At 54.7% G+C, this 56516-nt stretch carries 55 protein-coding genes and 2 pseudogenes; 24 read left to right on the forward strand and 33 right to left on the reverse strand.

Going from position 1 to position 56516, the window contains the following annotated elements; translation table 11 throughout:
• Window positions 1–186 precede the first annotated feature (186 nt).
• From JX360_RS06710 to purB, 7 genes are all read right to left on the reverse strand, one after another.
• Window positions 187–1554 carry an FAD-binding oxidoreductase gene (locus JX360_RS06710; RefSeq protein ID WP_244349876.1) on the reverse strand — a complete coding sequence of 456 codons (1368 nt, stop codon included), beginning with the start codon at window positions 1552–1554 and terminating at the stop codon, window positions 187–189.
• Window positions 1555–1681: 127 nt separating this feature from the next.
• Window positions 1682–2479 (reverse strand): phosphate ABC transporter ATP-binding protein PstB, encoded by a 798-nt coding sequence (pstB, locus tag JX360_RS06715; RefSeq protein ID WP_244349942.1) that lies wholly within the window; start codon window positions 2477–2479, stop codon window positions 1682–1684.
• Between the two features lie 85 nt (window positions 2480–2564).
• A complete protein-coding gene (gene pstA / locus JX360_RS06720; protein WP_425244368.1) occupies window positions 2565–3452 on the reverse strand; it encodes a phosphate ABC transporter permease PstA in 888 nt (295 codons plus the stop codon).
• Window positions 3453–3502: 50 nt separating this feature from the next.
• Window positions 3503–4480 carry a phosphate ABC transporter permease subunit PstC gene (gene pstC / locus JX360_RS06725; protein WP_244349878.1) on the reverse strand — a complete coding sequence of 326 codons (978 nt, stop codon included), beginning with the start codon at window positions 4478–4480 and terminating at the stop codon, window positions 3503–3505.
• A gap of 272 nt (window positions 4481–4752) precedes the next feature.
• Window positions 4753–5820 (reverse strand): phosphate ABC transporter substrate-binding protein PstS, encoded by a 1068-nt coding sequence (gene pstS / locus JX360_RS06730; RefSeq protein ID WP_244349879.1) that lies wholly within the window; start codon window positions 5818–5820, stop codon window positions 4753–4755.
• A gap of 510 nt (window positions 5821–6330) precedes the next feature.
• Window positions 6331–7311 (reverse strand): aspartate carbamoyltransferase catalytic subunit, encoded by a 981-nt coding sequence (locus JX360_RS06735; protein ID WP_244349880.1) that lies wholly within the window; start codon window positions 7309–7311, stop codon window positions 6331–6333.
• 12 nt (window positions 7312–7323) lie between these two features.
• Window positions 7324–8619, reverse strand: coding sequence for an adenylosuccinate lyase (gene purB / locus JX360_RS06740; RefSeq protein WP_244349881.1), 1296 nt, complete (start codon window positions 8617–8619; stop codon window positions 7324–7326).
• A 263-nt stretch (window positions 8620–8882) separates the two neighbouring features.
• Here purB and JX360_RS06745 point away from each other — a divergent pair, with 263 nt between their 5' ends.
• From JX360_RS06745 to JX360_RS06755, 3 genes are read left to right on the forward strand one after another with little or no spacing between them, the layout of a single operon-like run.
• Complete coding sequence (locus JX360_RS06745) at window positions 8883–9443, forward strand: slr1658 family protein (RefSeq protein WP_244349882.1); 561 nt, start codon at window positions 8883–8885, stop codon at window positions 9441–9443.
• A 42-nt stretch (window positions 9444–9485) separates the two neighbouring features.
• Entirely contained in the window at window positions 9486–9839 is a 354-nt protein-coding gene (locus JX360_RS06750) for a slr1659 superfamily regulator (RefSeq protein WP_244349883.1), read from the forward strand.
• A complete protein-coding gene (locus JX360_RS06755) occupies window positions 9836–10339 on the forward strand; it encodes a tetratricopeptide repeat protein (protein ID WP_244349884.1) in 504 nt (167 codons plus the stop codon). Before JX360_RS06750 ends, JX360_RS06755 begins: the two co-directional genes overlap by 4 nt.
• 43 nt (window positions 10340–10382) lie before the next feature.
• Here the strand turns inward: JX360_RS06755 and lipB are convergent, their stop codons facing one another.
• The 3 genes from lipB to trxA form a co-directional block, all read right to left on the reverse strand.
• A complete protein-coding gene (gene lipB / locus JX360_RS06760) occupies window positions 10383–11132 on the reverse strand; it encodes a lipoyl(octanoyl) transferase LipB (protein WP_244349885.1) in 750 nt (249 codons plus the stop codon).
• A gap of 30 nt (window positions 11133–11162) precedes the next feature.
• A complete protein-coding gene (locus tag JX360_RS06765; protein ID WP_244349886.1) occupies window positions 11163–12899 on the reverse strand; it encodes a tetratricopeptide repeat protein in 1737 nt (578 codons plus the stop codon).
• A 78-nt stretch (window positions 12900–12977) separates the two neighbouring features.
• A complete protein-coding gene (gene trxA / locus JX360_RS06770; RefSeq protein ID WP_244349887.1) occupies window positions 12978–13310 on the reverse strand; it encodes a thioredoxin in 333 nt (110 codons plus the stop codon).
• A 242-nt stretch (window positions 13311–13552) separates the two neighbouring features.
• Between trxA and JX360_RS06775 the strand changes: the two genes are divergently transcribed.
• Window positions 13553–14797 (forward strand): hypothetical protein, encoded by a 1245-nt coding sequence (locus tag JX360_RS06775; protein WP_244349888.1) that lies wholly within the window; start codon window positions 13553–13555, stop codon window positions 14795–14797.
• Here JX360_RS06775 and JX360_RS06780 read toward each other — a convergent pair.
• The 4 genes from JX360_RS06780 to JX360_RS06795 form a co-directional block, all read right to left on the reverse strand.
• A complete protein-coding gene (locus JX360_RS06780; protein ID WP_244349889.1) occupies window positions 14781–16601 on the reverse strand; it encodes a SulP family inorganic anion transporter in 1821 nt (606 codons plus the stop codon). The two genes, JX360_RS06775 and JX360_RS06780, sit on opposite strands and share 17 nt — an antisense overlap.
• Window positions 16598–17176, reverse strand: coding sequence for a rhodanese-like domain-containing protein (locus tag JX360_RS06785; protein WP_244349890.1), 579 nt, complete (start codon window positions 17174–17176; stop codon window positions 16598–16600). The genes JX360_RS06780 and JX360_RS06785 overlap by 4 nt, the downstream gene beginning before the upstream one ends.
• A 64-nt stretch (window positions 17177–17240) precedes the next feature.
• On the reverse strand, window positions 17241–17708 hold the full coding sequence (locus tag JX360_RS06790; RefSeq protein ID WP_244349891.1) for a DUF29 domain-containing protein: 468 nt from the start codon (window positions 17706–17708) through the stop codon (window positions 17241–17243).
• A 311-nt stretch (window positions 17709–18019) separates the two neighbouring features.
• The gene (locus tag JX360_RS06795; protein WP_244349892.1) at window positions 18020–18736 is read right to left on the reverse strand and encodes an MBL fold metallo-hydrolase; all 717 of its coding nucleotides are present in this window, start codon (window positions 18734–18736) and stop codon (window positions 18020–18022) included.
• 108 nt (window positions 18737–18844) lie between these two features.
• Here JX360_RS06795 and JX360_RS06800 point away from each other — a divergent pair, with 108 nt between their 5' ends.
• On the forward strand, window positions 18845–19201 hold the full coding sequence (locus JX360_RS06800) for an ArsR/SmtB family transcription factor (RefSeq protein WP_244349943.1): 357 nt from the start codon (window positions 18845–18847) through the stop codon (window positions 19199–19201).
• On the opposite strand, the gene JX360_RS06805 is transcribed toward JX360_RS06800, so the two are convergent.
• Window positions 19168–19590, reverse strand: a complete 423-nt coding sequence (locus tag JX360_RS06805; protein WP_244349893.1) for a YidH family protein — start codon at window positions 19588–19590, stop codon at window positions 19168–19170. The genes JX360_RS06800 and JX360_RS06805 overlap by 34 nt on opposite strands.
• A 126-nt stretch (window positions 19591–19716) precedes the next feature.
• On the opposite strand from JX360_RS06805, the gene JX360_RS06810 reads away from it, so the two are divergent.
• A complete protein-coding gene (locus tag JX360_RS06810; protein ID WP_244349894.1) occupies window positions 19717–20916 on the forward strand; it encodes an RNA-guided endonuclease TnpB family protein in 1200 nt (399 codons plus the stop codon).
• A 63-nt stretch (window positions 20917–20979) separates the two neighbouring features.
• Here JX360_RS06810 and arsB read toward each other — a convergent pair whose 3' ends face one another.
• A complete protein-coding gene (arsB, locus tag JX360_RS06815) occupies window positions 20980–22125 on the reverse strand; it encodes an ACR3 family arsenite efflux transporter (RefSeq protein WP_244349895.1) in 1146 nt (381 codons plus the stop codon).
• Between the two features lie 141 nt (window positions 22126–22266).
• Window positions 22267–23184, reverse strand: a complete 918-nt coding sequence (locus JX360_RS06820; RefSeq protein WP_244349896.1) for a class I fructose-bisphosphate aldolase — start codon at window positions 23182–23184, stop codon at window positions 22267–22269.
• Between the two features lie 135 nt (window positions 23185–23319).
• On the opposite strand from JX360_RS06820, the gene JX360_RS06825 reads away from it, so the two are divergent.
• The 7 genes from JX360_RS06825 (at window position 23320) to JX360_RS06855 (ending at window position 28174) form a co-directional block, all read left to right on the forward strand.
• Window positions 23320–23781, forward strand: coding sequence for a DUF3119 family protein (locus JX360_RS06825; protein WP_244349897.1), 462 nt, complete (start codon window positions 23320–23322; stop codon window positions 23779–23781).
• 6 nt (window positions 23782–23787) lie between these two features.
• Window positions 23788–24600 (forward strand): peptidoglycan editing factor PgeF, encoded by an 813-nt coding sequence (gene pgeF, locus JX360_RS06830; protein ID WP_244349898.1) that lies wholly within the window; start codon window positions 23788–23790, stop codon window positions 24598–24600.
• Between the two features lie 87 nt (window positions 24601–24687).
• Window positions 24688–24990, forward strand: a complete 303-nt coding sequence (locus tag JX360_RS06835) for a hypothetical protein (RefSeq protein ID WP_244349899.1) — start codon at window positions 24688–24690, stop codon at window positions 24988–24990.
• Between the two features lie 193 nt (window positions 24991–25183).
• A complete protein-coding gene (locus tag JX360_RS06840; protein ID WP_244349900.1) occupies window positions 25184–25576 on the forward strand; it encodes a DUF6464 family protein in 393 nt (130 codons plus the stop codon).
• A 47-nt stretch (window positions 25577–25623) separates the two neighbouring features.
• Window positions 25624–26373, forward strand: coding sequence for an orotidine-5'-phosphate decarboxylase (gene pyrF / locus JX360_RS06845; protein WP_244349901.1), 750 nt, complete (start codon window positions 25624–25626; stop codon window positions 26371–26373).
• Window positions 26357–27016: a hypothetical protein gene (locus JX360_RS06850; protein ID WP_244349902.1), complete on the forward strand. Its 660-nt coding sequence runs from the start codon at window positions 26357–26359 to the stop codon at window positions 27014–27016. The genes pyrF and JX360_RS06850 overlap by 17 nt, the downstream gene beginning before the upstream one ends.
• A 93-nt stretch (window positions 27017–27109) precedes the next feature.
• Complete coding sequence (locus JX360_RS06855; RefSeq protein WP_244349903.1) at window positions 27110–28174, forward strand: hypothetical protein; 1065 nt, start codon at window positions 27110–27112, stop codon at window positions 28172–28174.
• 19 nt (window positions 28175–28193) lie between these two features.
• Here JX360_RS06855 and JX360_RS06860 read toward each other — a convergent pair whose 3' ends face one another.
• Window positions 28194–29570 (reverse strand): RNA-guided endonuclease InsQ/TnpB family protein, encoded by a 1377-nt coding sequence (locus JX360_RS06860; RefSeq protein ID WP_244349904.1) that lies wholly within the window; start codon window positions 29568–29570, stop codon window positions 28194–28196.
• 190 nt (window positions 29571–29760) lie between these two features.
• Between JX360_RS06860 and JX360_RS06865 the strand changes: the two genes are divergently transcribed.
• On the forward strand, window positions 29761–30975 hold the full coding sequence (locus JX360_RS06865) for an aminotransferase-like domain-containing protein (RefSeq protein ID WP_244349905.1): 1215 nt from the start codon (window positions 29761–29763) through the stop codon (window positions 30973–30975).
• 6 nt (window positions 30976–30981) lie between these two features.
• On the opposite strand, the gene fmt is transcribed toward JX360_RS06865, so the two are convergent.
• From fmt to mgtE, 3 genes are read right to left on the reverse strand one after another with little or no spacing between them, the layout of a single operon-like run.
• Window positions 30982–31953: a methionyl-tRNA formyltransferase gene (fmt, locus tag JX360_RS06870; protein WP_244349906.1), complete on the reverse strand. Its 972-nt coding sequence runs from the start codon at window positions 31951–31953 to the stop codon at window positions 30982–30984.
• 25 nt (window positions 31954–31978) lie between these two features.
• The gene (locus JX360_RS06875; RefSeq protein ID WP_244349907.1) at window positions 31979–32794 is read right to left on the reverse strand and encodes a hypothetical protein; all 816 of its coding nucleotides are present in this window, start codon (window positions 32792–32794) and stop codon (window positions 31979–31981) included.
• 48 nt (window positions 32795–32842) lie between these two features.
• Entirely contained in the window at window positions 32843–34243 is a 1401-nt protein-coding gene (mgtE, locus tag JX360_RS06880; RefSeq protein WP_244349908.1) for a magnesium transporter, read from the reverse strand.
• Between the two features lie 263 nt (window positions 34244–34506).
• On the opposite strand from mgtE, the gene JX360_RS06885 reads away from it, so the two are divergent.
• From JX360_RS06885 to JX360_RS06905, 5 genes are all read left to right on the forward strand, one after another.
• Complete coding sequence (locus JX360_RS06885; RefSeq protein WP_244349909.1) at window positions 34507–36342, forward strand: NAD(P)H-quinone oxidoreductase subunit F; 1836 nt, start codon at window positions 34507–34509, stop codon at window positions 36340–36342.
• A gap of 44 nt (window positions 36343–36386) precedes the next feature.
• The gene (locus tag JX360_RS06890) at window positions 36387–37874 is read left to right on the forward strand and encodes an NADH-quinone oxidoreductase subunit M (protein ID WP_425244369.1); all 1488 of its coding nucleotides are present in this window, start codon (window positions 36387–36389) and stop codon (window positions 37872–37874) included.
• A gap of 85 nt (window positions 37875–37959) precedes the next feature.
• Complete coding sequence (locus tag JX360_RS06895; RefSeq protein WP_244349911.1) at window positions 37960–39273, forward strand: CO2 hydration protein; 1314 nt, start codon at window positions 37960–37962, stop codon at window positions 39271–39273.
• Window positions 39274–39319: 46 nt separating this feature from the next.
• Window positions 39320–39772 (forward strand): fasciclin domain-containing protein, encoded by a 453-nt coding sequence (locus JX360_RS06900; protein ID WP_244349912.1) that lies wholly within the window; start codon window positions 39320–39322, stop codon window positions 39770–39772.
• Window positions 39773–39886: 114 nt separating this feature from the next.
• Window positions 39887–41347, forward strand: a complete 1461-nt coding sequence (locus JX360_RS06905) for a circularly permuted type 2 ATP-grasp protein (RefSeq protein WP_244349913.1) — start codon at window positions 39887–39889, stop codon at window positions 41345–41347.
• Between the two features lie 33 nt (window positions 41348–41380).
• On the opposite strand, the gene JX360_RS06910 is transcribed toward JX360_RS06905, so the two are convergent.
• The 6 genes from JX360_RS06910 to JX360_RS06935 all read right to left on the reverse strand — a co-directional run bounded on the left by JX360_RS06910 (window position 41381) and on the right by JX360_RS06935 (window position 46811).
• Window positions 41381–41950, reverse strand: coding sequence for a gamma carbonic anhydrase family protein (locus tag JX360_RS06910; RefSeq protein ID WP_279611313.1), 570 nt, complete (start codon window positions 41948–41950; stop codon window positions 41381–41383).
• A 94-nt stretch (window positions 41951–42044) separates the two neighbouring features.
• On the reverse strand, window positions 42045–42677 hold the full coding sequence (locus JX360_RS06915) for a Vat family streptogramin A O-acetyltransferase (protein WP_244349914.1): 633 nt from the start codon (window positions 42675–42677) through the stop codon (window positions 42045–42047).
• Window positions 42674–43678: an alpha-E domain-containing protein gene (locus JX360_RS06920; protein WP_244349915.1), complete on the reverse strand. Its 1005-nt coding sequence runs from the start codon at window positions 43676–43678 to the stop codon at window positions 42674–42676. The genes JX360_RS06915 and JX360_RS06920 overlap by 4 nt, the downstream gene beginning before the upstream one ends.
• On the reverse strand, window positions 43672–45585 hold the full coding sequence (locus JX360_RS06925; protein ID WP_244349916.1) for a glycosyltransferase family protein: 1914 nt from the start codon (window positions 45583–45585) through the stop codon (window positions 43672–43674). The genes JX360_RS06920 and JX360_RS06925 overlap by 7 nt, the downstream gene beginning before the upstream one ends.
• Window positions 45586–45742: 157 nt before the next feature.
• Complete coding sequence (moaC, locus tag JX360_RS06930) at window positions 45743–46279, reverse strand: cyclic pyranopterin monophosphate synthase MoaC (RefSeq protein ID WP_341830537.1); 537 nt, start codon at window positions 46277–46279, stop codon at window positions 45743–45745.
• A 40-nt stretch (window positions 46280–46319) separates the two neighbouring features.
• Window positions 46320–46811 carry a Tic20 family protein gene (locus JX360_RS06935; RefSeq protein ID WP_244349917.1) on the reverse strand — a complete coding sequence of 164 codons (492 nt, stop codon included), beginning with the start codon at window positions 46809–46811 and terminating at the stop codon, window positions 46320–46322.
• A gap of 280 nt (window positions 46812–47091) precedes the next feature.
• Between JX360_RS06935 and JX360_RS06940 the strand changes: the two genes are divergently transcribed.
• Window positions 47092–47559: a hypothetical protein gene (locus JX360_RS06940; protein WP_244349918.1), complete on the forward strand. Its 468-nt coding sequence runs from the start codon at window positions 47092–47094 to the stop codon at window positions 47557–47559.
• Window positions 47560–47594: 35 nt separating this feature from the next.
• On the opposite strand, the gene JX360_RS06945 is transcribed toward JX360_RS06940, so the two are convergent.
• Window positions 47595–47978, reverse strand: coding sequence for a hypothetical protein (locus tag JX360_RS06945; RefSeq protein ID WP_244349919.1), 384 nt, complete (start codon window positions 47976–47978; stop codon window positions 47595–47597).
• A gap of 148 nt (window positions 47979–48126) precedes the next feature.
• Window positions 48127–48532, reverse strand: a pseudogene (gene tnpA / locus JX360_RS17860) (IS200/IS605 family transposase); the annotation flags it as partial.
• Between the two features lie 24 nt (window positions 48533–48556).
• Between tnpA and JX360_RS06950 the strand changes: the two are divergent.
• From JX360_RS06950 to JX360_RS06960, 3 genes are all read left to right on the forward strand, one after another.
• A complete protein-coding gene (locus JX360_RS06950; protein ID WP_244349920.1) occupies window positions 48557–50068 on the forward strand; it encodes a hypothetical protein in 1512 nt (503 codons plus the stop codon).
• 132 nt (window positions 50069–50200) lie between these two features.
• Window positions 50201–51577: a proton extrusion protein PcxA gene (gene pxcA, locus JX360_RS06955; RefSeq protein WP_244349921.1), complete on the forward strand. Its 1377-nt coding sequence runs from the start codon at window positions 50201–50203 to the stop codon at window positions 51575–51577.
• 160 nt (window positions 51578–51737) lie between these two features.
• The gene (locus JX360_RS06960) at window positions 51738–51956 is read left to right on the forward strand and encodes a hypothetical protein (protein WP_244349922.1); all 219 of its coding nucleotides are present in this window, start codon (window positions 51738–51740) and stop codon (window positions 51954–51956) included.
• 224 nt (window positions 51957–52180) lie between these two features.
• On the opposite strand, the gene rlmD is transcribed toward JX360_RS06960, so the two are convergent.
• The 3 genes and pseudogenes from rlmD to JX360_RS06975 form a co-directional block, all read right to left on the reverse strand.
• Entirely contained in the window at window positions 52181–53575 is a 1395-nt protein-coding gene (gene rlmD / locus JX360_RS06965) for a 23S rRNA (uracil(1939)-C(5))-methyltransferase RlmD (protein WP_244349923.1), read from the reverse strand.
• Between the two features lie 22 nt (window positions 53576–53597).
• Window positions 53598–54095: a sensor histidine kinase gene (locus JX360_RS06970; RefSeq protein WP_244349924.1), complete on the reverse strand. Its 498-nt coding sequence runs from the start codon at window positions 54093–54095 to the stop codon at window positions 53598–53600.
• Between the two features lie 25 nt (window positions 54096–54120).
• Window positions 54121–54532 (reverse strand): annotated as a pseudogene (locus JX360_RS06975) (IS200/IS605 family accessory protein TnpB-related protein); the annotation flags it as partial.
• A gap of 154 nt (window positions 54533–54686) precedes the next feature.
• Between JX360_RS06975 and JX360_RS06980 the strand changes: the two are divergent.
• Complete coding sequence (locus JX360_RS06980) at window positions 54687–55973, forward strand: tetratricopeptide repeat protein (RefSeq protein ID WP_244349926.1); 1287 nt, start codon at window positions 54687–54689, stop codon at window positions 55971–55973.
• On the opposite strand, the gene JX360_RS06985 is transcribed toward JX360_RS06980, so the two are convergent.
• The gene (locus JX360_RS06985; RefSeq protein ID WP_244349927.1) at window positions 55964–56488 is read right to left on the reverse strand and encodes a late competence development ComFB family protein; all 525 of its coding nucleotides are present in this window, start codon (window positions 56486–56488) and stop codon (window positions 55964–55966) included. The genes JX360_RS06980 and JX360_RS06985 overlap by 10 nt on opposite strands.
• Window positions 56489–56516: the final 28 nt, after the last annotated feature.

Genomic DNA, 56516 nt, shown 5'->3' on the forward strand with positions numbered 1-56516 from the left:
TCTAACTCTACAAACTCTTGGATTTTGACTCCAGCAAGACCCAATAACTTATCAAGAGGAACCAATGTTCGTCATGGAACTCAGTATCTCATTATACTATCGACACCAAAATGTCAGGAGAGCCATCAGGATCCCTAAGTAGGGTGAGGGATCCCTTTCTTGCCCCATCAGGATGATGGTTGCCGATTAACCTGAAGCTCGCTCCTGCCAGGTGCGCATTTTCCCAGGGTTGAGTAACCCATAGGGATCCACTTCTTGCTTAAAGCGGATCTGTCGCGGATCCATCACTTTTCGCCCGCCATCTTCGATGATAAACGTGTGCGGATTGGCAATGAAGACGCCATTCTCCTCGTGATAGCGCATGATCTCGTTCAGGCGATCTTCGGTTGTAAAGCGCACAATTTGCAGACCCACCGGAGTGGCTTGACCCTCGATGCGAATAAACTCCAGGTGCATCAACACTTCATCGCCAAAATACTCGTACATGTGCTGCACCATCTTCAGCTCTCGGTCGGCGGGGAAAGCCGATTGTAAATAGGTAAGACTCGTATCGACGCTGCGGCAGTGCAGGGTGGTGTGGTTCCAGGTGAATTCCCCCAGCATGATCCCCTTACTGGCCTCTTGAGCGGTTTTGTTGTAAACCACCTGTCCGCCGTGTTCGCGGATCAACTCCATCAAGGGCTCCACGCTGGATTCAGCAATCATCAACAGGGCAATGGCAGATCCCTCAGGCACGGATCCCCGCAGGGGTGCAAAGTAACTGGGAATAGGCCAAGCATGGAGGCTGATCATCTTTTTGATGATCCCGTCCGCATCCCCCAGCGCTTGGCCAAAGTGAGCAGCAGGCATGAAGCCCACTTCGGCGGGAAAAGCCACCACCAACTCCGCCCACGGATAGGCAGGGGCCAACGGGATCTCCACCTCTGTGATGATGCCGTTCAGCCCCCAGGCATGACTGACTTTGAAGACTTCATCCCCGCGTAGCTCGATGATGCGCGGTTCTTCCTCTAGAGTGACAACCCGCAGGGCCAACACATTGCCCCGATCCCGCAGTTGTCCGTAGGTAATAGACCCAATCCCTCCACTTCCCCCGGCGATGAAACCCCCAATCGTGGCAGTGCGATAAGTGGAAGGAGCCATGCGGATCTCCCAGCCTATCTCGCGGGTTTGCTTGTCGATGGCCATCAATTTTGCCCCCGCTTGCACCCGTGCCACACCGGGTTTGGCCCAGAGCACCTGGTTGAGTTTACTGACATCGAGGATGACACCACCCCGCAGGGGAATGCACTGGCCGTAGTTGCCCGTACCGGCACCGCGAATGGTCACCGGGATCCGGTGTTGGGCACAGGCCGCTGCCACCCGCATCACCTCCGCTTCGTTGGCCGGGCGCACCACCAAATCTCCCCGTTTTTCGCTCAGTTGCCGGGTGAGCACAGGGCTGTAATGGTAAAAATCCAGCGACAACTTGGTGAGCTGTGCTGGATCGGTGATGATTTCAATCCCTGCCAGGGCGGAACGCAAGGCCTGCAGCTTATCGGGGGCGGCAACGGTCATAGGGATCCCTATTTAGAAGCAATCTTTCTCAGTTGGGATCATCTGCGGAAATGGCCCGCAAAAGGGTTCACCAAGAACAGTCTCAGGAAGAGAACAAGCTCACAAGGGATCCCTGCCGCCACTCCCATTAGCCGAAACGGCCTTCTACGTAGTCTTTGGTGGCTTCCTTGACGGGGTTGTTGAAGATCACCTCAGTTTTACTGAACTCCATCAGTTCGCCCACACGGTTGGATCCCACCAGTTCCACACTAAAGAAAGCCGTCATATCGGAAACGCGGCTGGCCTGCTGCATGTTGTGGGTGACGATGATGATTGTGTACTCCTCCTCCAGTTCCTTCATCAGCTCTTCGATGCGGCGGGTGGAGATCGGATCCAAAGCGGAGCACGGCTCATCCATCAAAATCACATCCGGCTTTACCGCCAGAGCACGGGCAATACAGAGGCGTTGTTGTTGCCCGCCAGAGAGAGATTGACCACTTTCTTTCAGTTTGTCTTTCACTTCATCCCAAAGGGCAGCCCGCCGTAACGATGTTTCCACCACTTCGTCCAGATCCACCTTCATCCCCAGCACCCGCGGGCCATAGGCAACATTGTCATAAATGGATTTGGGGAAGGGATTGGGCTTTTGAAACACCATACCAATCCGCCGTCGCACCGAGACGGGATCCACATTCTTGGCATACAGATCCTTGCCGTGGTAAGTGAGCTTGCCCTCAACCCGAGCACCCGGGATCAAGTCATTGGTGCGGTTGAAACAGCGCAAGACGGTACTTTTGCCACAGCCAGAAGGGCCGATAAAGGCAGTAATTTGTCGGGCCGGAATGTCTAAGTTAACGTTCTTCACGGCTAAGTTGGAGCCGTAGTAGACATTTAGGTTTTCGGTTTTGAAAACGTAGGAGGTTGGGTTGGGGGATTGGGTATGCATCGCACCACTCACAGAGTTAGAGTTCATAGCATTTCACACCGCTTGTGTGATTGTCTCAACAGAAAAAGTCAGGATTTCAAGCTCATTATTTTTTGGTTTTGTGAACCACATATCGGGAAATGACACTGGCCGATAGCACAATCACCAAAAGCACCAAAGCTCCTGCCCAAGCCAGTTGCCGCTGAGCTTCAAAGGGGATCTTGGAGAAGACATAAATCATCACGGGCAAGGTTGCCACCGGGCCAAACAGGTTGGTTGACCAGAAGTTGTTGTTGAAGGAGGTAAACAGCAAGGGAGCTGCTTCCCCTGCCGACCGTGCCAAAGCCAAAATCAACCCGGTCACAATCGCCGGAGCTGCTGCTGGCAAAACAATCCGCATCGTGGTTTGGAAGCGGGTAGAGCCAAGGCCAATGGACGCCAAGCGCATGTCAGGAGAGACCAGCAGCAAGGCTTCTTCCGTAGAACGGATCACAATCGGTAGCATCAGCACCCCAAGGGCGAGCCCCCCCGAGAAAGCCGAAAACCCGGATCCCCGCACCACCACCGCATAAGCAAACAAACCACACAGGATGGCCGGCACCCCGGTGAGCACATTGCATGAAAACTTGACCAAATAGGCCAAACGGGTGCCTCGACCAAACTCCGAAAGATAAACCGCCGCCAGGATCCCAAAGGGAAAGCTCAAGACTGCTCCCGTTGACAGCACGATCAAGCTGCCCACAATTGCATGTCCAAAGCCACCCTCTGTCAAACCAGGAGCCGGATAGCGGGTCTCGATAAAGGTTTGCCAACTCAGTTGCTTCAACCCTTCCCCAATCACATCCCAAAGCACCCATGCCAAGGGAAGGACGATGGCAGCAACGAAAACTCCACTGAGAATCGTCAGGATTCTGCCGGAATAGTTGCGTAGGGGAGAAATGGCACTCGTGCTGATATCAATCTCTTGAGAGGGCAACTGTGCTGAGCTGGACATGCTTGACATAACAGAAACACTCCTGAATGGATAACGGCTCTGCTGGTTGGTTAATTGGCCTGCTGAAGATTTTGGAACTTACGAATGATGAGCTCCGCCAAGACATTCACCAGCAGGGATAGCACCATCAGCACCACCCCGGCATACATGAGGGCAGCTACCTGGGTGCGGCCAGCCTCACCAAACTGAGAAGCAATTAAACCCGTAATGGTGGATCCCGGCTGCATCAGCGAGACATTGATACGGTTGGCATTACCCGAAAGCATGGCGGCCACCATCGTTTCTCCCAAGGCGCGACCCATGGCCAACATGATGGAGCTGATAATGCCAGACAAGCCAGCTGGAATCATCACCGTTAAAATCGTCTCCCAACGGGTTGCCCCCAAGGCCAAGGCCCCATCGCGCAAATTGCGAGGTAAGGATTCAAAGGTGCTGCGGGTGATGGAAATGATGATCGGGGACACCATAATTCCCAAGACCAACCCCACAAGTAGCAAGCTGTTGCCACGCGGGGCAGGGCCACCAAAGAGGGGGAACCAATTCAGAGTTTGGTTGATGGCACGGAAAATGGGGCGCACCGCCGGGATTAACACAAAGATCCCCCACAATCCCAATACCACACTGGGGATGGCCACAATCAGCTCAATGGCAAAAGAAATGGGAGCTGTGATCCACTTGGGCACAAAATCTTCCGTTAAAAAAATCGCTGTACCAATACCCAAGGGAATGGCAAAGACCAGAGCCACCAAAGAGGTCATCAGGGTGCCATAGATCTGCGGGAGCACCCCATAAATATCCTCGACGGGGTTCCAGCGGGTGGTGACCAGAAAGCCCAAACCAAATTGCTGCATAGCAGGCAGGGCTGCTTCAGTAGTTTGCAGGATCACCCAAATGAGGATGATGCCCGCAAAGCCAGCCAGCGCCAGCGTTAGGCGGACAAATCCCACATCCAGGGCGCGGGAAGTGTCCATTTTTTTTTCAATGCTGATATCCTGCGATGAATCATACTCTCTAGCCGCCGAAGTCATAGAGCCTCCCCTGTGGCAATCCTTTTCGCAACATCACTCTCAACTGAAATACCTCATTTGGCTTGCAGGTGTCTGTGTTCTGGTCAACATTCAAAATTCAACCGCAAACAGCAGTCCAACCAGATCCGTAGACAATTATTTTTTCGAGACACCAAGCCAAGCTATAAATCTCTGTGGATCCTTAAATAAAGGACAAATCAGCAGTTGATAAAAGGACGATACCTCCCACCAACCGCTGACTATAAGCTAGCGAATTTTAAGCCGGATTTGGCTCATCGAACCGCGTTGGGATTAACGGTGATCGCATCCAGTTCGGCAAAGATCCGCTCGATAGCTGAATCTGGCATGGGAATGTAGTCTAGCTCTCGGGTCAGTGCCTGACCATCTGGGCCTTGCGTCCACTTAAAGACTTCCCGCAGCTTTTCTAGCTTGGTAGCATCCGGATACTCCCGATAGAACATCACCCAGAACAAACCAACAATCGGGTAGTCTTGGGGACCTTCCGGATCCGGCACCAGCAGCGCAAAGTCATCCGGAATCGGCGCATCCAAAGCAGAGGTAGCAGCCTCAGGGGAGAAAGCCACCACATTGCCGGACTTGTTCTCGATCCGAGCTGTGTCCATATTTTCCAGCTTAGCGTAGGACTGGTTCACATAACCAATCGCACCTTCTTCCTGCAGGATGGCAGCAGCCACCCCTTCGTTACCTTGTCCACCAATCCCAACCGGCCATTCCACAGAGGTGCCCGCGCCAGCAGTCCAGTTGGGGCAAACGGTTTTGAGGTGGTTAGTAAACACAAAGGTAGTACCGGAACCGTCGGAACGGTGTACCCAGGTAATGGGCAGATCCGGCAAACGATCTACCAAGGTAGGGTTTTGGGCTTTGATGCGGATGTCGTTCCAGTTGGTAATTTCACCCGTTACAATGCCGCAGTAGGTTTCCCGTTTCAGGATCAACTCTTGGCTTTCAATCCCAGGGATGTTGTAGGCAAACTCAATCGCCCCACCGCCCATGGGCAACTGCAACGGCTCATAGCCGAACTTAGAGCGGAAGCTCTCCAAGCGGGCACCGGAAAAAGGAGCTTCCGACACACCAAAGTCCACAGTGCCATTGATCACCTGCTCCAAACCAGCGCCACTACCAACCGACTGGTAGCTGACTTGCACGTTGGAATCCACAGTACGGTTGTAGGTATCGAACCACCGTTGCAGCAGAGGAGCCGGGAAGGTAGCACCCGCGCCGGAGATTTGCACCGTTTGGGCTTGGGCTGGGGCCAAAGAGAGGGATCCCACTGCCAGGGCAGCAAGGGAGAGTACAGAAGCGGAAAGCAGAGATCGCATAGGTGATGTCTGTTGCAGATCAACACTTGTAACCCTAAAGCCTCAAGGTTAAGCGCAGAATATGTTAAGGTTAAATTCCGGTTAAATCGTGAGAAAAAGGTGGAGTTTTTTTGAATGTGCTGATCTTTCACAAAATTCCTGTCCCCCACCCATCAATTTAGGTGTATTTAGGATTTCAGTCGAAAAGGGATCCCTGGGAATCGGGATCCAAAAAAACTTGATAGAAAGAGGCTTTTAGCGCATCTGACGACTATTCAGCGCAGGCAGACTTTAGCCCTAAAATAGGTATCACTTAGTCACAAAACAGTCTTGGTCAGGATCCAGGTAAAGTGAAATTTAAGGCAAAGAGATTGCCCTTTATCTCCGCAAGCTGATGCATTGTTTGCAATACTTCGAGAGAAGCTCCAGCCAGGGATCCCTAAGGGTTTTAACGGAGGAAGTTGGCTACAGGCCCCTAGACGCAAAACCTGAAGCTCGGTTCCCGCCGGTCTTATTTCGGATTAAGCCTTCTCAAGTCGGGATCCGCCCACCCCCCATCAGGTAGAGCAAGGCCATGCGCACCGCCACACCGTGAGTCACCTGTTGCTCGATCAGGTTCAAATCCGGATCTTCCATCACCTCAGAGCTCAGCTCCACTCCGCGATTGACCGGGCCAGGGTGCAGGAGCTTCACCTGCGGGTGACACAACCGCAGCCGCTGCTGGGTAATCCCAAAAAAGTGGTGATATTCTCGCAGGCTAGGCAACAAATACTCGCTCATGCGTTCCTGCTGGAGGCGCAGGGTGATGACAAAGCGGGATCCCTCTAAGGCCGAATCCAGTTGCCAATGGATCGGCAGGGTATGGCCGGGGATCAGTTGGGCGAACTCTTTCGGGAGTAACGTTGGCGGGCCAGCCAGATGCACCTCTGCCCCAGCGGCAACCAAGGCATAAATGTCGGAACGGGCCACCCGCGAGTGCAAAATATCCCCAACGATGGCAATTTTTACGCCTTGTAGCGCTTCTAGATGGGGGCGCTCTGGAGTCAATTGGGCGCAGAGGGTGAACAGATCCAGCAATCCTTGGGTCGGGTGCTCGTGTAGACCATCACCAGCGTTCAGCACCCCTGTGGGGGATCCCCGGCGAGTAATTTCGGCGGCCAACTGCTGCGGTACCCCCGCTTGGGCATGGCGGATAATCAACAGATCGGATCCCATCGCCAAAAAGGTGCGGGCCGTATCCAAAATCGTTTCCCCTTTGCTCAGGGAAGAGGTGCCGGGAGCAAAATTGAGCACATCGGCTGAAAGCCGCTTAGCCGCAAGCTCAAAACTGTTGCGCGTGCGGGTGGAAGCCTCAAAAAAGAGCGTTGCCACCACTTTCCCTTGCAAGGTGGGTACTTTGGGCAATCGCCGCGTCAGCACCTCTCGAAAACTGGCGCTGGTCTGCAAAACAATCTGGTATTCCTCGGGAGTAAAGTCGGCTAGGCCCAAAACGTGCTGTCGTTGCCAAACCATGCAGCGGATCCCTTAGAGGCCCACACGGGAGAAAATTTCATCCAAATGGGCCAGGTGACGAGTGGCATCGAAACAGGCAGCTAGCTCGGCCTCGCTCAGGTGAGCCATCACCCGCGCATCCGCCAGTAAATTGGCCCGAAAATCCCCCTGCGGTTGGTTCCAGGCACGATGGGCATTCTCTTGTACGAGGCGATAGGCTTCTTCCCGGCTCAAGCCCTTATCCACCAAAGCCAACAACACCTGCTGGCTGAAGATCACCCCCCCGTACACATTTAAGTTGCGCTCCATGTTGCCTGCGTGTACCTGTAGGTTCTGCACCAGATCGGTCATTTGCACCAGCAGATAGTGACAAAGAATCGAGGCATCCGGCAAAATCACCCGTTCCACCGAGCTGTGGGAAATATCCCGTTCGTGCCAGAGGGGGATGTTCTCCAGAGCAGAGAGGGCATAACCCCTGAGCAGGCGGGCAATCCCCGTCAGTTGCTCCGATTTGATCGGGTTGCGTTTGTGGGGCATGGCGGAGGATCCCTTTTGACCAGGGGCGAAGTATTCTTCCACTTCCAGCACATCCGTCCGTTGCAGGTTGCGGATCTCGGTGGCAAAGCGCTCCAGAGAAGACCCGATCAACGCCAGCGTTTGCACATACTCAGCATGGCGATCCCGCGAGATCACCTGCGTAGAGGCAGTATCCGGTTTCAGACCCAAGCGGGCACAGGCCAACTGCTCCACCTGTGGCGACACATTGGCGTAAGTCCCAACTGCTCCAGAGATTTTGCCCACTGCTACCAGGTTGTGTAGTCTCTCTAGGCGCTCCTGATGGCGCAAGCACTCCGCTAACCAACCGGCTAGCTTGAAGCCAAAAGTAATCGGTTCTGCATGGATCCCGTGGGTACGCCCAATCATCAAAGTCTGCCGATGCCTCTGGGCTTGCGTCCGAATGGCTGCACTTAGGTCTGCTAGCCGTGCCTGCAAAACCGCCACAGAAGCCACCAACTGCAACGACAGTGCCGTATCCAAGACATCGGAACTGGTCAGACCGACGTGGATATAACGACCTGCCTCCCCCACATACTCGTTGACGTTGGTTAAAAAGGCGATGACATCGTGTTTCACTTCCGCCTCGATCTGCAGCACCCGCTCGGGATCAAAGGTTGCTTTACTCTTGATCTGCTCCAGAGCCTCCCGAGGGATCCCGCCCAATTCCGCTTGGGCTTCACAGACTGCAATTTCGACTTCCAGCCAGGTTTGCAACTTCTGCGGATTGGCCCAGATTTGGCCCATTTCTGGCAACGTGTAACGCTCGATCAAGGTGCTGGTTCCGTCTGCATAGATAGCCCACGTTATTTTAGCGCTCAAGGACTCCGTCCCGCTGATGGCTAAGCAATGCCTGAGCATTTACCTAGGACGGCCCCAACGGTCTGCCCTCAAGCTAGAATTCGGCAACGGGGATGTGGTAGTTCTTTATACGGATAGCGTTACGGAGGGGAAATACCCCACGCGGGCTGTTCTGGCTTTGATGCCCCGACAAGTCGAGTCGAGCTTCCCAGCAATTCCCAACAGGACTTGAATCTATGACCAAAATCTTTGGTGATTACCGAGAGGATCTCCCCCAGAGCAACGAGTATTTGATCCTGAGATTTTCTCCCACTTCAGTTCCCCTCAAAGAACGCTGGCGAAACAATGGTCTTTCTGCCAACTTTATGGCTGATTATATGGCCACTTTTTTCCCGGGCGAGAGTGTAGTGACCGTCAAAAGTGCAGTCAGTTTTGTTGCTAATGAGTTGATCGAAAATGCGATGAAATATAGCGATCAGTCCTCTGATTTTCCGGTAACCATTGCCCTTTATCTTTATCGAGATAGACTCATCTTCTTAACCAATAACAGCATTGCGAAGCCGCAAGTCCAAACCTTTCAAAACTTTTTGCAGACGCTAACGGAGTCGGATCCCACCGAGCTTTGGCTACAACACTTAGAGCAAAATGCCGAAGAGGAAGACTCTAACCAATCGGGGCTGGGATTTCTCAGTATGATCAACGACTACCAAGCAGAGTTGGGTTGGAAGTTTGAAGAGGATGACCCTAACAGGGTAGCAGTTTCAACCATGGTACAGCTACGCTCGGAGTCGCTCTAAAGAACACTTTTTTCGTACAAGAATGGATGCAGGGAGTAAACGATGGAGATTTTGGCGGAAGAGTATCAGATTCAATACGATGCGGCCTCTGGCACTGTTCGTTGTCAGGGATCCCTGCGGTTGGCGGGCACGGAAGAATATGCCCCTGTAGCTAAGTTGCTCATTGATGCGGCAGGTCAGCAACCGGAAACCATGAAGTTGGATCTGCGCCAGCTACAATTTCTCAACAGCTCCGGCATCAATATGTTGTCCAAATTTATTGTGCGGGTACGGCAACAGGGAAAGCCCCAGATCACGGTTCTAGGCTCCAAAGGGATCCCTTGGCAGGGGAAGTCCCTTAAGAATTTACAGCGGCTCATGCCCAGTTTGGTTTTGGAACTGGAGGAGGAAGGATGAACCGGAGGTTTGGGGTTGTGGGTTTGGGGCTGGTTGCCTTCCTAGCAGGGATCCCAGCCGCTTTGGCCATGCCCTCTCCTGGATTGCCCCCCACGAGCTCTACCCCACCCAACCCAGTACCCGGAACAGCCGCAGAGTTGAATTGGCAGGGATCCCTGAAACTGCTACGGGGAGATCCTGAGGGTGCCCTGGCAGATCTGGATCGGGCTTTGCAATCGGATCCCAACTATGCCCCTGCTTATGTAAACCGCAGCTACGTCTACAATCAGTTGCGCCAGCCGGAAGCAGCCCTAGCCGATGCGGAGCAAGCGATTCGCCTGGATGGCGGGATCCCGGAAGCCTTTTTCAGTCGTGGGGTTGCCCAGCTACAACTGGGGGATCGAGAGGCTGCTCTGGAGGACTTTCGTAGAGCAATGGCCCTATTTTCAAAGAGTGGCAACCTTGCCGATCAAACAATTCTGCAACAACTGCTGCGGCAATTGGGAGTTGAGGAGCGTTAAGCTTTTCTAGACTAGCTTGGACTAGCTTGGCCCAAGGTGAGCTTCAAATGGCAGCAGCAACCGACTCAACCTCTCCCAACCACTCCGACAAAGAAACCGCTTGAGCTTGCAGGCCAAAGACTTGGCAAAAGGACTCTACCAGGACAGGAGCAACCGCTGCCATTGTGACCTGTGGGTAAAACTGCACCAGGGATCCCACCGGGCGATCCGGGATCCCGCAGGGGACAATCCGTTCAAAGGCCCTCAAATCCGGGCAGACATTCAAGGCAAAGCCATGATAAGTAACCCAACGAGAGACCTTAATCCCGATGGCCGCCAACTTGGATCCCTCCACCCAAACCCCTGTTAAACCAGGGATCCGCTCCCCCTTCAGGCCGAAATAAGCCAAGCATTCGATGAGCACCTGCTCCAACTGGCGCAGATACCAATGTAAATCCGGTTGATGGCGCTTGAGGTTCAGCAGCGGATAACCGACCCATTGGCCAGGGCCATGATAAGTGACCTCACCACCGCGCTCCACCCGCAGGACTTCTATTGGTTTTCCAAAAATCCCTTCTTGTTCCCATGAGTGGTGCGGAGCACTGGGGGATCCCATCGGTTGAGCAAGGCTTTTCAGAAACTTCGGGTCAGCCCCAGCGCCTAGGGTATAGACCGCGGGATGGGTAAGCAGCAACAACCCATCCGGGAACTGGGGATCCCTAACCATACGAGCCAGCCTTTCCTGTTGCCAAGCCCAGGCGGTTCGGTAGGGTACTTCTCCGGGTTGGTGGATGTGGAGCGGGGGAAGTGGCACAAGAGGATCCCGAGTAGTGCGATAGTGCAATTAAACACCCGCAAAGACAATATCAAAGGCGATGCTGATGCGCGGCTCAGTGCCCACAAACGGGATGGTGCGATGCCAAAGGTGGGAGGGGAACAACACCAACAAACCCGGCTGAGGCTGCACCCGGCAGATTAAGGGATGCAAGGACTCCGTCCCGCTAACGCGATGGGAAGAAACCCCAGGAAACCGCTCTGGGTAAGCCCCAAACTCCAGCCATCCGGAAGGATCCGCCGGATCTTCACCCACAGACTGGGGCACCTGCACGTAATACACCCCACTTAAGCGAGCGGAGGGATGCACATGCGGGATTTGGTGACCTTGCGACTGCATCACCACCGCCCAGAGATCCCGCACCTGAAACGGGCCTTGACACTGCTCCAGCCAAGGATGAGCCTGCTGGCGTGCAGTCCCAGAGGACTCTGTCCTGCTCACGCAATCGGCAGGCAATTGGGGGAGAAGCTGCTCTAGGTAGCGGGGAACAGCCATGGCAATACGGGATCCCAGCCAATGGAGGGGGTGATCCGCAGCAGCAGGATCCAGATCTGCCAAGAGGTTGCCGCTGTGATACCCACCACGAGTGGCATTGCCGCTGCGCTCCCAAGTGAGGCTGGGGTGGGCCAAGATCATCTCCGCCAAGCGGTGATTGAGAATGGCCGTTTCTTCCGGGTCATCACCGGGAAAAAGTTGGACAAAGCTCTGCGGATCCGACCAGTACCTGGCCCTATCCCAGTTCTTTTGCTCTGCACAAACAATCGTCTGCAAAGCCAAGGCGAGAGGATGGGCGGGTTCCAGCTCCAAAGCCTTCTCACAGGCCGCTTCTGCCCCTACGGGATCCCCTTTCATCAGCAGCACATTGGCCAGGTTGAGTTGTCCCTCCAACAGGTAGGGATCCGCCAGCACCGCCCGTTGACAACATTGCAACCCTTGCTCCAGCTTGCCCATTTGAGCAAAGGCATCCCCCAAATTGCTCAGGGCCTCCGCATATCCAGCACGAGCCAGTACCGCCTGCTGATAGCACTGCACCGCTTTTTCCAGGTGACCTTGCTCCTCGTAGAGGGTGCCCAGGTTGTTGTGGGCTTCGGCCAAGTTGGGGTTGAGCTGCAGCGCCCGTTGATAACTCTGTTCGGCAGCCTGCCAATCCCCGCTGGCTTTTAGAGCGTTGCCCAAATTGTTGTGAGCTTCGGCATAGTTGGGCTGTAGGCGAATCGCTTGCTCATAGGCTTGGATGGCTTGCGACAGGGATCCCATCTCTTTGAACAAAATGCCAAGGTCATTGTGGACTTGGGCAGACTGGGGCTGTAGCCGCACCACCTCTTGATATTCTTGAGCCGCTTCCCGATAAAGCCGGGCGGAGCGCAACAACTGGGCAAAGTTCACCCGGGCTTCCAAATGCTCCGGATCCAGTTGCAGGGCACGACGATAGTGGGGAACGGCTTCCGCCAGGGATCCCTGACTGTGCAGTAAAAAAGCCAGATTGTAGTGAGCATCTGCCTCTTCCGGCTGTAAATCCACCACCTTTTGCAAATACCTCAGCGCCTCCTTGGGCTGACCCTGCTGATGGGCGATCATCCCCAAAAGTTGCAGGGATCCCGTGTGATCGGGTTCCAGAGCTAGGATCTCCTGCGCCAACCCGGCTGCTTGAGGAAGGTTCCCCTGCTGCCAATGGGCGATACATTCTGTGAACCGACGATCCAGATCTTCTAGATCTAAAGAAGCGTTCTGGGGAAAGGGGGGCATAGGGGCTAAATGGAAGTGCCAGCTGAAATCTTGTTAGATCTTAATGCCCCAGCAGCCCCGTTCAAACTCCTGCGGCCCTTAAGCTACAGGCAAGTGAATCTGCGCCTGTAACCGTTCCAGCAGGGCCCGCGGCTGCAATAAGCCTTCAATGCGGTCAATCGGTCGCCCATCTTTGAACAGAATCAGGGTTGGCAAAGCCTGGATGCCCCAGCGGGCGGCAATATTCGGGTATTTTTCCGTGTCCACCTTGACAAAAGCAACCGCATCCCCTACTTGGGGCTTCACCTGCTCCAACACATTGGCCATCAATCGGCAGGGACCACACCAAGATGCATAGAAATCTACCAAAATCGGGGTTGGGGATCCCTCGATCATGTCGGTAAAGCTTTTGAACTGTTGCTTGTGAGCCATAGAACACTCCAATGGTTAACCCACGAAAATTTTGAGTTTAGTCTATTTATAAGTTAACTGTTTGATCTGAGAAATGGAGGTAGGGTTGCCGCTCCTGTCTGCTTCGGTTTCCCGCTAGGATGTCTAGGGCTCGAAGAGATGTACCTGTAGTCTAGGCCGCTGTAACCCGGAATGGGGCAGAATTTACCAGGCCTTAACGATTCTGAAGGAGTGGGATCCCAATGGCAGCAGGCAGTGGAAGCATGGTGAACCGTAGGGTTTTGGGGTTGATCCTGTCTGGGGTTGGCTTAAGCCTGTGGGGAGTGGGGCGTTGGGCCTGGGATCCCACCCAAGCGCTAGCTGGTCTTATCCCGATGGCTGCCGGAATCCTGCTGGCTGGGGGAACTCTGCTCTACTGGTTAAACACTCGCCCTGCCGATCAACTGTGGGTGGAACCACAAAGCTGGACCTTAACCCGGGAAACTCCCCAGCAATGGCGTATCCAGACTGAATTTGTTGCCCGTAATCTCAATCCTCTCCTGGAAGTAACCCTGGCCCAAGTGACGCCGCGACTGCACCTGCTCAGTGCCGGATCCCTAGAGCAGATTCACAGTCTGATCCGGTTGCGCTCTCGCCATGAGGATTTGCCCCCCCGCCAGGACAATTATTGGCAAGCCTACATCCTCAGCCCCGCCAGCCAAACCGGCCTGGAAGTGGAGATTCAACTTACGGGAGATGGGCTTTCCGACTTGCGCTCCGCCTGGCTGGAGCTAGACTACATCCAGTACGGTCGGCAGCAACGCACCCTCAAAACCAGCCATTTAATCCTGCCGCTACAGGAGGTGGATCCCCTACCGGAGTTGAATTGGCAACAGCAAGAGCATCTAAGCTGGGCTCCCATCCCCACCCATTTACTCACCCCCAAGGATGAGTGGCCTGCGGTGATCGAACGGTACATTCGCCCCCATGCCCAGCCGGGAGATATCATCGCCATTTCCGAAACTGCCGCTGCGATTGTCCAAGGGAATTTCCGTCATCCTCTGCAGGTGAAGCCCGGTTTCTTGGCCCGCACACTCTGCTACTTTTTCCCCTCCAAAACCAGCCTCTCCAGTTGCTACGGGTTGCAAACCCTGATCGATTGTTCCGGGCCCTGGCGGGTGTTGTGGGCTTTTTTCATTGGATCTTTGGCTAAGCTATTACGGATTCCGGGGGTGTTTTATGCGCTGGCAGGAGAACAAGCTGCGTTGATTGATGATGTCACTGGCACTTTGCCTCCCTACGATCAATTTATTGTCCTGGGACCTGAGAATCCAGCCCAGTTAGTCCAACAGATTCAAACTCAAACGGGTTATGAAATAGCCATTGTCGACGCCAATGATCTGGGAGAAGTGAAAATCTTAGCGGCTACCTCTGGAGTCAAAGGATCCCTGGTCGAGCAAGCACTGCGGAAAAATCCAGCCGGAAACTCGGCAGAACAAACACCTGTCGTGCTCATTCGTGCCCAGTAAAATTACTCATAAAATTAGCTGGGGCTTCCCATTCCTGAAGTTTCATAGCTTGCATTGCCTGATGGGTAGACAAGAAAATATGCTCAGGCCCAATTTTCTCGACAAAGTGAATCGCCTTGAGTCGATCCATTACAGGCCCTTTCACCTCCGCCAAATGAAATTGCACACCTGCCTGCTGGAGCTTTTCCATCAGCCGCAATAACGATTCCAAAGCGCTGCCATCGATGAAGTTAACTGCGCTACAAATGAGCAACAAATGCTTCACTTCAGGCCGTTCCGCCACCTGCTGGAGCAAGTACTCCTCCAAATAGGCGGCATTGGCAAAAAACAAACTTTCATCCACCCGCACTGCCAAAATTTGGGGATCCGTAATCACCTCATGCCGCAGGACGTTGCGATAATGCTCGGTACCCGGTATCTGCCCAACAATGGCAATATGAGGGCGGCTGCTGCGCCAAAGAAACAACAGAATCGAGACCAGCACCCCGATACCGATCCCCGCCTCGATTCCTATCCCCAACACACTGACAAACGTGACCATCCATACCCCCGCATCGCCGCGGTCATAGTGCCAACTGTGCAGCAAGGGGCGAAAGTCCACCAATCCCAGCACCGCCACCACAATAATGGCCGCCAAAGTCGCCTGGGGCAGAAAGAAAAACAGCGGCATCAACAGCACCACTGTCAAAGCCAGGATTCCGGCCGTAATCAGGGAAGCCAGTCCTGTATTGGCCCCGGCTTGGAAATTGACCACTGAGCGGCTGATCCCCCCTGTAACTGGGTATCCACCTGTGAAAGCAGCAGCCAAGTTGGCCGCTCCCAACCCTATCAAATCCTGATTTGGATCCACCTTTTGCCGGCGTTTGCTGGCTAGGGATTGACCCACCGCGTAGCTCTCGGTAAAACCCACCAAACTGATGGCCAAAGCCGTCGGGAGCAGGGATCCCCATTGTCCAAGGCTCAACCCAGGCAAGGTCAGAGGTGGCAAGCCGGCAGGAATCGCTCCCACCACAGCCACGCCAGCTCGCTGCGACAAACCCAAGCCCCACACCAGAAGCGTGGTTAGAAGCACCACCCCCAAAGGAGCACTTTTGCTGAGGGGCAGCACCCAGCTGTTGGGGATCCCCCAGCGGCGCAACTGAGCTGGCAAGCGATGACTGGCGTAGAGCAACAAGCCAATCGCCAACAGTCCTAAGCCCAGCGTTATTCCATTCAAATCCGCAAGGTTCTGCCACAGCTCCCGCAGTAACACCAGAAAGGACTCCGTATTGGGGATCCGCACCCCCAGCAAATGCTTAACCTGACTAAAAGCAATGATCAAAGCGGCAGCGCTGGTAAAGGCGGAAATCACTGCGTGGCTGAGGAAATTCACCAAAAAGCCCACCCGCAGTATCCCCATGCCCGCCTGGATCACCCCTACTCCCAGGGCCACCCCCAAGGCCAACTGCCCGTACTCGGGGCTACCCGGTTCTGCCAAGGGTTCCAACCCCGCTGCCACCAGCAACGACACCATGGCCACCGGCCCCACCGCCAAGACCCGACTGGATCCCAGCAAGGCATAAACCACCAAGGGCAGAATGCTGGCATACAGGCCGACCTGAGGGGGCAAGCCCGCCAATAGAGCATAGGCCATACTCTGGGGCACCAGCATAATCGCCACGATCACCCCAGCAATCACATCCCCCGGCAAATTCTCCCGCTGGTAGTGCAGCAGCCAATCCGTAAACGGTAGATATCGCTGCAGGATCCCAGATGTGATCCCAGACGGAGAAGATGAAGCCTGCACCCCAGGGATCCCAGTCATAGCGACTGACCTCGGTTCCAAGGCATCCGTGCCAGCAGCAAAGCCATGCCACAGGTGTTGGTTACACCGGCAAACACCAGTCCTGCCCCAACAAAGCCACTCAAAAGTAACCAAGCCGGATTCACCCAGGCACCCAGCAACGTACCCAACAACACCAGGGATCCCGCCGCAATCTGCACCTGCCGCATCAGAGAAATGGGAGCATTTCGCGTGCGAGTGACAGGCAACTTGGCCGATTTCCAGGCTTCGATCCCGCCTTTTAGGTTGATCACCTCCGGCCAACCCTTATCCAACAGTTGACAACTGGCCTGAATCGAACGGCTGCCCATGCGGCACTGCATCACCACCGGCTGTTCGGGAGTGGAGGCGGGCACCTGAGTTGGGTCAAAAGTGGACAGCGGCATATTAATCGCCCCTGGGATCCGCTCTTCGGCATATTCTGAGGGCTCTCGCACATCGATCAGTTTCACTCGCCCCTGATCCAGCCATTGTTTCAAAGTCAGAGCATCAATTTCCTTAAGGCGGGGATCCTGTTCCTGTTGAGATAGAGTCTGCGGCGTTGGTGCTGTAGTCATAATGTTCTCCTTGCTTTTTTTGAAGTTCTGTGAGGGGTTATCGTCCTGGCTATCAAACTCTGAGTTAACCTTCGTCCTCAAGCCAATCACTGGGTTCACCAGGATAGAACTGGTCATCCAGAATTTGCTCTAGGGAATATGGACACTCCTTGGGAAAAGTCTTTCTGGGTAATTTCGTTTCCTCAAGCGCTAGCTGCAGTGCCCTTAGATAAGACTTGGATATGGCCTCTGCCAAATAAGGCTTAAGGCTTGGGTTCTCTTCGAGAAGGTCAAGAACATCCTGACGTTGAACCTGTAGGGTAATTAACCAGCTTGCGGATCTGCCTTCCGGTTGATATTCCCACTTCAGCAAATGCCCCATCAATACAGAAAGTCGATTCCGCAGTTCCTGACGTTGTTGCTTACCCAAAGATTCAAGCTCCTCAATCAAATTGGGCAGATCTAACTTGTCCCAAGCCTGATCCCGCAAGAATTGGGCTTGTTCCTGCGTCCAAGCGTAGAAATCCGTGTTGTAGGTGGCGATCTGGTTCATCTTCTATTCCCGATGCGCAATAAAAGCACTTAGGAAAGCACTTAGAAAAACGCTCTGATTGATCATCTCTTCTGAGTGGTAGAACTGGCTCAAGTTTTGAAATCCCTGAAGCTGTTCACCCCCAGAAAATCGTTGCCGTTGCGCCTAGATAAGGCCACAGTGTGACTTACCCAGCATGCCGCGAACTCACTTGGGAAGGGTAAGCTGTCTCCAGTTGAGTGGCCTCCTCTTGAAGAGCGAGAATCTCGGCATCCACCTGCTCCTGATTGGCATCAGCCATCACAACCGAAGTTCCACCCCAGTGCACCGGATTAAACAGTTACTGTAACTTTGCCACATTGCTCATTGGCAGGCACAGCCTCCTGAATCTTTTTCGGGTTGGGCAAGTTCAAGCTATTCATCAATGCGATGAAGCTCTCCCGTGACCGCAGGGATCCCGTCGCTGGATCCACGAAGCGAGGATTCCACCGTTTTTCTTCCCCAATGGTCGAGACTGTCCGCCCTTTGTAATCATGGCCCGGGTAAACCAGGGTTTCATCCGGCAAGCTAAACAGATGCTCGGTTACGTGGTCATACATCAAGCCGGGATCCCCACTTTGAAAATCGGTTCGCCCACAGCCGCGAATCAACAGGGCATCCCCAGTTAAAATCCGATCCCCATTCACTCGATAGGCCATGTGGCTGTCCGTATGCCCCAAAGTGGCAATCGCCTCAATTAAGATGGATCCCACCTGCAGGGTTTCCCCATGGGCAATAAAGCGATCGGCACACTGCGCTTTGGCCTGTACGGGCACGATCCCTTGGCAACCGGTCAGTTCTCGCAATTTGCCAGTCCCCGTAACATGATCTGCATGAACATGGGTTTCCAAACAGTACTTCAGGTTCAACCCCAATTCCCGAATCAACGTCAAATCCCGCTCCACCTGCTCCAGCACAGGATCCACTAGGGCGGCCTCGCCGGTAACGGGATCCGCGATTAAATAGGTGTAGGTGCCCGTTTCCTGGTCAAACAGTTGTCGAAAGAGCATAAAGTCCTCCTGGATATCGCTTAAGGCCGCAGCCTCAAATCGCTCTTGTTTTTAACTATATAACTAATTGGTGTTACAATCAAGTCAGTTGAATGGATTGTTCCCGTGATGACTCCAGAAGTGCTGAGTAGCGTGGCGGACTATTTCAAGGTGCTCTCGGAGCCCAGTCGGCTGCAGATCCTTTGCGAGCTGCGGTCTGGCCCCAAAAACGTGACGGAGATCTTGGAGGCCACCGGCATGGGCCAGGCCAATGTTTCCAAACATCTGAAGATCTTGGCCCAAGCGGGTATCGTCAGTCGCCAGCCGAAAGGGGTGAGCGTCTACTACCAGATTGTGGATCCCGCCTGTTTTGAGCTGTGTGAGGTGGTGTGCAATCAGTTGGTTGAGCGGCTCCAACAGCAAGCCCGTCAGCTAGAGCCCCTAGGGGGCGTTTATTCGGGCAAATCTAGCGGGGGAGTCTCCTGAGGGCGGTTGCGCCACAGCACCAAAGGAATGCTTAATAATCCGAACAAAGCCACCACCCCAGCCATCATCCAAATCACCAGCCGACTCGGGCGAAAATCCCCCTGCTCAATTTGCTGCAGCACCTGATTGTACCGCCAAGCGGAAAGACCGATCATCAGCACCCCAAACACAACCAACAACAGCCCCAGGTTTTCCGCATTCAAGAGGGCATGAACCGGATCCACCTGTCGTGGATCTTGGGCTACATTCGCCTGCAGTTGCCGTAAGAACAAGCTGAAGCGAGCAATGGCAAAGCCAAAACCAATCAGAGCAATTGAAGTACGCAACCAAGCCAAAAAGGTGCGTTCGTTAGCTTGATGTTCGCGTTGTCGGTCGGGGGGGAGGTTCATGGGCTCCATTTTAGAGCTAGGGATCCTTTACGAAAAGCAGCGTAAAGCCCCCGGTTTCTAACCGGGGGATATAAGCGCACAGGCTGAATTTATTCAGCAACAGAAATAGTACATACAATAGTCCCCATGAAACGGGTCACCACCACACTCAAGCTCAAGTTTCTTGACCTCAATGCGGTCAAAGCAGAGATGTTTAACCAGACGGTTTGTGCGACAACCGAACTGGCAAACGAACTGCTCCGCATCAGTCCAAAGGAACGAAAAGCATTAACAACCGCCAAAGTGGTGACACCACTCAAGTCGGCCCTCTCCAACCAGGTGATTCGTGTCCTGAAGGGGAAAGCCGGCCAGCGGGTCAAACACTTCAAAGTGTTCTGGCCAGAGGTCAACAACCAAAACTGGAAGCTGCACAAAGTAGGTAGCACCTACTCAGTGAGTTTCCCCACGATTCAGGGTGACAAGCGGGTTCCCCTTGAGGTTAGCAGTTCCTACTATGCCGAGCGTCTTGAGCGCATCCTGGCCGAACAGGATTGTGAACGGGGAACCTTGAAACTCATGAAGCTACGGGGCTGTTGGTACGCGGTTGTATCTATCACTTGGGAAGTTCCCGAAGTGAAGAGCACAGAGCGGCTGGGTGTTGACCGGGGGCAGAACCGTTTGGCGGTGGCGGCCACCCGTTGGGGTCGGGCGGTGTTTTTTGGGGGTGGAGAGGTAGCCTATCGTCGTCGTCGTTTCCAGAAGCGTCGTGCCCAGTTGCAACAGGCGGGTAAATACCGAGCACTCAAGCGACTGGAGCGCAAAGAAGCCCGTTGGATGAGGGCGGTCAACCACACCGTTAGCCGTCGCATTGTGCGGTTTGCCAATGCGGTAAATGCAGATGTGTGGATGGAAGACCTCTCAGGTATCCGCCAATCCAGACAGAGCCAGAAGGCGCGTTCGGATGCCGGGAAATCGCGCCATACCTGGTCGTACTACGACCTGGAGTGGAAGGTTGCCTACAAGCTGGAGATGGCGGGCAGGACGCTGCATAAACGTCCTGCTGCCTACACATCCAAAACCGACCACAGGACGGGGCTGATTGGTAAAAGGAGTGGGCATTTGTTCACCGGGCAGGACGGGTATTGCTGTGACGCGGACTGGAATGCCGCAATCTTGCTACGCAAGACGCGGAGCGTCATGAACATTGCCCAGTGGGACGGATTCTCGTGTCCTTTGAGTCTAAAAGAAGCCGTATCTGTAATGGGTACGGTCGGCTCAGGGGATGGGGTATTTGGCAATCCCCTGAACTCCATGAATCCCTCACAGCTTCAAGCTGTGGGGAGCTAGAAGGGAGAATCCCCCGTTTTATAAACGGGGGAGTGTCAAATTGGAGCCGAACTCTCAACCAATTCACATCTTTCGCAAACAGCGGGGATCCGGCAGACTTGCCTTCTCAAGCTGGCGGGGAAAGGCAAAAGCCGTACGTTTACACACTTCCACCAACATCAGCATCACTGGCACCTCGATCAGCACCCCTACCACCGTAGCCAATGCAGCCCCCGAATTTAACCCAAACAACACCACTGCTGTTGCGATGGCCACCTCAAAATGATTGCTGGCTCCGATCAGCGCTGCTGGAGCCGCGTCCTCATAGGACAAACCCAATTTTTGTCCGGCCACATAGGTAATGCCAAAGATTAGATTGGTTTGAATAAAAAGGGGCACTGCAATCAAGAAAATGTGCAATGGGTTTTCGACGATCAGCTCCCCTTTGAAAGCAAAGAGCAACACTAAAGTCACCAACAAAGCCGTAATCGCCACCGGGTTCAGGAAGTGTAAAAACTGTTGGTCAAACCATTCTTTCCCTTTGGTTCTCAGAATCCAATATCGGGATCCCATCCCAGCCACCAACGGTAACCCCACATAAATAGCTACCGAGAGCAAAAGGGTTTGCCAGGGCACCGTCAGATCGCTCATGGACAACAGCCATCGCCCCAGCGGTGCATAGAGAACTAGCATCGCCAGCGAATTCACCGCCACCATCACCAAAGTATGCCCTTGATTGCCATAGCTGAGGTAACCCCACATCAGTACCATCGCCGTACAGGGAGCAATACCCAACAAAATCGTCCCAGCAATATACGAATGGCTCAGGCTCACTTCCACGCCGCGAATCACCTCAGTGCCCGCCAACCAAGGCTGAAAAAGCCAACCCAGGAAAAATTGAGCGATCACCACCATCGTGAAGGGCTTGATCAACCAGTTCACCACTAAGGTCAACAGCACCGGCTTGGGAGATTTCAGGGCATGAGCCGCCTGGCCAAAATCAATTTTGACCATGATCGGATACATCATGAAAAACAGGCAAATGGCGATCGGAATCGAAACCTGGTAGATACTGAGAGCATCCAGCGTCACTGCCACCTGTGGAAACCACCGCCCCAAGAGGATCCCGGCCACGATACAAAGGGCTACCCAAACGGTCAGGTAACGCTCAAAAAAACTCAAGGATCCGCCAACAGAGGGCGCTTTCAGGTCAGATTCAGTCAGGGCCATGGTCAGAAGTTTTGCTGAGAAACCGGATCCGCAGGGATCCTGAACAGTGTTCTCAGGATACATCAAAAAAAATTGTTGGGCTTAGCCTTCTCCGTTAGCCTTCTATTCTGATGCTGATGCATAAAAGCAAAGCCATTTAGATCACTGCCCTCGATAGATATTCATGATCTGCTGCAACAAGCGAATCGCTTCCGCCTTCGGTCTTTGAAAGGAATTGCGTCCGATAATCGAGCCAAAGCCACCTCCATCCCGAATGCCGCGAATTTCTTCGAGCAGTTCTGCTTCCCCAATCGCAGGCCCACCGGAAAAAATTACGATCCGCCGCCCATCAAAAGCACATTGCACCACATGTCGCACGCGATCTGCCAAGGTTGAAATCGGGATCCCTTCTTTTTCATAAACCTTGCGGGCTGCTTCCTGTTCAATATGAGCGGTGGGCAATTTGACCTTGATGATGTGGGCTCCCAACTGGGCTGCAATATGGGCCGCATAGCCACAAATATCGATGGCAGTTTCCCCCTGCTTAGAAATGCCGGATCCGCGAGGATAAGACCAGATCACCACCACCAACCCGTACTGTTTTGCCTCTTCAGCAATGGCACGGATCTGTTCATACATCTCAAAGCGGTAGCTAGAGCCGGGATAAATGGTAAAGCCGATGCCCACACAACCCAAGCGCAGCGCATCCGCCACACTGCCAGTAATGGCCTGAATCGGATCCGCCTCATTTTGCAGAAGATCGTGGTCATTCAGTTTCAAAATCAACGGGATCTGTCCAGCAAATTCTCGTGCCCCGGCCTCCAAAAAACCCAATGGGGCTGCATAGGCATTGCAACCGGCTTCGATGGCCAACTGAAAGTGATAGCGCGGATCGTAGGCCGGCGGGTTGGGAGCAAAACTGCGGGCCGGGCCATGTTCAAACCCCTGATCCACGGGCAAAATCACCAATTTCCCCGTGCCTGCCAGGGATCCCTGTTCTAGCAGTCGGGCTAGGTTGGTCAGGGTGCCAGGGTTGTCGCTGCCATACCAGGAGAGGATCTTTTGCGTAATCTCAGACATGGGAGGAAGTGAGAAGTAATGATTTCAGGCTAACCTTCTCTCCTGAGAGGAGACTGAGTGGGCCATCTTCTAATCCGGGTCGATGCGGCCTAGAATGTCCCTGGGATCGCTGTTGCAGGGAGAGGAGCGCAAGCCATGGTGAAATCCGATTCTGCCCACTTGCTTACCCCTGATTTTCGCCTCAGTTTGGCCATTCTGGCTCTGTCGGTACCCTTGTTTTGGCTGTCTTTTTGGGCAGCATTGGTGGTGGGGCTATTTGGCCTGTTTTTGCTGGTGCAAACCTCCCTGATTGGGCTGGCCTTTACCAAAACGGCTTTGCAAGTGTATAGCGGCTCCAAACGGATTCGAGAGTTTCCCTACAGCGAGTGGCAAGACTGGCAAATTTTCTGGCCTTCGCTGCCGATTTTGTTCTTTTTCCGGGAAACCCAGAGCATTCATTTTTTGCCGATGTTGTTCAATCCTGCCGAATTGCAAAGCTGCTTGGAACAACGGGTGGGGTATCTCCATCCGAAGCCAGAACCCTTGACTTCAGCAACAGAGAATAGCTCGGGATCCCCAGGCGTAGCCAAGTCAAAACAGGCCCCATCCAGTCGATGACCCCCCATGCACAGTTCTAAGATGTGGGTTTGGCAACAAACGGAGGGCTTTCGCTGGTTACAGTGTCAGCTTTTGGCGGATTGGCCCCACGCTTTTGGTTGTCGAGATATTCACCCCCATAAGCCACCCCAGTTGGCCGCCCAGTTAAAACTTCCTCCCCAACGAGCCGTGTGGGGTCACCAGGTGCATGGCCCCGATTGGATTTGGGCAGACGAAGTTGAGCTAGCTGCAACGACACATCACTCAACGTTACCTGAACCATCCTCCGAGGACAGAGAAGTTGTCGTAACTCGCCCACAGGTGGATGCCATTATTGCCCGCCAGGGATCCGACTCCGCTTGGGTATGTACCGCCGATTGTGTGCCGATTTTGGTGGCCAGCCGGGAGTGGGTAGCGGCCATTCACGCTGGATGGAGAGGAACCGCCGCCCGCATTTTGCCCAACGTGTTGCAACAGTTTACCCAAGCCGGGATCCCTGCTGAACAGATCCGCATCGCCATCGGGCCAGCCATTTCCGGTGCCGTTTACCAAGTCTCCGAAGCAGTGGCAGAGCAGGTCTTGCAAACCCTTCCTCCCTCGCCAGTAGCCCGTTCAGCCCTCCTAGAAGATCCTCATCCGGGTAAAGTGCGTCTGGATCTGCGTCAGGTCAACCAAGCCCAAGCCCAACTCTACGGGATTCCGCCCCAGCATATTGCCCTTAGCCCCCATTGCACCCTCAGCCAGCCGCAAGATTTTTTTTCCTACCGCCGCGATGGATCCCTAAAAGATGAACAGGGTCGCCATTGTGTGCAGTGGTCGGGGATTGGTCTGCGGGCCTAGCCAGATAAAATTGGGAATAATAGCCGTAATACTATGACTGCTATGACTGAGGAAGATCCCATGCTTCGGAGTGCTGGATTGTTTTTTATGGTTCTGTCTCTCGGTCTGGCTTCGCTAGAAGGCGCACAGGCCCAAACGTCTTTGACAGGGATCAATCGCGCCAGTCAAATGCAGATCAATATCGGGGGCCGTGGGGGTTCGACTGCACCCGCTGCTACCGCTGGATCTGAGGCAGAAATGGATCCCTCAGTCCCTTCGCCACAAATGTGGGCAGAATGGCATATTCGGGCCAATGTCTGCACCGGAAACCTATCCACAGAAGAGTTGGCAGCACTCTTTCCAATGGTGAATCAAGCCTTAGTAGATACTGTCTGTCAGAGGGGAAGTTAGCCAGTTAGATCTCATTAGATCTCATTTGGCAAAACAAAACTATCTAAAGTAGAGAAGTAGAGATCGTTGCTGCTTGGCGTACCAGTTGTTTGAGTGCTTAATATGAATCTGAATCGCCCCAACCAAGCCCTAGTCCCTATCATGTAGACTGAGAAAGCTGTAAGGTAAAACGAACGTCCAAGGTCGCTGCTGCATGGATTTTGAGAAACTACTGGAAGAGTGGGTTGCAGCCTTCACTGAAGCTGCCGAAGACAGCCTAGCCTCTCTGGAAACCTTCCTCATCGAGCTGGCGGGACAACTGGCCGTACCCTTGGAGGAAACCTTTAACCAATGGGAGCAATTTTGGGGGGTCAATGAGCCAGAACCGGATCCGGAGCGCTCCAACGAAACATTCAGTACCAGTAGCGTGTATGTCAGCCCGATTGGCTTTGGTGGCTTGGTTGTCTACACTTACATCGCCTCTCCTCCCGGTTGTATTGGGGATCCCACCTGTCGTTACAATGCCCATTCCCCCGAGTTGCGCTGCGCCGTTAACCCCTGTGGCCCCTGTGAAGGTTGCCCCCATTACGAAAAAGCGGATGTATAGCCATGGGGATCCCGACTTCTGTGCAGAACCCTTCCGTTGGGTCTGCTGTGTCTTTACCTTCTAGCACCAACTTGCCGCTGAACCCCTGTGAGAAGCTTATTGTTGCCCTCGATACAGACTCTCTGGAGCAGGCTTTAGAGTGGGTAGATCTCCTGCCCCAAGTGCTGTGGTGGAAGGTGGGTTCAGAGCTGTTCACAGCGGTGGGATCCCCGATTTTGCAGGCTCTAAAGGAGCGGGGCAAACGGATTTTTTTGGATTTGAAACTGCACGATATTCCCAATACCGTTGGCCGTGCGACTCGAGTGGCCGTCAGCTACGGCGTGGATTTGCTCACCATTCATGCCAGTGGTGGGAGTGCCATGATGCGTGCAGCAGCTGAAGCAGCCCAATCCAGCTCTTGCCGGTTGTTGGCGGTTACCCTCCTCACCAGCCTCAGCCCTGAACAGGTGCAGCAAGAGTTGGGTATTGGCGAGGATCCTGCTGACTACATCCTACATTTGGCCCAACTGGCCCAAGCACAAGGGTTGACCGGCCTGGTTTGCTCTCCCCAAGAGGTGTCGCGGCTGCGTCAGGCTTTCGGATCCGAAGTTTTGCTGGTTACCCCAGGCATTCGTTTCAGCCCTACCAATACAGGCAATGACGCGCTACACCGTCTGGAGGATGACCAACAACGGATTTGGACCCCGGCTAGAGCCTTGCAGGCAGGGGCAGATTATTTGGTGGTGGGTCGCCCAGTGACCGCTGCTCCGGATCCGGTTGCTGCCTTTCAACAGTTGTGTGATGCTGCTGCCCATTAAGCTGAATGCCAAGGAACCCAGGGATCCCTTGGCTCAAAATCCCCCAACCTGGAGAGCCGGATCCTGGAGGTGGCGCTGGTTAAGGCTGGGTTTATCTGGAGCCACTGTTTTAGGGTTGGGCCTATTCAGCCAGCCTGCTCTGAGCCAAGCCAAGGGAGAACGCTGTTGGGCGGAGCCGCAACTTTGGGCTGAAGGGCTAACCGAACAATTGCCCCTATTTCTGAATTTGGCCTTGAGTCGCTCCCGTTCCGAGTTTCAGGTGGTGTTGGTGGGAGAACCTGAGGTGGAGCCCCTGGAGGATTTACCCATCCCCACAACGGGCTCCCCTCCACAGGGCTTTCGACTTTATTTCACCACCCTAGAACGCCGCTTGGTTTTGGATCCGACTCCAGACACAGATACAAAAAAAGGCCAAAACCCCCTTGCTGGTCGTCGAACCGAGAACATTCAACTGGCCTACGAGGCTTACCTCATCCGCTCTACCCCCAGGGATCCCTGGCAACTGGTGCGCTTGCAAGTGACTGGATCGGGTGTACCCATCCGGGATGTGACAGAGGGAATTACAGCTCAAGCAATCCGCAGTTGGCAGCAGGCCGGTTGCCCCTTGACGGGCGATCTAGAGTTAACTAAGCCTTCCTTTTAAGTTAGCGGATTAAGTCAGCGGACTGCTCCGGTTTCTCGGTCGCGTCAGCGATACGCAGCACTATGTAGCACTATAGAATTGCGCCTGAGGAGAATGAAATTCCCCCCTGCTACTCCCCGCAATCCTCTGCGCAAACCCCGTGGTTCAGCGCCTCATCTGCGCTTGAGGAGCAAACGTCAACGCCTGGGGGGATCCCTCCCTTGGCTGGGCAACTGGCTCCTTTGGGGTGGCATGGGACTCCTGCTTGGTCAGCGTCTGCGCTCCATCAGCCAACCGGCTCATTTGCAATGGTGGCGGGTCTTCCCTGTCAGTGATTCTGAGGGATCCCTCTATTCGGGACAAACGGAACTCCCCCTATTTCAGTGGATGGCGGGTGGATTTCTACCCTGGCTGGTGCAAGGGACAGGGATCCCGATTGAGGCGGTGCTGAGAGGGGTATCGGTGCTGGCCTGCCTGGTGATTTTGATCCTGTGCTGGAACTGGGGCAATTTCTGGAGTGCGGGCTTGTGGGGGTTAAGCCCCTGGGTTCTCACCCAAGGGTTAGAACCGGGCAGTGAGATTTTGGGCAGCTTGGTTTTGCTCTGCAGTTGTGGCATGGGTTCCTCTTCCCGCTGGGGAGGGTTGGCTCTAGCCTGTGCCCTCACACCCAAAGTTTGGCCCTTGGTGCTTCTGTTGACGGGGCTGTGGATCAGTCAGCAGTGGCCTCGACAGCGGTGGCGGGGGGCGGGTTTAATCCTGCTGGTGATGGGGCTTTCCTGGCTAGGACGGACGGATTGGCTTTCCGTGGTCACCGTGTCAACCCTGCCTACACATCGCCTTAGCTACTCAAGCGGTCTGGCCGTATTAGCCACCCTGATGTTGCCCTTGGGCTTAACCCTAGTACGACTGGGCTGGCCTTGGTCAGAGCGACAGCACACCCTGATCAGCTTGGCCAGTTTGGGACATGTCCTGTGGATGGGGGTGCTGGCTTTGCTGGTTTGGGGGCCACAGGTGAATGGTTTACAGCAGAGTGCCCGCTGGGGCTTGGTGGTGTTGCCCCTGCTGTGCTTAAGTGCCGGCGGGGTACTGGCGGAGATCCCTCATCCCACTTGGCGGCGGCTACTGGGATCCCTGCTGTTGAGCAGTTCTTTCCTGTTATCGTGGCAAGCATTGACGTGACATACTCCCGACGCTATACCTACGGTACGCTACGCGAGCATCCTACGGATAGAGCGCGGGCTTCTCCAGTCTTTCGACCTTCGCGTTTTTGAGTGAGCCGATGCCCCAGGCCCACTTTTTTGATGAGCACCGCAGAGTTCACATCTCGCGGCATCGACGCTCCACACTGGGGGCAGTCATGCCAGCGGTCAGCTAGTTCCTTCGGGACTCGGTTCAGGCACATTGCACAATGCTGAGATGTGCCAGCCGGGTTAACCTTCACAACCCACCGCCCAGCTTTTGCAGCTTTGTACGGAAGGATTTCGTTCAGGAACCCCGCTATCCCAGCATCAGCAAAACTTTTGTTCAGCCCAGACTTAGCCGCTTGACCATAGTGCTCCGCACCGCTGACGCGACTGGGCAAAAACTCACCGCCCTTACCTGTCTTTGGCTGGCAACGGCGGGTCATGTTGGCGACTTGCAAGTCCTCGACAAAGATTACGTCTGCCTTGTCCACCAACTCACCCGCCGTTTCAAAATGCCACTGCCGCCGCTGCCTAGCAATACGCTGGTGCAGCTTGGCAATTTTGGCATTGAGTTTCCGTCTTGCCTTCGACCCTTTGGGCCTCCGTTCACGCTTGGACTGAAGCTGGGCCAGCTTCTTTTCAGCCTGTCGGTAGAACTTCGGCGGTGTTTTCGTGGTGCCGTCTGAGCAGGCGATGAAGTACTCCAGCCCAGCATCTACCCCCAGACTGTTGGCCTCGGTCGGGACCACCTCAGGCAGCGGCTTATCATGCTCCGCATGGTTCGGAGAACCATCAGGCACCGACTTATCTTCCAGAGAAAACGTCACGTACCACCCATCAGCCTTGAGCGATATTGACACTGTTTTGAGCGCAAACCCCTCAGGTAATGGCCTGTGGCAGATGAACTTCACCACCCCAATCTTGGGTAGCGTGACCCGATGGCGCTCCGCGCCGTGCGGAGCACGATTGTCCTTAATCCAGTCGTGACTGGCCTGGGGGTAGGTGAACGTCCGATAGCGATTCTGCCCTTTGAACCGGGGCCTACCGCTACGCTTGCCCGAGCTATCACCCTTGATGAATCGCTCAAAGGCCAAATCAACCCGCCCCACCATGTCCTGAAGCACTTGGGAATGGATCTCTTTGTACCAAGGGCGTTCACCCTTCAGGGGCACCAAAGACCGCTTCTGACTGTAATAGTTGGGCTGCTCCCGTGGCTCGGCAATACTCGCCACTAGCGGACAAGCGTTGATTGGGCAACGGTTCATCTCCCACCAGTCAAAGCGATCTGCCAGCAGCCAGTTGTACTGATGCCGCAACATCTCAAGCCAGCGACTCATCTGACATCGCTGTTGGTAAGTGGGTTGCAATCGGTATTGGTAGGCAATTCGCATACAGTCAGTGCTCTGGAATGAGTCCTACTTCATCGCCAGTTGTGGCGGGGTTAGGGTGTCCGTCTTCTGGACGAGAGGCATCGCTCGCCTCTCATCCCGACGCTCCCCTCCGGGAGAGCGCGGGGATCCCCGCCGACTAAGCTAAACTCAAGTCCGAGCTCAACAGTTCCCCGTTTTGTCTCTCCCTCCCATGACCCAAACCCCTATCCGTCCACAGTTGCACAGCCTGTTTACCGAGCGCGCCCAGACCCTCATCCCTCCCCCTTTCGGTGCGGAGATTCCCGGTGCAGTACCGGTGGTGACCAGTTTTGCCTTTGGACTGGCGGATCCCACGCTGTTTCCCAAGGCGGAGTTGGCCCAGGCAACCGCAGAGGTGTTGGCGGAGGATGGGGATGATGCCCTGAATTACGGGGGCACCTTTGCTGGGTTGATCGACTTGGTGTTGCAGTTGATGCAGGCCAGAGGGGTGAAGGCCGAACCGGAAAACCTCCTGATTAGCTACGGCTCAGGGCAGATCCTTGGCCTGCTGCCGCAAGTTTTTGTAGAACCCGGGGATGTGGTGATTGTAGAAGGGCCAACCTTTATGGGGGCCGTCAGTCGTTTTGCGGCGGCGGGGGCACGTCTCATCTCGATTCCGGTGGATGGAGAAGGGATGGTCGTGGCTCACTTAGAGCAGGTCTTACAAAACTTGGCTCAGCAAGGGATCCGCCCCCGCTTCATCTACACCATTCCCACCTTCCAAAACCCAAAAGGCTCAACCCTCTCCCTATCGCGGCGACAAAAGTTGGTGCAGCTAGCGGCTGACTACGGCGTGGTGGTGGTGGAGGATGACGCCTACTACGATCTGCGCTTCGCCGGGGATCCCTTGCCGACCCTGGCTTCGATGGATCGGGAAGGTTGGGTGCTCTATGTGGGAACCTTCTCCAAGATCGTGGTGCCGGGGGTACGGGTGGGCTGGGCCTGTGGTCATCCTGAGATCATTCAGCGGTTGGAGATGTTTCGCAGCGAGGGATCCCTGGGGCCATTCTTGGGGCGGGTGGTGGCTCGCTATTGTGCAGAAGGCCGCTTACAAGGCCACATCCAACTCCTGATCCAGCGTTACCGAGAAAAATGCCAGTTGATGCTGGATACTTTGGCGCAAGCCTTTCCAGCGGACGTCCGGGTTGAGGCCCCGGGAGGCGGTTTTTTTGTTTGGTGTGAGCTGCCCCCTGACCTCAAGGCAACCGAGCTGCTCAAAGCGACCCGAGCGTTGGGCGTCACCTTCCTACCCGGTACCCGTTGCTTTGCCGATGGCCAAGGAGACAACGCCCTCCGCCTTGCCTTTAGCTATCAGCCGGATGAACGCATTGTCACCGGGATCCAAACCCTCGGCGAAAGAATGCACGCCCTCCGTAACCGGCATTAGCCCCAATCAGTCAGGCTCCATGGGCAAAGCCTCAAAACGCATGCCCACCCCCAACCGCCCCCCATTCACCCAATCCCAGGTGGATTGCTCCTTTTTCCCGGGCAGCTGTGCCCGCTGAATCAACAGGGATCCCTCACCGGTTGCCACGTACACACCCTCGCCCTTAGCCAATCCCACCACCTCTCCAGGTTGGCCCTTGGGCAGTTCTGGGGGGGCAGGATGGTGTTGGGGCGAGCCAGAACGGATGATCTTGATGCGTTGTCCTTGCCAACCGGTAAAGCACTGGGGGGAAAAAGCGCGAATTTGATTGTGCAGCGCTTGAGCCGGGCGGCTCCAGTCCAGGTGAAAATCGTGTTTTTTCAGCAAGGGGGCGTAGCTGGCCCGAGATCCCTCTTGAGGCATGGGAATCAGCTCTCCCTTTTCGAGTTTTAAGAGGGTTTCCACCAGAAGTTCGGCTCCCAGTTGGGCCAGCTGCATTGTCAATTCCAACCCCGTTTGCTCTGGCCCGATCGGTACACTGGCCTTGAGCAACATTGCTCCTGTATCCATTCCCTCATCCATCAGCATGGTGGTAATGCCCGTTTCGGTTTCGCCGTTGGCAATCGCCCACTGAATCGGAGCAGCGCCACGATAGGCAGGCAACAGGGATCCATGCACGTTCACACAGCCCAGCTTCGGCATTTGCAACACCCTTAAAGGTAAAATCTGCCCATAGGCCACTACCACAAATACGTCCGCCGCTAGCGCCTCTAGGGCCGCCAAAACCGCCTCATCCCGCCGCAAACGAGTCGGTTGCCAGACCGGGATCCCCTGCGATGCGGCCAACACCTTTGTCACTGGCGGCAGAATCTTCTGCCCACGCCCCTGGGGACGATCCGGCTGACACACCACCCCCACCACCTCAAACTCGGGTCGCTGCAAGAGAATTTCCAGAGAGGGCAGGGCAAATTCCGGCGTACCGAAAAAGACAATCCGCATGGTTGAACAGCCTCAGAATCGCCCTTTAGTCTAAGGGGGATGGGGGCGGGGGATCTGTGTGGGTTTGTGGAGTAGAGCCCAACCCCTCCACGGGTTCAGAGAGGGGTTCTGGCTCAGCTTTCCGGTCTGGCCGTGGAGCATCCGTCGGCTGAGGTTCTGTGTCTTTCTCAGAGTCTTTCTCAGAATCGGGATCCAAACCGGCTGGATCCTCTACCCAGGGGACACGGGCACGAACCGGGGGAGCTTGCCAAAAGCTGGTCTGTTTGAGGTCAAACTCTTGACTCCAGGTGGGCAAGAAAGAACCGAGTTTTTGGCCGGAAAGCCGCAACTGGTGCAAAAAGGGCAATTCCAAGCGAGCCAAGATCCGCCGCATAAAATCCTTGGCCCAAGCGGGATCCGGCGATTCAACCGCTTGCAAATTAATTTGTAACAGCCCCAGCTTGCGATTGAGGTGAACACGGGCTTGGATCCCTTCCTTGCGCAGCAGGTAGTTCAACAAATAGTGGATGGCCTCCACATCCCCCTGTTTGGCTCGGTACAGCGGGCCCTCGGGATTCAGCTGAACCTGCCCCTCCCATTGCCGATGCCATTCCGGGATCCCTTCTGTTGCAGGAAAAGCAAAAATCTCCACCCAGCGTTGCCCATAAGCCGCAGCAATGGCCTCAAGCGTCGGAGTAAGACGCTCCAGCAGGGGATCCGGTTCAGGGAGGGGATCCCCGTCAATCCGCACCAGCAAACGGTGGCCGGAAACCCGGGCTTGCACCTGTAAATGTCCCCCTAGACTCGCGGCCAAGCGAGCCACAATATCCGGCAAATGAACCTGTGGAGAAGAGTGGAGCACCAGCAGTACGCAAAGGAGCCGGATCCAACCTAGCCCAACTCACCCGTCTCAGATACCCAAGACCAGGCGAGCCGTGTAGAAGTAAATCAACACCCCCAAAACATCCACAATCGTGGTGATAAAAGGAGCTGCCATCAGAGCCGGATCCAAGCCAAAGGAGCGAAACAGAAACGGCAAGCCAGCCCCCGACACCGAAGAAAGAACGGAGATGCCAAACAAACTCAACCCAACGATAATTGCGACCGATAGATCCCGTTGCAGCGCATAAGCCCAGCCAATCGTGATCACACTGAGCATCAGCCCCAGCATGGCCCCCACTGCGGCCTCGCGGGAGATCACCCCAAACCCATCCTTAAGGCGCACCACTGCCGTGCTCAAACCGCGAATCACCACCGTCGAAGACTGCGCCCCAACATTGCCGCCGCTATCCACCAACAGCGGAATGAACGCTGCCAAGGCGATGACTTCGCTTAACACTTCCTCCTGTCCGGCAATGATCGTGCTGGTGAAGGTGTTGGTAAACAGCAAGACCAGTAGCCACACCACCCGTTTGCGGGCCGCTGACCAAAAACTCAAATCAAAATAATCATCTTCCCCGGATTGCACCCCCCCCAAGGAGTAGATGTCTTCGGTGGTTTCCTGCTCCAGAATGTCCAGCACATCGTCTACCGTGACGATCCCGACTAAGCGCTGTTCCGTATCCACCACAGGCACCGCCAATAGGTCATATCGCTGGATCACCCGCGCCACCTCCTCCTGGTCGGTATTCGTGCTCACAAACACCACCTCTCGATTCATCACTTCCCCCAAGAGTTGGGCCGGATCCGCCATCACCAGTTCCCGTAGGGACAAGGTTCCCGTCAGATGCCGCTCGCTGTCCGTGATGTAGAGGTAGTAAATCGTCTCGGTTTCCCTAGCCAACAGGCGCACCCGTTCCAAAGCTTGGGCTGCCGTCAGATGCTCCTTGAGAGAAATGTACTCAGGAGTCATGATTCGCCCGGCTGTGTTGGGGGCATAACCCAGCAGCAGTGCCGTGGCTTCCCGTTCTTGTGGACTGAGTTGCGGCAGCAGCGCAGTCACCACTTTGGCAGGCAACTCATCAAATAACTTTGCCCGGTCATCCGGCGACATCTTGTCGAGAATGTCTTGGATTTCATGGCTTTTAAGCTCTTGCAGCAACACTTGTTGCAACTCCAGATCCAGATGTTCGTAAACTCGAATTGCCAGATCCTTAGCCAGCAGCCGAAAGGCCAAAGCCTGTTGAGCCTCCGGCAACTCCCCGATCACATCGGCAATATCCACCGGCTGAACAGGTAAAAGAAGCGATTTTGCCTGCTCCAGCTCATTTTGGGTTAAGGCCAGACTGAGTTGGCCTCGCAATAGTTCACAGAATTGTTCCCGGCTCAGTTCCGAACGAATTGGGGTTGAGATTCCAGTAGTGGGGTTCAACGGCCTGTCTCCCTGCGACTCTAGCCTTAACTATGCCAGCAAAGCTGAATCTGCCCAAACTTTGACCTACTAGTATCCTGAAGGTTATCCAAGCTCTTGGAATAAGCGACAGGGAAGAGATACTCATAGACTAAAGTCTATGCACCTAATTGAGAAACTCGATTTTTTTCTATGCTCATTTGCCTTTAGGATGCTTTTAAGATTTTTTACAGAATCTCAGCAAACATTGCATACAAGTCGGGATCCCTGGCTAAAGGAGGGTTATGGGCTGGAACTGGCTAGTGACGACCATCTGGATGATTCCCCTTTATGCCTTGTTGGCTTGGATAGGAGCCTTGGTTTGGTTGCCTGGCGTTACACGCCGCACGGGGCCACGCCCAGCCGGGTACTTGAATGCTCTGCTTAGCTTGGTCGCTTTTATCCATAGTGTCGGGGCCTTGGTAGCCATTTGGGGTCACCCCGTCCAGGTAATGCGGTTTCCGTGGATGCAGGTGGGGGATCTGGTGCTGGAGTTGCCCCTCCAGGTTTCGGCGGTGACTCTAGGGGCCTGTGTGCTGGTGACGGGTTTGAACCTGGCCGCTCAGGTGTATGGCTTTGGCTACATGGAGATGGACTGGGGCTGGGCCAGATTTTTCTCGTTGCTGGGGCTGTTTGAGGGGGGAATGTGTGCCCTAGCCCTGTGCGACTCTCTGTTTTTTAGCTACGTCATTCTGGAGATTTTGACTCTGGGGACCTACCTGCTGGTGGGCTTGTGGTTCAACCAGCCTCTCGTGGTAACGGGGGCACGGGATGCATTTTTAACCAAGCGGGTCGGCGATTTGTTGTTGCTGATGGGGGTGATTGCCATCTATCCCCTGACGGGATCCTGGGACTTCGAGGCTTTGGCAAGCTGGGCAGAGCGGGTTCAGACCGGAGAGGTGAGTGTGGATCCCACCCTAATCACGTTGGTGGGGTTAGGTTTACTGGCCGGTTCGGTGGGTAAGTGCGCCCAATTTCCGTTGCATCTGTGGCTGGATGAGGCGATGGAGGGGCCGATCCCTGCGACGATTTTGCGCAATGCAGTGGTGGTGGGCACTGGGGCATGGGTGTTGATTCGTTTGCAACCCCTGTATGCCCTGTCACCAACAGTGTTGACAGTGATGCTGACTCTTGGTGGCCTAACGGCGGTGGGGGGATCCCTGGTGGCCCTGGCTCAGATTGATGCCAAGCGAGCCTTGTCCTACTTGGTGAGTGCCTACATGGGTTTGATTTTTGTGGCGGTGGGCACCGGGCACACCCAACAAGCCTACGGATTACTGCTCACCTACGCTCCGGCTATGGCCCTGTTGGTCATGGCTCAGGGCACTGTGATCTGGAATAGCATTACCCAGGATTTGCGCTACCTGGGGGGGTTGTGGTCGCGGCGACCGGTGTCAGGACTGTGCTTTTTGATCGGGATGGCGGGGATGATCGCCTTGCCGCCGTTTGGTTCCTTTTGGGTGCTGACGGATCTGTGGCAGCAGTTGGTGGAATCTGGACAGGCGTTGTGGGCAGTGGTTCTCCTGCTCACCAATGGCATCACTGCCCTAGGGCTGATGCGGGTGTTCGGCCTGATCTGGGCAGGCAAGCCTCAGCAAATGAGCGAGCGTTCGCCGGAGGTGCACTGGCCAATGATCCTGCCCATGACGGTGGTCATGGGAGTGACGCTGCACATGCCGATGATCTTGGCGGCGTTGGATCTAATTCCGGCACTAGACTGGACCCCCACCGGGGTCATGACCGGATCCAGCCTGGTGGGGATCGCCTTGGGCGCGGCACTCTACCTGCGTCCAGAGCGGCGGGCTGTGGATTGGGCCTTTTTGTCCGACTGGCAGGATTTGTTGGCCAACGACTTCTATACCCCCAAGCTTTACCGGGCCAGTGTGGTGTTTGCAGTGCGCATTATTTCTGAAATCACGGCTTTACTCGACCGCTATGTGGTGGATGGCTTGGTGAACCTGACTAGCTTGGCGGTGCTGGCTGGGGGGCAAGTTTTGAAGTACACCACCTCCGGTCAGTTGCAGGTCTATTTGCTAACCATTGTCGTGGGGGTAGCTCTCCTCGGTTGGTTGGTTCTCTAGGCTTAGGTGGATGAAAAGGCTGAGAAGGGAGGAAGGTGGAGATGATGCTAAATGTCTTGATTGCCTTGCCGATACTGGGATCCCTGCCGCTGTTTTTGGGGTTGGGGGGGCGAAAGCTGGCAGTGGTATTGTCGGGGATCCCGTTAACGATCTCGCTGCTGTTGTTTAGCCGTTTTGATCTGCAAACCGTGGGGATGCAGTGGCTAGAACGATGGGATTGGATCCCACAGGTGGGGTTGAACTATTCCTTGGGGTTGGATGGTTTGTCGCTGTTGATGGTGGCTTTGAATGGGTTAATTACCCTGATTGCTGTGCTGACCGCCGAGCCTGATATTAAGCGACCCAACCTGTTTTACGGCTTGATTTTATTGATGAGCGGGGCGGTGAATGGAGCCTTTGCCGCTCAGAATTTGATTCTGTTTTTCTTGTTCTATGAGCTGGTGTTGATCCCGATCTACTTGCTCATCTCCATCTGGGGTAGTGGTAAGCGGGATTATGCTGCTATCAAGTTTTTAATTTACACCGCCGTTTCTGCCATTTTCTTGTTAGGGGCCTTCTTGGCCATTTACTGGATTGGGGATCCCCACAGCTTTGAGCTGGCAGAAATTCCCATTGCCTCCTTCAGTCCTGCGGTTCAAACCTTGCTGTTGCTGGCTTTGATCGTGGCTTTTGGCATCAAGATGCCCTTGATTCCCTTTCACACGTGGTTGCCGGATGCCTATGGAGAAGCCTCGGCTCCGGTGGCGATGCTGCTGGGGGGCGTTCTCTCCAAGCTGGGCACCTACGGCTTGTTCCGCTTTGGCTTGCAACTGTTGCCGCAAGCCTGGGCCAATTTGGGCGGGATCCTAGCTTGGTGGGGAGCGATTGCAGTACTGGCAGGGGCTTTGGCGGCGATCGCGCAAAAGGACATCAAGCGGATGGTGGCCTACAGTTCTATCGGCCATATGGGCTATATCCTCCTGGGCATGGCGGCGGCTACTTCCATTAGTCTGACCGGGGTGATGGTGCAGATGGTGGCTCACGGGCTGATTCTGGCGCTGCTATTTGACTTGGTGGGTTTGGTGGAGCGCAAAGTGGGTACCCGCGATTTGAACGTATTAAACGGTCTGCTCAACCCCCTCCGCGGCCTGCCGACCATTAGTGCCCTGCTGATTTTGGGGGGGATGGCCAGTGCTGGGATCCCAGGGTTGATCGGTTTTGTGGCAGAGTTTTTGATCTTCCAAGGCAGCTACAGCGATTTCCCCTTGCCCACGCTGATCGGTATCTTGGGCACCGGCTTGACGGCGGTCTATTTTGTGATTTTGCTCAACCGCACCTGTTTTGGGAAATTGGATAATCGCACCGCCTACTACCCTGCGGTGAAGGGTTGGGAACGGATCCCGGGATTGGTCTTAGCGGCGTTGATCCTCTGGTTTGGGATCCAACCCATGAACCTAGTGAAATGGCCGCAACCTTTGGCCTTCAACCTCTCCACTCAGGTGGCTCAAGCCCACGCCGTCATCCTGGCAGAAGCAGGGAATCTTACCCCCTAGAACTGGCACCACCGAAGCCGTATTGCAGAACGGGATCCCCATTGCAGCGCTGAAGAAACTTGATGGAGCTATCTGGGAGTTATCTATGTCCGTAGCCACTCAACCGAAAACCCAATTACCCCCTTCTACCCATCCTTTTGCTGACATTGTCCATCGGCTGGAAGCGGGTGGATCCATGTTGCCGGATACCCCTGAGAACCTGATGCAGATCATCGGCCTCTACAAAGCCTATGCGGTGCCGATGGATTTTTACTGGCGGGATCTGCTCTACATTGCCGAGCAGGTATTTGTGGATCCCTTGCCCTTTTTTAAGTTCATCATCCCTGAAGAATATCTCCAGTTAGCCAACCACTATGCGGGGGACAATGCCGATTTGCGGATTTGGCGTGGCCCTGCTACGGCCCACCCGGAGTTGCTGGAGTTTATGGAAAAAGGGGAACTGAAGCGTAAGCTGCCCCGGATTTTGCATCACCTTTGGCATGACCGCATCAACATGGAATTTGCCGAAGAATGTATGCGGGCGATGCTCTGGCATCGGGATATGGGGGGGCTTTTGGATCCCTACATGGACTCCGAGGAATACAAACAAAATGCCGACCGGGCCATCCGGGCTTATATCCAGGGAAATCCGCTACTGCAAGGCCTATATAAGCTTTTTCCCGACATGTTTATAGAGCTGTGCCGTCAGGCCACGATGTATTCGGTGCTGGGGTTATTTTGGGAAGTGATGGCCCCGGTCTTTTTTGAGATGAGCGATCTCTATGATGAGGGCAAGCTTACCAGTGTGCCGGAGGCAATGAACTTTTTGGTGAATGGGATTTTTGCCATTGCTGGCCGACCCATTTATCACCGTGTCCGTATTCGTGGAGAATGGTACGACATTGTGCCCAAATCCAAGGGCTTCACTTGGCTGTATGAGGCGGCATTTCCTTATGTGGAAGCGGTGTTTTATCGCACGTCTCCCTTCCGGGGTACCAAATCCTACAATGCTCAGGCCAACCAAGTTCCTGTGAATCAACTGGATTTCCACTACGGAATTTTGTATGCAGATAAGTTCCCAGTCGGTACAGCCGGGATCCCACCCACTCTATTACACCAGGATATGTACCACTTTTTGCCCCAGTATTTGGTGGATTATTATCGTCAGCATTGCCGAGGCGATGAGGATATGCTGATCCAGTTGGGGGTTAGCTTCCAGCGTTCCATGTACAACGTCACCTCGGCAGTGATCCAAGCTGGCCGGGCTGCTTTTCTGTACCCGTTGGATGATCCCAATCCGCGTCACCTGATGATGAATCGCCGCTATTTTGAAGGGCAACTGAATCGTTTTACCCGTCCTGAATACGGCATTCGAGAAGCTGCACGCCTCACTTGCATTCAAGATCAGAACTATCGCTAAGTCTTGACTCTACCCCAAAGACCTCACCACAAAAGGGATCCCGCTCATGCCAGACATTGTCGATATTGCCGTTTCTGTAGAAGGCTTTTCCACGTTGGTAACGGCGGTGAAAGCAGCCAATTTGGTGGATACTCTCAAGAGCCCTGGCCCGTTTACTGTCTTTGCCCCGACGGATGCTGCTTTTGCCAAACTGCCCGCTGGAACGATCACCACGCTGGTGCAAAACATCCCCCAATTGACTCGCATTCTGTGTTATCACGTTGTCCCCGGTCCCCTGAAAAAAGCCGATCTAGCCAAGTTCCAAACCGTTGGATCGGTGGAGGGATCCCCGATTGATCTCACAATCGACGAAGATATTTTCGAGGTGAACAATGCCACTGTCCTTCAGGCCGATGTTGAAGCAGAGAATGGCATCATTCACGTCATCGACACGGTAATCTTGATGCGGCCCCATTGGTTCTGGCCCATCATGAACTCCACTCTACCCGCCGGAGTATAAGCGGACGAAGTATAAACCGAATGTAACGGCTGAATAAATGGTAGCCGAAAACACATTTTGCTGGCACGCAGCCGCCAACAGTAAAGAGGGGGTAGTGTTCAAGGGATCCCAGACGTGCGCTTTGATACTTACGATCCTGGTGAAGGTTTCTACGACGAGCTGTTTCTGGCGGCGAACCAGCCGCGTCCTGAAGCCGTCCCTTTGATCGAGCGCATCCACTCCTTGGAGGAAGGGGAGCTGCAGCGGCGGCAACAGGCAGCCCAGGCCGCTTTCTTTCAAATGGGGATTACCTTCAACGTTTATGGTGACAGCCAGGGGACGGAGCGGATTTTCCCGTTTGACATCATTCCGCGCATCATCTCGGCTGGTGAGTGGAGTCGGCTGGAGCAGGGCTTAAAACAGCGCATCCATGCCCTCAACCTGTTTATTGATGACATTTACCACGACCAGAAGATTCTCAAAGATGGGATCCTGCCGCCGGAGCTGATCGAGTCGGCTAAGGGGTTTTTGCGCCCCTGTATTGGCTTGAATCCACCGGGAGGGATTTGGTGCCACATTACCGGAACGGATCTGGTTCGGGATCGAGATGGCACTTGGTATGTGTTGGAGGACAACCTACGCTGTCCCTCGGGGGTGTCCTATGTGTTGGAAAATCGGCGGGTGATGAAAAGTACCTTCCCGGCCCTTTTTAACACCATGGGGATCCAGCCGGTGGATGATTATCCCAGCCACTTACTGGAGACTCTGCTCCACCTCACTCCCCCGCAGCTTTCCAATCCAACTGTGGTGGTACTAACCCCCGGCATCTACAACTCTGCCTATTTCGAGCATTCCTTTTTGGCCCAGCAAATGGGGGTGGAATTGGTAGAGGGGCGGGATCTGGTGGTGGCAGATGGCTACTTGCAAATGCGAACCACCAAGGGTCTGCAACGGGTGGATGTGGTCTATCGCCGCATTGACGATGATTTTATCGATCCCCTGGCGTTTCGTCCCGATTCGATGCTAGGGGTGCCGGGGCTATTGGAGGTGTATCGCTCGGGTCGGGTGGCGATTGCCAATGCCCTTGGGACGGGAGTGGCCGATGACAAGGTGATCTACGCCTATGTGCCCAAGATGATTCGCTACTACCTGGGAGAAGAGGCGATTCTGCCCAATGTGCCCACCTACCTCTGTTGGGATCCTCAGGATCAAGCCTATGTCCTAGAAAACTTGGACAAGCTGGTGGTGAAAGCAGCCAACGAGTCGGGGGGATACGGCATGTTGATGGGATCCCAGGCCACACCGGCAGAACGGGCTGCTTTTGCCGAGAAAATCCGTGCTCAACCCCGCAACTACATCGCCCAACCGACGCTATGCCTGTCGCGGGTACCCACCTTAGTCGATCGGGGGGAAGGCCCTTGCCTGGAGGCCTGCCATGTGGATTTGCGGCCCTACATCCTCTACGGCGAAGACATTTATGTTCATCCCGGCGGCCTGACTCGCGTTGCCCTCAAGAAGGGATCCCTGGTGGTGAACTCCTCCCAAGGAGGGGGCAGTAAAGATACTTGGGTGCTGTGCTCGGATCCCAGTTGTTGATGGGCTAGGGATGGATGAGTTGAGGGCTATCCGTTACTTGGAGCGAGCTTTTCTTGGAGGATCTGGGCGGCCAAACCGACCGAAGCGGCTGGCGTGTTGATGGGCCAGCTCCACGTAGTGCTGGGCATGGACGCGCAACTTTTCCACTTCCTCGTCCGTAAGGGTGCGGATGGCTTTTGCCGGAGTCCCCACAGCCAAAGAGCGGGGCGGCACAGACTTGGTGACCACAGCTCCAGCCCCAATAATGCTGCCGGCTCCAATGGTGACTCCGTTCAGGATGGTGGCCCCAATCCCGATCAGACACCCCCCCTGAATGCGGGCACTGTGGATAACCGCCCGATGGCCGATGGTCACCTCTTCGCCAATAATCGTCGGTTGATCGGGATCCCCATGCACGATTGCCCCGTCCTGAATGTTGGTGCAGCGGCCAATAGTAATCGGAGAAATATCTCCCCGCAGGATGGCCCCATACCAGATGCTCACGGATTCCGAGAGTTCCACAGTTCCGATCAAGGTGGCATTGGCGGCGATAAAGGCTACCTTATCCATTCCCGTCGGTTCTTGATCCAACCAAATGGGCCAAGTATCCTGTGCTTCTTCCATTTAGCAGATCCCCCAAAGCAGGGAGAGCAGGTCTGAACAACAACGCATGGGCAATGGATCCTTACTCGACAGGGACTTTGCCGATTGGCCCTCCTCAACGGCAAGTTCTGAGGGCGAGGATATCGGCTCCTGAGATCTTATCCAGATTCCGACTGATCTTTTCGATATCCCAATTCCACCAAGCAATCTGCAACAGCTCCTGGATCACCTCCTCGGAGAAGCGGTATCGCAGAATCCGAGCTGGGTTTCCACCCACAATCGCGTAAGGGGGCACATCCCGGCTCACCACTGCTTTTGCCCCAATGATCGCCCCATCCCCTACTTTGACGCCCGGAAGTAGCGTCGCTTCGTAGCCAATCCAAACATCGTTACCAATGACCGTATCGCCTTTGTCAGGGAAAGACTCGGGCGCAGGTTCGGATCCCTCCCATCCTTGGCCAAAAATAAAAAAGGGAAAGCTGGAAAATCCGGCGATGGCGTGATTGGCGCCATTCATGATGAATTTAACGCCACGGGCAATGGCGCAAAACTTACCGATGATCAGACGATCCCCCACAAAAGGGTAGTGGTACAAAACATTGCGTTGAAAATTCTCCGAATCGTCTGGATCATCGTAGTAGGTGTAATCTCCGATCAAAATCTTGGGATTGGAGACAGTGTTCTTGATAAAACAAATTTGTGGGAAACCCACCATCGGATGAGGATTTTGAGGATCAGGGCCATTCATATTCGTTGTGTTTGGCGTTGGGAGGACAAAGAGGGATCCACAGGTTGCAAAGGTTGAATAGCAAAGAATGTTTCGTAAATACGCTCCCCAACCCGGTTCATTTGAAATTGTAAATTATCGAGAAACTCGTGTAGACCCTGTTCTATGATTTCATCAATGGTTAAGTAGTCTAATTCGGAGCGCAAACGGCCCAAAGCCCGCTCACCGGGATCCCGCCAGGTGCCGGCTGGAGTACCCGTAATCTGGTGCAAAGATCGATCCGCCTGAATCAAACAAAACTGAATCGAACGGGGAAACTGCCGATCCAAAATCAGGAAAGAGGCCACCTCCCGGGGGTTAATGCGATGTTGACGACTGTATTTGCGGTACATTTCATAAGCACTGGCAGATTTCAGCAAAGCAATCCACTGCAACTCATCCAGCGCTGTGCCCACGTATTGTACGGAAGGCAATAGAATAAAGTATTTTACATCTAAGATCCGTGCGGTTTTATCAGCCCGTTCCAAAAGGCGGCCAATCTGGCCAAAATGCCATCCTTCTCCATGGGTCATGGTGGCATCCATAACCCCAGCAAACAGGTGACTGGCCAGCTTCACTTCCGTAAAAAAATCATGCCACTGGCTTAAGTTTCGCCCCTGCTGGGCCGCCTCTTTCACCATCAAATAAAATCGATTCACCCGCTCCCACATTTCCGAGGAAATCACTTCTCGTACAGAACGGGCATTTTCTCGCGCCCATTGCAGGCAGGAAAGGATCGAGTTGGGATAATCCCTATCAAAAGCCAGAAATTGGACGACCGTATCTTGAGTGGCTTCACCGTAGCGCTGGTAAAACAGTTCGTGATCCCCCGTAGTGTAAATAATCGGATCCCATTGTTGAGCGGTGCCACTGGGAGAGTCGAGGATTAGGTTCAAGTTGACATCGACAAACCGGGCAATATTCTCCGCACGTTCCACATAGCGGTTTAGCCAGTAAATCGAATCTGCCACCCGACTCAACATGTTTTTGTCTCCTCTAAGTCTCCAGTCTCCTCCAATCGGTTGCCCCTGTGGGCTCGCAAACCCAACAGGGCTGTCACCCACCGCAGCTTAACCAACAGCACCCCGGTCAGACCCGTCAGCAACCCTCCCAGCCAATCCATCGGGGTGCCCAGATAGCGTACCTGAATCTGATGCGCTCCAGGTGGGATCCGCACCTGTATCTGTCCCAACCCCGTGTGCTCTGCCGGTCTTAGGCGGCCATCCATCTCAACCCACCAAGCGGGGTAATAAAAGGTGCGCAACGCTACCCATTGGTCTCTGTCGGTGGGGTTGACCGCGCGAAAACGACGGTAGCCGTAGCTCCACCGCTCCACCTGGAGCTCCGCGGCTGGGGATCCCACCTCTGCCAACTCCCCTTGCCACCGCACCAGCGGATCCACACCGGGGGGCGGCATCGGGAAGGTCACCCCATGGGCGCGATATTCCGGCACATCCACCAAGGCCAACCCATCCGGAAAAATCCAGTGCCAGTACAAGAAAGGGGTGCCCGGTCGTTGTTGGGGCTCAATCGGGAATTGCTTGGCTGCCGAAAGGGTCTGAAAGGTTTGGATCACCTGCGGCTGAAAGCTGGTTCGGCCCAAAACTTGCCATCCCAGCCCCACCTGGAGCACGACCGCCAAAACCGTTCCCAAAAGGAGCCAATACCGCCAGCTTTTTGGGTTCCAGCCCCATCCCACCAGGGATCCCAGCAGCCAGGGCACGGTCACCGCGGTAATCCCCATCCAGCGCCAGGAAAACTGGATCCGCTGCAACGGCAAAACCCAGTCATAGATCCAACTCAATAGATCCGTCATCATCAGCAAAGCCACCAGACTAACCCCAAGGCTGTACAGCACAAGGTCTCCGGGCGGCAATGAAGATGGAAATGGAGAGAGGGATCCCGGTTCCGCAGCCTCTTTTTTGCCATTCTGGTAGGAAGTTACCCGATTCACACCCCAGCGGCCCAGCAGTAAGAGTGCAGCCCCGGCAACCACCGCCACCATCCAGCCCCAGTACCCCAGCAGGCCACTCTCAAACCAGTGATCGGTCAGTCGTGGTTGCAGACGGGTGAGGCCGCTCACCATCAGGCGATATTGCGGAAAATAGTCCTCGGCAAAGTTGACCGAATCCACCTGAATCAGGCGCTGATCCAGGAATGCAGGCAGCAAAAAAAAGGCTGACCACCCCAGCCCTAATCCCAAGCCCAAATAGGAGCGTCCTACCTTTGGCCAGAGGGGATCCCGCCATCGCAACACCCAGGGCAAAGGCAGCACGATCAAAGTAAACAGCAGCAGCGTCGGCAAATGGGAGAGCACCAACAGGCCATAACTGACGGCTACGGCCCAAATCGGCCAGAGCAAGCCCGGTTGGCAGAGCACCTGTAGCAAAGCCCAGAAAACCCAGGGCAACAGAGCAATTGCCCACACCTCCCCAATCGCTCCCCGCTGGTAAATATCCACCAGCCAATAGGGACCGGCCATCCCCATCCCCGCCAACATCAGAGCAATAGGGCGGGGCGCTACGGTCTGAATCAAGGCATAGAGGCCGGATCCCATCACCAGCATCGCCAAGCCCATACTGGCCACCAGCGAATCAGGCATCTCCAACCCCAAGATGCGAAAGGGCAGGGTCGCCACCATGCACAGGGGGGGATAAAAGGCAAACGTGGCATTGCCAAAGCCGAAGTTGGAAAATTCCAGCCAGCGGGGGTAAAACTGTCCGCCAAAAAATTGCCGCTGATATTGAAAAGCCCAACTGAGATTAAACTGCGTCGAATGGGTGATGGGATACCCCTGTTGCAACATCGGCCAGAGCAGCAGCACCATTCCTGCCAACAACCCAGCCCCAACCAGCCAGAAGAACCCAACCTGACGCAGAACCTTGACCATGAGCACTTCCCATCACCCCAAAGCATGGGATCCCTGCTTGCAAAACCCTCTCAAATCTTAAGTTTCAGCGCAGAGCTTGCCCTTGAGCTGTTGGAAGTCTGTCACACCTTCTGTCACACTGTGCTGAACAATCCGATTACTCTCTCAAATCCTAAGCTCAATCCTGAGATCCAGCGCTTGCCGGTGGACTTGTTTCTGCCTCAAAGGGGCCCGACTTGCCACCGTATTTGCGCAGCAGTCGAATATTCTCGATCACCATCGTCTTTTCCAGGGCCTTGGTCATGTCGTAGAGGGTAAGGGCAGCCACAGAAACCGCCGTTAGAGCCTCCATCTCCACCCCGGTTTGGGCGCTGGTTTTGACGGTGGCCGTGATGAGAAACCCCGGCAAATGGGGATCCGAATCCAGATCCACACGGACACTGCTAAGCGGCAGAGGATGACACAAGGGGATTAAGTCAGCAGTGCGTTTGGCAGCCATGATCCCGGCCAGTCGAGCCGTTTCCACCACATTCCCCTTGGATCCCTGACCGGCCAAAATAGCCTGTAGCGTGGCTTCAGCCATGCGCACCTGACCCTGAGCCGTAGCCAGACGAGGGGTCACGGGCTTTTCTGCGACATCCACCATGCGCACTTGCCCAGATTCATCCAGGTGGGTGAGGGGTGAACCAGGATCGTAGGGTGGATCGGGCTGCACGCCAAGAGCCTCCCGCCAAAGTTAGCTGCCGGATCCCCCATCAGTAGCGAATCCAGGCGTAAGCCGCATCCGAAAGAACAGGCACCTCAGCATAGTGGCTGCGAATGTTTTGCACCCAGGCGTAAACGGTAACAGCAATCACCCCCAACAGGGCTGTGGTCGCCAAAACCCCCATGACCGCCCCAAGGCCGAAGCTGCCAAACAGCATCCCCAGCACCTGCATCAGCAACTGCACCAGGAACAAGACGATATTCAGCAACAGGGCTTGGATGGTGTTAAAGCGGACGAAATGAGCCACGCGGGTATTCCGGACGACCAGGAACAGCAACGCCAAGAAGATCCCCATCCCCAGCCAGCCAGTAGCAAAGGGTATCAGCCGAAATAAAGGGGCAAAAATCGGGATCAAGGCCGGTACCGAGTTAAACAAACCGGAACGCACAAAGCCAAACGGCAAAGCCGATACCAAAGGCAACAGGTAGGGAAGGGATCCCCACAGCCGATTGATGGGAGTAATTTCGCCGCGCCAGGTCATATCCGTCCATCCCCTTGGATACAGTAATTTTGCCAGCTTGCCTGCAGACTCTAATAGCCGCTCGTTTGCTCAACCCAAGAGCCGATTCACAGTCGAAGCCTTGGGGATATTCTAGTCGATGGATTTTCGTGGGCTCAACGCGCTTGGGCGCAAGCTTGGCTGCTGCTCCCAAGTTGGAAAGATATTCTGGGGGAAAATGTTCAGGATGAGCGTTCTACTCAAGAGGGATTGGTATAATCAGCAGCAATTTCTGACCGTTCAGAGTTTTTGGGCTTCCACCATGAAAATCTCATCGTCTCCTGCTGCTCGCGTTGTCGGATCTTTTCTCTGGCGAGCTTGGTCTGGGTTGATTGGTTTTTTGAATGATCGGTTGTTGCCCGAGCGCTATCACGTGCAGCCTGAGGCATTACCGCAGTGGGTCGCCCAAGTTTGGGCCCATTACCTCCGCTACCGAGAAGCGTCTCGCCCAGGTGCCGTCCAGTTTCGGGGTTTGACGGTGGATCCCAGCCATGTCCAGGATCCCCGTTCGGTTCGCCTTGGCTCTCGTCCGGTTTACTACCGGGGCTGCCGCATCGAGACAGTGGCTTATTCCGGTGAGCCGACCTCGATGAACACCGTCGGAAAAGCCTTTGTACCGCCCTACTGGAAGCTCCTCAACAACCTGCGTCTGAAGTTGAATTTGGCGGACGCGGATCGCTATCAGGTCACCCCAGAGCTGCAGCGGGTGTATCGTGGCCGGGAGTTCTGAGAACACGTGAGAACCCCCGGTTGCACGCACTGGGCCTAGAGGCTAGCACATTGGTCTTCTTTGTCTCCAGCTTGATTGCCGCCACCGGTGGGAGCTGGATTGTTTTCCTTGCACTGCAGATTTTCGCGGATCAGATTGTTGGTGAGGGTGAGGCCGCCGCGATTTTTCCAAGCCTGTAGATTCCCTTCCACATCGTTGGCTGTGGCATTGAGGGCACCACGATTCTCCTCAAATTGCAGATCCCCATCGATGGTGACGGACAGGATGGATGCGGATCCCCCCTGTTTGCCATCCGGCACGATCAGGTTGTCTACTGTGGAAGCTCCCACAGCTCCGGTACACCGAAAGTCGTCGGCATGGGCGGCAGGGATCCCGCTCAACAACAGCAGAGTTACCAATCCCAAAATTTGAGGTTTCATCTTGGTCTCCGATAAAAGCATTTGAACGAACTTTGCCGCACTCCCCATCCTCGCTCTAGCAGGATAAGGTCAAGGCAAGGCAGGCGCAGCGAAAGCGGAGACTGCCAACAGTCTTTCGGTTAACGGTGCTCCGCACCGCTGCGCGAGCGTCATATCCCTGCTCCTCAATGTATTGCTTGAGCACGTCCAAACTGGCTCCATCAGCAGCTGTACCCACGCTTCCCAAAAACTGGCTCCCAGTAAAACGGGCGCAAGTGTTCCGCAAACTCTTTGCGAATCTCCCTACTGCTAATCGTTTTTAATGTGTTGACCAGCCTAGAAACAGCCACATCAGAGACCATATCAACCAATAGGTGAATATGGTCTTTTTCTCCCAGGTCAGCCTTGCATTCCAGCAGTAAGCAGTTCTGAGCCTCACAGATTCGCTTAAACAGTCCTGCCATCCTTACTTCCATTTGCTCAGTGATACACGAATGTCGATATTTTGTAACAAACACTATGTGGAGATGAATCCTGTAAATACAGTAGAAGAAAGCCCTGAAGCCCTTTAGCATGGCTGTCACTATGATAATTGTTCCATGATAAACCGAAAGCCTATCATCCGTACCGATAAGTGGAGCCTTAACCCAACAGCGCAACAGCAAATGCTGTTTGCTGAAACGGTAAAGGTTTATCGTCGTTTGTGCAGGCATTTGGTGGGCGTGATTTACACCCATTGGGCAGAGCTAGGAGGATTGTCGAATCAGCAGATCATCCCTGCTGTGGAAAGGTTGATTCACCAAACTGCTCAAAACCCGAATGTGAAATACGCTTCGTTTGATAGGGTGTTTCACAAATTTCCAAGCTACTACCGCAGAGGTGCAATTGCCTTTGCATTTGGGCAAGTGAGCAGCTTTGTCGCCCGTTATCAGCAATGGCAATCAGGCACTCGCAAAAGACGAGAGGCTAACCCTCCCACCCTGAATGCGAATACAGGCTGCTATCCAACCCTGTACAAAGGACAGTGCTACAAACTGCATGGCTATGACCAAGTAGAAATCAAGGTTTTTACAGGTACGGATTGGATTTGGACAACCGTTCAGATTGCGGGGCTAGGAGAGCGGCATAGGGTCGATACCAACAAACTGTTATCGCCGTCGCTGATTTGCAATCAGCATTCGTGTCATCTCTCTGTCCCCTTTGAGTGTCACCCCGAAAAGCGGCAATCCGACCAAAACGTGGTTGCTGTTGACCTGGGCATCAACACTACAGCGACGGTTTCGGTTGTAACTTTTTGCGGTACTGTAATCCACCGTGAGTTGATTCACCCTGGAAGAGACATAGACCGCAGAGACAAACAGCTGAAATCGGTATCCGTCAGAGCAAGCAAGACGATCTTGCTACGCAAGGTGCGGAGCACCATCTTGCTACGCAAGGTGCGGAGCACCATGGGGAAAGGCGGAAAACTACAGAAGGGATTCTGCTCTAACACCTATCGAAAATGCCGCCATATCAACCAACAGATTGCACACATCGTCTCGAGGCGAATTGTGCAGATTGCCAAAGCATTTAACGCTGAGGCAATCGTATTTGAGAACCTAAAAGGCTGGAAGGCAACGGGAGGGCGGAAACGCTCCCCTTTGCGGCAGCGCTTTCAGGGTTGGCTCAAAAGCATGATTCGGGACTATAGCGAGATGAAATGGCAAGAGGCTGGGGGTAAAACCATCGATGTGATTGCTGCCTGTACCTCAAAGTTGGCGTATGACGGCTCTGGAGTTGTGGAGCGCGACGGCAGGAACTATGCTTTGGCTAAATTCGCCTCTGGTAAGCGATATTCGGCAGACTTGAATGGCGCTTACAACATTGCTGCCAGAGGGATTCTTAAGCTCACTTGCCGAAAGGAGAGTGAGGGGTATTTGGGCAAAAGTTCCCGATACTCGCCTAGAAGCTGGGCTGGTTTGTGTGACCTGTGGGCGAATCAGAGAGTTACAGGTCAGCACCGACACCACCACCTCGCCTCAGCAGGTGGTGTGAGCTTCATCTGGTCCTTACCTAACCTAACTAGCTCTAGACCCAAAGATGCCCCGTCTCAACCCAACAAGCCAGGATAGGCTTGAACTCAGTCGCTTCTGGATGCTTTTGGACAGGGAATAGGGATCCCTGCTCAGACCCAAAGAAGTCGTTACAATAATCAAGACAGGTGGGTGGATCGGCCCGTAGGGGAAGCGCCACAGGAATGTGCAATGGGAGAGTCCGTCTTTAGCAGGTTAGGTCAATGGATCTCGAATACACCCCTGCGCTCTCTTGAGCAAGCTTATGAGGCCGCCCTTCGCATCAAAGCCATCGAAGATCAACACTTCCACGGACAATCTATCAGGAGTGATGGAGAACATGGCCAAAATGTCAGTCGCTACTTTCAAATTCAACTGCGTCAACAACTCAGCCAAATAGAGCTGCGTCTGGCGGAATTTCGAGCCAGTAGCACCTTTTCTCGTCTGCCGGATCCCAGTCGCAACGGCAGCGGCCCCATTGCTTCCTCTGGCCAAGGTGCCCAAGATCAGGATAAAGAACCCCATCCTAGCGACCCTGTAAGCAACGACAAGAGCCCTGAAAACGGTCGCCAAAGCCGGGATCCCTCTATTTTGGAGAAATTGCAGTTTATCGACCAGGTGCTCTCTCGCTACAAACGTCCCCCTGGCAAACCCAAATCCATCGCTGCCCCGTTAGAGTCTCCCGATCAGCCCCAACAACTGGCCCCGACCCAGCCCACTCCCTCCGACAAAGGGGACAAGACAAGCCCCAACAATGGCAATGCTCCTGTTGCCTCCAAAATGGGGATCCTACCCCGCTCCATTCTGCGCACTGCTAGCCAGATCCGGCGTGAGCTGAGTTCCCAAGCAGAAGAAGAATTGATCCGTGATTACCGCAACTCCCGCAATCGTACGTTGGTATCGGTGCGGTTTCTATTGTTGTTGGCGATCTTGCCTCTGCTCACCCAAATTCTCTCGAAAAATTTTCTGTTTGGGCCGTTGATAGATCACCTGCAATACCAGAACCCTACTGCTATCACCCTCAGCCAGGAATTTCAGGAAAAAGCCCTGTCAGAGTTCGAGTTTTTTAAGGAGAAAATTGAGTTTGAGCGAGCCTTGCGCCACCAGTCCCCAGAACTGGATTTGGAGGCAGAAGATCAGCTCTCAGCCAAAGCAGAAGAACTGCTGCAAAAGTATGGCCGTAAGAACTCAGAAGGGATCAAAAATGTTTTTGCCGATCTATTGTCTCTGGTTGTATTCGGTTGGCTGATCTTCATTGGGCGAGAAGAAATCGAGGTACTTAAATCCTTTTTGGATCGCCTCATCTATGGTCTGAGCGATAGTGCCAAGGCTTTTATTATCATTCTCTTTACAGATATATTTGTAGGTTATCACTCACCCCATGGATGGGAGGTACTCCTCAGTAATTTAGCCGCTCACTTGGGGGTACCGGAGAACCGAGATTTGGTCTATGGCTTTATTGCGACTTTCCCGGTTTTTCTGGATACGGTGTTTAAGTATTGGATCTTCCGCTATTTGAATCGGGTATCGCCCTCTTCGGTGGCCACCTACCGGGCCATGAACGATTAACCCACTCCTTAGTCGCTAGTCGGCGGGAAGCCCCGTGCTCTCCCGTTGGCGCAGCCTGCCTGCATAGGGGAGTGTCAGGATGAGAGTCAGGGATGCTTACGGGAAGCAAGCGACTACCGACTCCAGCCAACCCACAAACAGCGATGTCAAGTGATGTCAAATGAGCCCCTGGCGCAACATGTTGCGCCATCAGTACAACTGGATGCTGGCCGATTGCTTTGATGACCCTCCGGGTCGTGCGGAGCACGATTGGTGGGAGACGAACCGCTGCCCGGTCAATGCTTGCCCACTGGTGGCGAGTATTGCCGAGCTACGGGAGCAGCCCAACTACCTACTGCAGCCAGAAGCAGTCATTGCCCAGTCTCTCAGGAGATGGTGAAGCGGGTCAACTTGGCCTTTGATTTGAGCGGTTCACCAAGGGTGATGGTTCGGGCAAGCCCCGGTTCAAGGGGCAGCACCGTTATCGGACATTCACCTATCCCCAGGCAAGCCACGACTGGAAGACACGGCGCAAGCTCCATTGGCTGTTGATGTTGCTTTTGTCCTGCTAGGGGTTCAGTAGGGCAACCTAAGAGAGCCAGTCTCAAGTATGCGTGGGTTGCTTCAACCCCGCTCCAAAAAGGCAACTCCCTCCACATGCCCTGTTTGAGGAAAGAAGTCGGCTGCTCGCCATTGGGTCAGTCGATAGGATCCTTCTGCAAGGAGAACCTGGAGGTCTCGAGCCAGCGTCGCTGGATGACAACTGATGTAAACAAGCCTTTGGGGTTGTCGAAGCAACAGGGTCTCCAGCACCTGGCGATCGCAGCCGCGGCGCGGGGGATCCAGCACCACGATATCGGCAGGTGGCAAAGTGGGCAGCACCTGTTCGACGGTGCCCTGGAAAAATTGCACCGAGGTGATGCCATTGAACTGGGCATTGTAACGAGCCTGGAGCACAGCTTCTGGCAGAGATTCCACCCCCACAACCCGTTTGGCCCGTTGCGCCAACAGCAAGGTGAAGGTGCCAATGCCGCAGTAGGCATCGAGGAGGGTTTCATGCCCTTGTAGTTGCAGTTGATCGGCAATCCAGGTAAAGAAGGCTTCCGCTTGCTCGGTATTCACCTGAAAAAAAGAAGTGCTGTCAATCCAAAGGGAAAGGCCAGCAAACTCCTCCCGTAGGGCACCGCGGCCGGCAATCACTTCGGTTTGCGGGCCAAAAATGGTGTTGGTACGAGCCGGGTTGAGATTGAGGCAGACCCCCACCAGGTCGGGATAGCGATCCAGCCAGCGCTGGGCCCAAGTTTCTAGCTGAGGGAGCCGGCGACTGCGACTCACCAAGGTCAGCAGCACCTCGCGGGTACGGCGACCGATGCGCAAACCCAGATGACGCAGGTGCCCTTGATGCCGAGTTTCCTCATAAACACTCCAGCCAGTTTCTTGCAGATCCCGCTTAATTTCCCTGAGGAACACATCCAGCCGTTCATCTTGGACGGGGCATTGGTTGAGATTGACCAGGCGGTGACTACCGGTTTGGTAGTAGCCCATGCGCAACGGTTGCCCTTCCGGTTGGGCGATGGGGTAGGTGACTTTGTTGCGGTAGCGAAGCGGTTGCGGGGATCCCAAGATGGGCACCGGCTCCGGCAAAGGGATCCCCCCAATCCGTTGGAGGGCATCGGCCAAAATCTGCTGTTTGGTGGCCAACTGCATGGCATAGCTCACGTGCTGCCACTGACAGCCACCACATTTGTCCGCCACGATGCAAGCCGGTCGTACCCGCTCGGGGGAGGGAACCTGTATCGATTGAATCCGCCCAATCAGGTAGTTGCGCCTGGTTTCGATCACCCGCACTTCTACCTGATCCCCAGGGATCCCTTGGGGTACGAAGACCACCTGTCCTACTCCAGGGCCAGCGGTATGGCCAATGCCATCCCCTTGGGGGGTAAGCCCGGTGATCTGCAGCGAGAGGAGGTCTCCCGGTTTGACCTGAGAGGGAGCATCCGAAAGGGGAGAAACAACCATGGACGGCTCAAAGAAGGGCTTTCTATTGTGGCATGGGCGTGGCATGGGTTTGGGATTGGGGGCTACCCTCCACAGGAAGCTGAACATAGAAGCAGGTTTGGTTATTGCCACTGCTGACTCGAATCGTTCCGTGGAGTTGTACCACCATTTGTTGAATCAGTGCCAATCCCAAACCTGTCCCCCCCTGTCGCCAGGGATCCCCGGAAGGGATACGATAAAACTTCTCGAAAATGCGCTCCTGTTGGTCGGGTGGGATTTCAACCCCGGTATTGGTAACGGCAAACCCGATTTGTCCAGTGGGATCCCCCCCCGCTACTGCCAGCGGAGAGGAGGCAGAGGGGTAGATCACCTCCAGTTGGATTTGAGCACCAGGAGGGGAATACTTACAGGCGTTGTTCAGCAGTTCCGCCAAAATCCGCCCCAAATAGTTGCAGTCCGTCCGAAGCTGAGTGAGGGTGGGATGCAGCGTCAGGGTCAGGGTTTGCTGCCGCTGTTGGGTGCGGGTATGAAGCTCTCCCACCTGGCGTAGCCGAGGTGGGAGTGTCCTATGCCAATCTCGAACTATCCAGAGTCCAGAGATCACATAGACAAGCCCAGCTTCTAGGCGACCGTCCAGAGCTTTTGCTGAAACGGCCCTCACTGTCCTTTCGGCAAGTGAGCTTTAAAACACCCCTGGCAACGATATTTTGGTTTCCGTTGAGGTCGCGATTATAGCGTTTGCCAGAAGCAAATTTTGCTAGCGCGTAGTTCTTTGAATCGCGCGTGACAATCCCAGAACCATCGTAGGCCAGCTTCGAGGTGTAGGCGGCAACGATATCAATCACCTTTCCACCCAGTTCGCGCCACTTCATTTCGGTGTAGTCGCGGCTCATCCCTTTGAGCCAACCCTGAAAGCGCTGGCGCAGGTTAGAGCCTCGCCCCCCCACCTGTTGCCTTCCAACCCTTCAGCCCCTCAGAGCTGATTCGCTCAAATGAAGATTGGGTCAGCCTTTTGAGGCTAAGCACGAGACCCTAATGCTGTCTGAGATACTGTCTAGCCCAACCATCGCTCAGCCAAGTGCCAATCCACTCTCTATGCTCGTAAGCTGGGTTAGGGCTCGCAACGGAATGGATGGCAAAACGCAAGGGATTTGGATCAGGGGCTAAGAAACAGCCACCCCTATCAGAATGGGTTCGCCAAGCAGAGGCCCAACTGCGGCAAGGCCAGGTGATTCGATGTCGGCAACTCTGCCAACAGGTGCTTTCGCAGCAGGGATCCCTTTCTGGAACTGCTGAAGAAATGGCAGTTGCACAGGCATATGCCCTGTTGGGTCAAATTGAACAGGGATGCGGGCACTTTCCCGCCGCCATGTTGCACTACCAGCAGGCTATCTTGACCTGTCCACCTACCGCTCCGGCTAGCTTGATTGCCGAGTACCACGCCCTGTTGGGGAGACTGTTGCGCCAGATGGGGGAGAAGAAACAGGCCCAGTCGTTATTTGAACAGGCGCTGGCGCGGGATCCCGATTTGCTACTGGCGCGGGTGGGGTTGGCGGATCTGCTCCAGGCGCAAGGGGAGTTCGAGGTGGCCCTGGAGCACTATACCCTAGCTTGGCAGGGATCCCAGCAGGAGCCGGATATTCCGTATCAGATTGGGATGTGTTTGTGGAAACAGGGGCAAGGATCGCAGGCAAAGGGTTGGTTTCAGCAGGCCCTCTCTCTACAGCCGGATCACAGCGATGCCCGTTACATGCTGGCGATTTTGGGAGAATTGCCCTTACCGGATAAAACTCCCGCCGCTTGGGTAACCCGCCTGTTCGATGAATATGCCCCAAGATTTGAGCAGCATTTGCTACAAAAGCTGAACTACCAGGGACCCCAGGCTCTGTGGAACGGGATCCTAGCGGTGGCAGAAGCCCAAGGATCTGCCCCTCGGTTTGAACAGGCCCTGGATTTGGGCTGCGGCACAGGCTTGGTGGGATCCCTAGTGCGCCCCTACGTGCAGCGGTTGTGGGGAGTGGATTTGTCCGGTCGCATGGTGGAAATGGCCCGTCAAAAGGGCCTTTACGACCAGTTGGTGCAAGGGGATTTGCTGGAGCTGCTGCAGCGGACACCGGAACGTTACGACCTGATCTTGGCGGCAGATGTGTTCATTTATTGGGGAGATTTGGCTCAGGTGTTCCCAGCCTGTGGCCGAGTGTTAACCTCCGGTGGGCTTCTGGCCTTTACGGTTGAGCAGGGATCCCTCTCCGGCTACGCACTGGGATCCACAAGCGGTCGCTTTGTCCACTCCGAATCCTATATACGGCAGCAGGCGGAACGGGTGGGACTGGATCCCGTATACCATCAGGACTTTACCCTGCGGCGCGAGGGAGAAACGGGTGTACCCGGAGCAGTATGGTGTTTGCGTCAGCGGTAACCCCAAGCATCCCGAGGTGGATCGGTTGGCTGAGGTCGGGTTTGGGGGATCCCTGCTGAAAGAGCATTGGCCCGATCCGCAGCCGCCTTCAGCTCAATCAAAGCAGACATGACATTGCTCCAATCCAGATCAGGGCGGCTCAACAGCTCCCGGATCTGGTTCAGCACCGCTTCTGACTTTAGGGTTTGGGGGAGGGGAGAACGTTGCCGGTTGGGGGAACGTTTCACCGCTTCAATGCCTTGGGTCACCAACCTAGCGATATCTTGGCTGGCCCGCACCAAAGCTTTTTCCCGCTGAAAACTCCAACCATTGCGATTGGTGGCATACATGGGCTGCATACGGTTCAGCACATAACCGGCCACATCCACAGCATCAATTTTGTCTTTTTGGCTGTCGGGCAAGCGACCCAACTGACGAGTCACCTCCTGCATCACCATCTCTTCCAAGACGTTGACCAACGGGCGGGTTGGTTGTGGGCTGGGGCTGACGCCCCCTTGGGAGGTACGGGAATACATAAAAATAGGGGGCTTGGAAAACGTTTGG

Source organism: Thermostichus vulcanus str. 'Rupite', from assembly GCF_022848905.1.
In the GTDB taxonomy this organism is placed as follows: domain Bacteria; phylum Cyanobacteriota; class Cyanobacteriia; order Thermostichales; family Thermostichaceae; genus Thermostichus; species Thermostichus vulcanus_A.

Bases quoted from the DNA above. Each gene is read 5' to 3' on its own strand.
- JX360_RS06710 (WP_244349876.1), bottom strand. From the start codon at position 1,554: ATGACCGTTGCCGCCCCCGATAAGCTGCAGGCCTTGCGTTCCGCCCTG.
- pstB (WP_244349942.1), bottom strand. From the start codon at position 2,479: ATGCATACCCAATCCCCCAACCCAACCTCCTACGTTTTCAAAACCGAA.
- pstA (WP_425244368.1), bottom strand. From the start codon at position 3,452: ATGTCCAGCTCAGCACAGTTGCCCTCTCAAGAGATTGATATCAGCACG.
- pstC (WP_244349878.1), bottom strand. From the start codon at position 4,480: ATGACTTCGGCGGCTAGAGAGTATGATTCATCGCAGGATATCAGCATT.
- pstS (WP_244349879.1), bottom strand. From the start codon at position 5,820: ATGCGATCTCTGCTTTCCGCTTCTGTACTCTCCCTTGCTGCCCTGGCA.
- JX360_RS06735 (WP_244349880.1), bottom strand. From the start codon at position 7,311: ATGGTTTGGCAACGACAGCACGTTTTGGGCCTAGCCGACTTTACTCCC.
- JX360_RS06745 (WP_244349882.1), top strand. From the start codon at position 8,883: ATGACCAAAATCTTTGGTGATTACCGAGAGGATCTCCCCCAGAGCAAC.
- JX360_RS06750 (WP_244349883.1), top strand. From the start codon at position 9,486: ATGGAGATTTTGGCGGAAGAGTATCAGATTCAATACGATGCGGCCTCT.
- JX360_RS06755 (WP_244349884.1), top strand. From the start codon at position 9,836: ATGAACCGGAGGTTTGGGGTTGTGGGTTTGGGGCTGGTTGCCTTCCTA.
- JX360_RS06765 (WP_244349886.1), bottom strand. From the start codon at position 12,899: ATGCCCCCCTTTCCCCAGAACGCTTCTTTAGATCTAGAAGATCTGGAT.
- trxA (WP_244349887.1), bottom strand. From the start codon at position 13,310: ATGGCTCACAAGCAACAGTTCAAAAGCTTTACCGACATGATCGAGGGA.
- JX360_RS06775 (WP_244349888.1), top strand. From the start codon at position 13,553: ATGGTGAACCGTAGGGTTTTGGGGTTGATCCTGTCTGGGGTTGGCTTA.
- JX360_RS06780 (WP_244349889.1), bottom strand. From the start codon at position 16,601: ATGACTGGGATCCCTGGGGTGCAGGCTTCATCTTCTCCGTCTGGGATC.
- JX360_RS06785 (WP_244349890.1), bottom strand. From the start codon at position 17,176: ATGACTACAGCACCAACGCCGCAGACTCTATCTCAACAGGAACAGGAT.
- JX360_RS06790 (WP_244349891.1), bottom strand. From the start codon at position 17,708: ATGAACCAGATCGCCACCTACAACACGGATTTCTACGCTTGGACGCAG.
- JX360_RS06795 (WP_244349892.1), bottom strand. From the start codon at position 18,736: ATGCTCTTTCGACAACTGTTTGACCAGGAAACGGGCACCTACACCTAT.
- JX360_RS06800 (WP_244349943.1), top strand. From the start codon at position 18,845: ATGACTCCAGAAGTGCTGAGTAGCGTGGCGGACTATTTCAAGGTGCTC.
- JX360_RS06805 (WP_244349893.1), bottom strand. From the start codon at position 19,590: ATGAACCTCCCCCCCGACCGACAACGCGAACATCAAGCTAACGAACGC.
- JX360_RS06810 (WP_244349894.1), top strand. From the start codon at position 19,717: ATGAAACGGGTCACCACCACACTCAAGCTCAAGTTTCTTGACCTCAAT.
- arsB (WP_244349895.1), bottom strand. From the start codon at position 22,125: ATGGCCCTGACTGAATCTGACCTGAAAGCGCCCTCTGTTGGCGGATCC.
- JX360_RS06820 (WP_244349896.1), bottom strand. From the start codon at position 23,184: ATGTCTGAGATTACGCAAAAGATCCTCTCCTGGTATGGCAGCGACAAC.
- JX360_RS06825 (WP_244349897.1), top strand. From the start codon at position 23,320: ATGGTGAAATCCGATTCTGCCCACTTGCTTACCCCTGATTTTCGCCTC.
- pgeF (WP_244349898.1), top strand. From the start codon at position 23,788: ATGCACAGTTCTAAGATGTGGGTTTGGCAACAAACGGAGGGCTTTCGC.
- JX360_RS06835 (WP_244349899.1), top strand. From the start codon at position 24,688: ATGGTTCTGTCTCTCGGTCTGGCTTCGCTAGAAGGCGCACAGGCCCAA.
- JX360_RS06840 (WP_244349900.1), top strand. From the start codon at position 25,184: ATGGATTTTGAGAAACTACTGGAAGAGTGGGTTGCAGCCTTCACTGAA.
- JX360_RS06850 (WP_244349902.1), top strand. From the start codon at position 26,357: ATGCTGCTGCCCATTAAGCTGAATGCCAAGGAACCCAGGGATCCCTTG.
- JX360_RS06855 (WP_244349903.1), top strand. From the start codon at position 27,110: ATGAAATTCCCCCCTGCTACTCCCCGCAATCCTCTGCGCAAACCCCGT.
- JX360_RS06860 (WP_244349904.1), bottom strand. From the start codon at position 29,570: ATGCGAATTGCCTACCAATACCGATTGCAACCCACTTACCAACAGCGA.
- JX360_RS06865 (WP_244349905.1), top strand. From the start codon at position 29,761: ATGACCCAAACCCCTATCCGTCCACAGTTGCACAGCCTGTTTACCGAG.
- fmt (WP_244349906.1), bottom strand. From the start codon at position 31,953: ATGCGGATTGTCTTTTTCGGTACGCCGGAATTTGCCCTGCCCTCTCTG.
- JX360_RS06885 (WP_244349909.1), top strand. From the start codon at position 34,507: ATGGGCTGGAACTGGCTAGTGACGACCATCTGGATGATTCCCCTTTAT.
- JX360_RS06890 (WP_425244369.1), top strand. From the start codon at position 36,387: ATGCTAAATGTCTTGATTGCCTTGCCGATACTGGGATCCCTGCCGCTG.
- JX360_RS06895 (WP_244349911.1), top strand. From the start codon at position 37,960: ATGTCCGTAGCCACTCAACCGAAAACCCAATTACCCCCTTCTACCCAT.
- JX360_RS06900 (WP_244349912.1), top strand. From the start codon at position 39,320: ATGCCAGACATTGTCGATATTGCCGTTTCTGTAGAAGGCTTTTCCACG.
- JX360_RS06910 (WP_279611313.1), bottom strand. From the start codon at position 41,950: ATGGAAGAAGCACAGGATACTTGGCCCATTTGGTTGGATCAAGAACCG.
- JX360_RS06915 (WP_244349914.1), bottom strand. From the start codon at position 42,677: ATGAATGGCCCTGATCCTCAAAATCCTCATCCGATGGTGGGTTTCCCA.
- JX360_RS06920 (WP_244349915.1), bottom strand. From the start codon at position 43,678: ATGTTGAGTCGGGTGGCAGATTCGATTTACTGGCTAAACCGCTATGTG.
- JX360_RS06925 (WP_244349916.1), bottom strand. From the start codon at position 45,585: ATGGTCAAGGTTCTGCGTCAGGTTGGGTTCTTCTGGCTGGTTGGGGCT.
- JX360_RS06935 (WP_244349917.1), bottom strand. From the start codon at position 46,811: ATGACCTGGCGCGGCGAAATTACTCCCATCAATCGGCTGTGGGGATCC.
- JX360_RS06940 (WP_244349918.1), top strand. From the start codon at position 47,092: ATGAAAATCTCATCGTCTCCTGCTGCTCGCGTTGTCGGATCTTTTCTC.
- JX360_RS06945 (WP_244349919.1), bottom strand. From the start codon at position 47,978: ATGAAACCTCAAATTTTGGGATTGGTAACTCTGCTGTTGTTGAGCGGG.
- JX360_RS06950 (WP_244349920.1), top strand. From the start codon at position 48,557: ATGATAAACCGAAAGCCTATCATCCGTACCGATAAGTGGAGCCTTAAC.
- pxcA (WP_244349921.1), top strand. From the start codon at position 50,201: ATGGGAGAGTCCGTCTTTAGCAGGTTAGGTCAATGGATCTCGAATACA.
- JX360_RS06960 (WP_244349922.1), top strand. From the start codon at position 51,738: ATGAGCCCCTGGCGCAACATGTTGCGCCATCAGTACAACTGGATGCTG.
- rlmD (WP_244349923.1), bottom strand. From the start codon at position 53,575: ATGGTTGTTTCTCCCCTTTCGGATGCTCCCTCTCAGGTCAAACCGGGA.
- JX360_RS06980 (WP_244349926.1), top strand. From the start codon at position 54,687: ATGGCAAAACGCAAGGGATTTGGATCAGGGGCTAAGAAACAGCCACCC.
- JX360_RS06985 (WP_244349927.1), bottom strand. From the start codon at position 56,488: ATGTATTCCCGTACCTCCCAAGGGGGCGTCAGCCCCAGCCCACAACCA.